The sequence below is a fragment of the Pseudomonas sp. UME65 genome (assembly GCF_014170225.1).
GTDB classification, from domain to species: Bacteria; Pseudomonadota; Gammaproteobacteria; order Pseudomonadales; family Pseudomonadaceae; genus Aquipseudomonas; species Aquipseudomonas protegens.
Genome location: NZ_LZZQ01000013.1, coordinates 479376 through 536373, shown reverse-complemented (window position 1 = coordinate 536373; position 56998 = coordinate 479376). Strand labels below are relative to the sequence as shown.

The 56998-nt window shown below is 61.9% G+C and carries 55 protein-coding genes (2 of these 55 only partly in view); 20 read left to right on the top strand and 35 right to left on the bottom strand.

The window, feature by feature from the left end; translation table 11 throughout:
* The 4 genes in view from A9971_RS17290 to hflK (A9971_RS17275) are tightly spaced (each overlapping or abutting the next) and all read right to left on the bottom strand, a layout consistent with a single transcriptional unit that may run on beyond the window.
* Positions 1-1173: the 5' portion of a cation-translocating P-type ATPase gene (locus A9971_RS17290; RefSeq protein ID WP_183001266.1), read on the bottom strand. 732 nt of this gene lie to the left of the window's left edge; 1173 of the gene's 1905 nt are visible here — the first part of the coding sequence; it begins with the start codon at positions 1171-1173; its stop codon lies off the left edge, out of view.
* Positions 1170-2228, bottom strand: coding sequence for a protease modulator HflK (hflK, locus tag A9971_RS17285; protein ID WP_015637558.1), 1059 nt, complete (start codon positions 2226-2228; stop codon positions 1170-1172). Before hflK (A9971_RS17285) ends, A9971_RS17290 begins: the two co-directional genes overlap by 4 nt.
* Complete coding sequence (hflC, locus tag A9971_RS17280; protein ID WP_041120489.1) at positions 2225-3265, bottom strand: protease modulator HflC; 1041 nt, start codon at positions 3263-3265, stop codon at positions 2225-2227. Before hflC ends, hflK (A9971_RS17285) begins: the two co-directional genes overlap by 4 nt.
* Positions 3262-5211, bottom strand: a complete 1950-nt coding sequence (gene hflK, locus A9971_RS17275) for a protease modulator HflK (protein ID WP_183001267.1) — start codon at positions 5209-5211, stop codon at positions 3262-3264. The genes hflC and hflK (A9971_RS17275) overlap by 4 nt, the downstream gene beginning before the upstream one ends.
* A gap of 246 nt (positions 5212-5457) precedes the next feature.
* On the opposite strand from hflK (A9971_RS17275), the gene A9971_RS17270 reads away from it, so the two are divergent.
* Genes A9971_RS17270 through A9971_RS17245 form a run of 6 tightly spaced genes read left to right on the top strand, consistent with a single transcriptional unit; the run spans position 5458 to position 11207 of the window.
* Positions 5458-6081 (top strand): CDP-alcohol phosphatidyltransferase family protein, encoded by a 624-nt coding sequence (locus tag A9971_RS17270; protein WP_011064360.1) that lies wholly within the window; start codon positions 5458-5460, stop codon positions 6079-6081.
* Positions 6082-6091: 10 nt separating this feature from the next.
* Entirely contained in the window at positions 6092-7849 is a 1758-nt protein-coding gene (locus A9971_RS17265; protein ID WP_183001268.1) for a bifunctional alpha/beta hydrolase/class I SAM-dependent methyltransferase, read from the top strand.
* Positions 7849-9195, top strand: a complete 1347-nt coding sequence (locus A9971_RS17260) for a phosphatase PAP2/dual specificity phosphatase family protein (RefSeq protein WP_183001269.1) — start codon at positions 7849-7851, stop codon at positions 9193-9195. The genes A9971_RS17265 and A9971_RS17260 overlap by 1 nt, the downstream gene beginning before the upstream one ends.
* Positions 9185-9640 carry a hypothetical protein gene (locus tag A9971_RS17255; RefSeq protein WP_015637562.1) on the top strand — a complete coding sequence of 152 codons (456 nt, stop codon included), beginning with the start codon at positions 9185-9187 and terminating at the stop codon, positions 9638-9640. The genes A9971_RS17260 and A9971_RS17255 overlap by 11 nt, the downstream gene beginning before the upstream one ends.
* A gap of 9 nt (positions 9641-9649) precedes the next feature.
* Entirely contained in the window at positions 9650-10273 is a 624-nt protein-coding gene (locus tag A9971_RS17250) for a 1-acyl-sn-glycerol-3-phosphate acyltransferase (protein WP_053154751.1), read from the top strand.
* A 1-nt stretch (position 10274) separates the two neighbouring features.
* Positions 10275-11207 carry a phosphatidate cytidylyltransferase gene (locus tag A9971_RS17245; protein WP_041120494.1) on the top strand — a complete coding sequence of 311 codons (933 nt, stop codon included), beginning with the start codon at positions 10275-10277 and terminating at the stop codon, positions 11205-11207.
* 5 nt (positions 11208-11212) lie between these two features.
* Here the strand turns inward: A9971_RS17245 and A9971_RS17240 are convergent, their stop codons facing one another.
* Positions 11213-11686: an Lrp/AsnC family transcriptional regulator gene (locus A9971_RS17240; RefSeq protein ID WP_011064366.1), complete on the bottom strand. Its 474-nt coding sequence runs from the start codon at positions 11684-11686 to the stop codon at positions 11213-11215.
* A 159-nt stretch (positions 11687-11845) separates the two neighbouring features.
* Here A9971_RS17240 and A9971_RS17235 point away from each other — a divergent pair, with 159 nt between their 5' ends.
* Positions 11846-12460 carry a LysE family translocator gene (locus tag A9971_RS17235; RefSeq protein WP_015637564.1) on the top strand — a complete coding sequence of 205 codons (615 nt, stop codon included), beginning with the start codon at positions 11846-11848 and terminating at the stop codon, positions 12458-12460.
* A 173-nt stretch (positions 12461-12633) separates the two neighbouring features.
* On the opposite strand, the gene A9971_RS17230 is transcribed toward A9971_RS17235, so the two are convergent.
* The 6 genes from A9971_RS17230 to A9971_RS17205 all read right to left on the bottom strand — a co-directional run bounded on the left by A9971_RS17230 (position 12634) and on the right by A9971_RS17205 (position 20302).
* Positions 12634-14784, bottom strand: coding sequence for a hypothetical protein (locus tag A9971_RS17230; RefSeq protein ID WP_015637565.1), 2151 nt, complete (start codon positions 14782-14784; stop codon positions 12634-12636).
* Entirely contained in the window at positions 14771-15973 is a 1203-nt protein-coding gene (locus A9971_RS17225; protein ID WP_015637566.1) for a DUF3142 domain-containing protein, read from the bottom strand. The genes A9971_RS17230 and A9971_RS17225 overlap by 14 nt, the downstream gene beginning before the upstream one ends.
* A 216-nt stretch (positions 15974-16189) precedes the next feature.
* Complete coding sequence (locus A9971_RS17220; RefSeq protein WP_053160538.1) at positions 16190-18229, bottom strand: pyridoxamine 5'-phosphate oxidase family protein; 2040 nt, start codon at positions 18227-18229, stop codon at positions 16190-16192.
* A gap of 23 nt (positions 18230-18252) precedes the next feature.
* Positions 18253-18882 (bottom strand): glutathione S-transferase family protein, encoded by a 630-nt coding sequence (locus tag A9971_RS17215; protein ID WP_183001270.1) that lies wholly within the window; start codon positions 18880-18882, stop codon positions 18253-18255.
* A gap of 126 nt (positions 18883-19008) precedes the next feature.
* Positions 19009-19911: a LysR family transcriptional regulator gene (locus A9971_RS17210; RefSeq protein ID WP_011064372.1), complete on the bottom strand. Its 903-nt coding sequence runs from the start codon at positions 19909-19911 to the stop codon at positions 19009-19011.
* A 70-nt stretch (positions 19912-19981) separates the two neighbouring features.
* The gene (locus tag A9971_RS17205; RefSeq protein WP_183001271.1) at positions 19982-20302 is read right to left on the bottom strand and encodes a hypothetical protein; all 321 of its coding nucleotides are present in this window, start codon (positions 20300-20302) and stop codon (positions 19982-19984) included.
* Between the two features lie 351 nt (positions 20303-20653).
* Here A9971_RS17205 and A9971_RS33040 point away from each other — a divergent pair, with 351 nt between their 5' ends.
* The 3 genes from A9971_RS33040 (at position 20654) to A9971_RS17190 (ending at position 23016) form a co-directional block, all read left to right on the top strand.
* Positions 20654-21880 (top strand): PAAR domain-containing protein, encoded by a 1227-nt coding sequence (locus A9971_RS33040; protein ID WP_041120500.1) that lies wholly within the window; start codon positions 20654-20656, stop codon positions 21878-21880.
* A gap of 5 nt (positions 21881-21885) precedes the next feature.
* Positions 21886-22347 carry a hypothetical protein gene (locus tag A9971_RS17195; protein WP_011064375.1) on the top strand — a complete coding sequence of 154 codons (462 nt, stop codon included), beginning with the start codon at positions 21886-21888 and terminating at the stop codon, positions 22345-22347.
* A gap of 282 nt (positions 22348-22629) precedes the next feature.
* The gene (locus A9971_RS17190; RefSeq protein WP_041120501.1) at positions 22630-23016 is read left to right on the top strand and encodes a hypothetical protein; all 387 of its coding nucleotides are present in this window, start codon (positions 22630-22632) and stop codon (positions 23014-23016) included.
* A gap of 93 nt (positions 23017-23109) precedes the next feature.
* Here A9971_RS17190 and glmS read toward each other — a convergent pair whose 3' ends face one another.
* From glmS to rpmH, 23 genes are all read right to left on the bottom strand, one after another.
* Positions 23110-24942, bottom strand: coding sequence for a glutamine--fructose-6-phosphate transaminase (isomerizing) (gene glmS / locus A9971_RS17185; RefSeq protein ID WP_019095991.1), 1833 nt, complete (start codon positions 24940-24942; stop codon positions 23110-23112).
* A gap of 10 nt (positions 24943-24952) precedes the next feature.
* Positions 24953-25723 carry a DeoR/GlpR family DNA-binding transcription regulator gene (locus A9971_RS17180; protein WP_169892547.1) on the bottom strand — a complete coding sequence of 257 codons (771 nt, stop codon included), beginning with the start codon at positions 25721-25723 and terminating at the stop codon, positions 24953-24955.
* A gap of 160 nt (positions 25724-25883) precedes the next feature.
* Positions 25884-27251: a bifunctional UDP-N-acetylglucosamine diphosphorylase/glucosamine-1-phosphate N-acetyltransferase GlmU gene (glmU, locus tag A9971_RS17175; RefSeq protein ID WP_183001272.1), complete on the bottom strand. Its 1368-nt coding sequence runs from the start codon at positions 27249-27251 to the stop codon at positions 25884-25886.
* A gap of 115 nt (positions 27252-27366) precedes the next feature.
* Positions 27367-27792 (bottom strand): F0F1 ATP synthase subunit epsilon, encoded by a 426-nt coding sequence (locus A9971_RS17170; RefSeq protein ID WP_011064380.1) that lies wholly within the window; start codon positions 27790-27792, stop codon positions 27367-27369.
* 45 nt (positions 27793-27837) lie between these two features.
* A complete protein-coding gene (gene atpD, locus A9971_RS17165) occupies positions 27838-29214 on the bottom strand; it encodes a F0F1 ATP synthase subunit beta (RefSeq protein ID WP_011064381.1) in 1377 nt (458 codons plus the stop codon).
* A 27-nt stretch (positions 29215-29241) separates the two neighbouring features.
* Positions 29242-30102, bottom strand: coding sequence for a F0F1 ATP synthase subunit gamma (gene atpG / locus A9971_RS17160; protein ID WP_011064382.1), 861 nt, complete (start codon positions 30100-30102; stop codon positions 29242-29244).
* Positions 30103-30152: 50 nt separating this feature from the next.
* Positions 30153-31697, bottom strand: a complete 1545-nt coding sequence (gene atpA / locus A9971_RS17155; RefSeq protein WP_011064383.1) for a F0F1 ATP synthase subunit alpha — start codon at positions 31695-31697, stop codon at positions 30153-30155.
* Positions 31698-31718: 21 nt separating this feature from the next.
* Complete coding sequence (locus A9971_RS17150) at positions 31719-32255, bottom strand: F0F1 ATP synthase subunit delta (RefSeq protein ID WP_011064384.1); 537 nt, start codon at positions 32253-32255, stop codon at positions 31719-31721.
* A 12-nt stretch (positions 32256-32267) separates the two neighbouring features.
* Positions 32268-32738 (bottom strand): F0F1 ATP synthase subunit B, encoded by a 471-nt coding sequence (locus tag A9971_RS17145; RefSeq protein WP_011064385.1) that lies wholly within the window; start codon positions 32736-32738, stop codon positions 32268-32270.
* A 57-nt stretch (positions 32739-32795) separates the two neighbouring features.
* On the bottom strand, positions 32796-33053 hold the full coding sequence (atpE, locus tag A9971_RS17140) for a F0F1 ATP synthase subunit C (protein WP_002555987.1): 258 nt from the start codon (positions 33051-33053) through the stop codon (positions 32796-32798).
* A 132-nt stretch (positions 33054-33185) separates the two neighbouring features.
* A complete protein-coding gene (gene atpB, locus A9971_RS17135; RefSeq protein ID WP_011064386.1) occupies positions 33186-34058 on the bottom strand; it encodes a F0F1 ATP synthase subunit A in 873 nt (290 codons plus the stop codon).
* 16 nt (positions 34059-34074) lie between these two features.
* Positions 34075-34482 carry a F0F1 ATP synthase subunit I gene (locus A9971_RS17130; protein WP_015637573.1) on the bottom strand — a complete coding sequence of 136 codons (408 nt, stop codon included), beginning with the start codon at positions 34480-34482 and terminating at the stop codon, positions 34075-34077.
* A 148-nt stretch (positions 34483-34630) separates the two neighbouring features.
* Entirely contained in the window at positions 34631-35503 is an 873-nt protein-coding gene (locus A9971_RS17125; protein ID WP_011064387.1) for a ParB/RepB/Spo0J family partition protein, read from the bottom strand.
* A 9-nt stretch (positions 35504-35512) separates the two neighbouring features.
* Positions 35513-36310, bottom strand: a complete 798-nt coding sequence (locus A9971_RS17120; RefSeq protein ID WP_011064388.1) for a ParA family protein — start codon at positions 36308-36310, stop codon at positions 35513-35515.
* Positions 36311-36328: 18 nt separating this feature from the next.
* Complete coding sequence (gene rsmG / locus A9971_RS17115; protein WP_015637574.1) at positions 36329-36964, bottom strand: 16S rRNA (guanine(527)-N(7))-methyltransferase RsmG; 636 nt, start codon at positions 36962-36964, stop codon at positions 36329-36331.
* A gap of 5 nt (positions 36965-36969) precedes the next feature.
* Positions 36970-38862, bottom strand: a complete 1893-nt coding sequence (mnmG, locus tag A9971_RS17110; RefSeq protein WP_152685845.1) for a tRNA uridine-5-carboxymethylaminomethyl(34) synthesis enzyme MnmG — start codon at positions 38860-38862, stop codon at positions 36970-36972.
* A gap of 545 nt (positions 38863-39407) precedes the next feature.
* On the bottom strand, positions 39408-40229 hold the full coding sequence (locus A9971_RS17105; RefSeq protein WP_183001273.1) for a phytanoyl-CoA dioxygenase family protein: 822 nt from the start codon (positions 40227-40229) through the stop codon (positions 39408-39410).
* A gap of 3 nt (positions 40230-40232) precedes the next feature.
* Positions 40233-41645: an amino acid permease gene (locus A9971_RS17100; RefSeq protein WP_183001274.1), complete on the bottom strand. Its 1413-nt coding sequence runs from the start codon at positions 41643-41645 to the stop codon at positions 40233-40235.
* Between the two features lie 311 nt (positions 41646-41956).
* Complete coding sequence (gene mnmE / locus A9971_RS17095; RefSeq protein ID WP_041120513.1) at positions 41957-43327, bottom strand: tRNA uridine-5-carboxymethylaminomethyl(34) synthesis GTPase MnmE; 1371 nt, start codon at positions 43325-43327, stop codon at positions 41957-41959.
* Between the two features lie 79 nt (positions 43328-43406).
* The gene (gene yidC / locus A9971_RS17090; protein WP_011064394.1) at positions 43407-45107 is read right to left on the bottom strand and encodes a membrane protein insertase YidC; all 1701 of its coding nucleotides are present in this window, start codon (positions 45105-45107) and stop codon (positions 43407-43409) included.
* Positions 45108-45109: 2 nt separating this feature from the next.
* Entirely contained in the window at positions 45110-45355 is a 246-nt protein-coding gene (gene yidD, locus A9971_RS17085; RefSeq protein WP_003213574.1) for a membrane protein insertion efficiency factor YidD, read from the bottom strand.
* Positions 45348-45749, bottom strand: coding sequence for a ribonuclease P protein component (gene rnpA / locus A9971_RS17080; RefSeq protein WP_026020269.1), 402 nt, complete (start codon positions 45747-45749; stop codon positions 45348-45350). The genes yidD and rnpA overlap by 8 nt, the downstream gene beginning before the upstream one ends.
* Before the next feature lie 16 nt (positions 45750-45765).
* On the bottom strand, positions 45766-45900 hold the full coding sequence (gene rpmH / locus A9971_RS17075; RefSeq protein ID WP_003213577.1) for a 50S ribosomal protein L34: 135 nt from the start codon (positions 45898-45900) through the stop codon (positions 45766-45768).
* A gap of 566 nt (positions 45901-46466) precedes the next feature.
* On the opposite strand from rpmH, the gene dnaA reads away from it, so the two are divergent.
* The 8 genes from dnaA (at position 46467) to A9971_RS17035 (ending at position 54861) form a co-directional block, all read left to right on the top strand.
* Complete coding sequence (gene dnaA, locus A9971_RS17070; protein WP_077933137.1) at positions 46467-48008, top strand: chromosomal replication initiator protein DnaA; 1542 nt, start codon at positions 46467-46469, stop codon at positions 48006-48008.
* 38 nt (positions 48009-48046) lie between these two features.
* Positions 48047-49150: a DNA polymerase III subunit beta gene (dnaN, locus tag A9971_RS17065; protein ID WP_011058392.1), complete on the top strand. Its 1104-nt coding sequence runs from the start codon at positions 48047-48049 to the stop codon at positions 49148-49150.
* A gap of 20 nt (positions 49151-49170) precedes the next feature.
* Positions 49171-50274 (top strand): DNA replication/repair protein RecF, encoded by a 1104-nt coding sequence (gene recF, locus A9971_RS17060; protein WP_123431148.1) that lies wholly within the window; start codon positions 49171-49173, stop codon positions 50272-50274.
* Between the two features lie 4 nt (positions 50275-50278).
* A complete protein-coding gene (gene gyrB, locus A9971_RS17055) occupies positions 50279-52696 on the top strand; it encodes a DNA topoisomerase (ATP-hydrolyzing) subunit B (RefSeq protein WP_011058394.1) in 2418 nt (805 codons plus the stop codon).
* Between the two features lie 121 nt (positions 52697-52817).
* Positions 52818-53222, top strand: coding sequence for an Imm1 family immunity protein (locus A9971_RS17050; RefSeq protein WP_015633604.1), 405 nt, complete (start codon positions 52818-52820; stop codon positions 53220-53222).
* A gap of 160 nt (positions 53223-53382) precedes the next feature.
* Complete coding sequence (locus A9971_RS17045; RefSeq protein ID WP_183001275.1) at positions 53383-53907, top strand: DUF4265 domain-containing protein; 525 nt, start codon at positions 53383-53385, stop codon at positions 53905-53907.
* Between the two features lie 151 nt (positions 53908-54058).
* Positions 54059-54544, top strand: coding sequence for a DUF4265 domain-containing protein (locus A9971_RS17040; RefSeq protein ID WP_053160549.1), 486 nt, complete (start codon positions 54059-54061; stop codon positions 54542-54544).
* A complete protein-coding gene (locus tag A9971_RS17035; RefSeq protein WP_169892327.1) occupies positions 54541-54861 on the top strand; it encodes a hypothetical protein in 321 nt (106 codons plus the stop codon). The genes A9971_RS17040 and A9971_RS17035 overlap by 4 nt, the downstream gene beginning before the upstream one ends.
* Positions 54862-54888: 27 nt before the next feature.
* Here the strand turns inward: A9971_RS17035 and A9971_RS17030 are convergent, their stop codons facing one another.
* Positions 54889-55617: a response regulator transcription factor gene (locus A9971_RS17030; protein ID WP_011058398.1), complete on the bottom strand. Its 729-nt coding sequence runs from the start codon at positions 55615-55617 to the stop codon at positions 54889-54891.
* A gap of 228 nt (positions 55618-55845) precedes the next feature.
* Between A9971_RS17030 and A9971_RS17025 the strand changes: the two genes are divergently transcribed.
* Both A9971_RS17025 and A9971_RS17020 read left to right on the top strand, forming a co-directional pair.
* Entirely contained in the window at positions 55846-56133 is a 288-nt protein-coding gene (locus A9971_RS17025; protein ID WP_041114921.1) for a hypothetical protein, read from the top strand.
* A gap of 399 nt (positions 56134-56532) precedes the next feature.
* Positions 56533-56998, top strand: partial view of a FecR domain-containing protein gene (locus tag A9971_RS17020; RefSeq protein ID WP_183001276.1) — the beginning only. 533 nt of this gene lie beyond the right edge of the window; the window shows 466 of its 999 coding nt (coding positions 1-466); its start codon is at positions 56533-56535; its stop codon lies beyond the right edge, outside the window.

Here is a 56998-nt window from a genome sequence, read left to right as displayed (position 1 = left end):
TTCATGAATGTCCCCCAGTGGCCATTGCTCTTCCTGGGGCACCAGCCCTGCCAGGGCCCGGCTGACCGGGTGGCTGCTGGCCGAGCCGAGGCTGGCGGCCAGAGTGAGCAGGCTTCGCTGGTCTTCCCGGGGGCTGTCGATGGCCTGCAAACGCAAGGTGCCGTACGTCAGGGTGCCGGTCTTGTCCACGACCAGGGAGGTCAGGTCCGCCAGCTCCTCGAGAAAGGCCGAACTGCGAATCAGGATGCCGTGGCGCGCGGCCACAGCGATTCCGGCGATGGCGGTGGCCGGCGCCGACAGCACCAACGCGCAGGGACAGGCCGCCACCAGCACCGCGAGCATGGCTTGGGCATCGTTGGTGATGAACCAGGTCACCGCCGCCAACAGCAACACCAGCACCATGTAACTGCCGGCATAGCGCTCCAGCAAACGGGTGATGGGCGGCTTGGCGCGCTCGGCGCTTTGCATCAGGGCAATCACCTTGCCCAAGGTCGACTCCTCGCCGGTACGGGTGACCTGCACACGCAACAGCCCATCGAGATTGATTGCGCCGCCAAATATCTGCATGCCCTGAACCGCTTCCAGGGGGACCGATTCGCCAGTGATCGGCGCGGTATCCAGGCTCGCCTGGCCGGACACCACCAGACCATCGGCGGGCACCCGATCGCCGGCGCGTACTTCCACCAAGTCGCCGGCCTTGAGGCTGGCGTTGTCCACTTCCACGACGCTGCCATCGGCCCGTACCTGTCGCGCCAGGCTGCGGGTCAAGCGGCCCAGGGCGTCGATGGCTTCCTGGGAGCCGATCACGCTGCGCTCTTCCAGTACGTGGCCGAAGATCATGATGATCGGCAACAGGGCCGCGGTCAGCAGGTCGCCAGTGGCCCAGGCGCCGAGCATCGCCAGGGCGATCAGTTGGTCGGTAATACCGTGCAGGCTCGGGTAACGCAGGCTGAACCAGGCCGAGCGCATCACCGGCACCGCCACCAGCAGCGAGGCGACACCCAACAGCAACTGACTGACGCCCACCTGCTCTGGGGCCAGCCAGCGCCAGACCAGGCCAAGGGCCAGAAGCCCCAGGGCGAGCATGGCCAGGGTCAGCTGGCGGGCGGCGCTGCGTTGCTCGGCCGAGGTCAGCATGCTGGCGGGGGGCGCGGCATGGGTGGTGGCAGTCATTGTTCGGCTCCCTGAATGATCAGGCGTGAATCGTCTTGGGGATTGACCGTGGTCACCGAACCGGCTTGCCCGAGAATCTTCGGCAGGCGTTCACGGTAGATACGCAGCAGCATTTCCGGGTCGGTGCCGTTGCGCTGCGCCTGGGCCAGGCTCTGCACCGTGGCAGTCTGGGCCCGGGCCAGGGCCAGCCGTTCGCTGGCCTGGGCATGGGCCACTTGCAGGCTGCGGTCCGCCTGCTGGTTGGCGCCCTGGGTCAGCTTTTCCGCTTCGGTGCGGGCGTTGGCGACCGCCTTGTCGGCTTGCTGGCTGGCAGTGAGCACCGCGTTGAAGGCGCTGACCGCCGGGCCCGGCAGGCTCGATTGCACATCCACCCGCGTTGCCTCGACGCCAATGCCCTGGCCGCTGGTGGCCAACTGCGCCAGGCGCTGGTTGATGCTTTGCAGCAGATCGCCCCGCAGCCGCTCACGACGCTCGGCGGCCTGGTTGTCGCTACCGATCAGTTCCGGGCGCGCCACCAGGATGGTGTCCAGGTCACGGGCGGCGGTCAGGGCCACGGCGCTGCGGGTCACCAACCGATCCAGGGCCGGCAGCACGTGGTCAGCCTGGAGCACATAGGCGTAGGGATCGCTGACCTTGTAGAACACCCGCACGTCCAGCTGTACCACACCGGCATCGCCAGTCAGCAGGTAACCGGACCCGGCCAGGGTGTCGTTCAAAGGCGTGGCCAGGGTGGCAACCCGGTCCCCTTCCAGAGCCGCCTCGGAACGCAGCAAACCCTCCACCCGCCGCTCCAGTACCCGGTCGGCGGCGGGCAGCAGCACCACCTGCTCAAAAGGCTGGGGCCAGGCCAAGAGCAATCCGGCACTCTGCACCCTTTCCAATTTGCCAAAGTGCAAGACCATGGCCCTGTTCTGCGGGTCGATCTGCCGCACATTGGAGAAGGCCCAGGCCAGCGCCGCCAGTACTGTCACCCCGTACAAGGCGATGAATGCCAGACGCCCGGCCTGGATCCACGGGCTGCTCAACTCATTTGTTCCACGTGGAACCTTATTCATGGTTGCGAACCAGCGGCTTTGCCCGGCAGGTTTGGCGGGCCATCCACCAGCACCCGGAAAGGCGCCGCGTCGGTGCGCAGGATCAACTTGGTGCCCGGAGTCACCACGGTGCCCAGGGTGTCCAGTGAACGCAGCAGGTTGTACAGCTGCGGGGAACTGGCGTAGGCGCGGCCATAAATCTGCGCCGCTTCAACCCGGGATTGCGCCTCGATGTCCGCGGCCTTCACCGTGGCATCAGCCTGGACGATCCGCGCATCGCGTTCGGCGCCAGAGCGGATCTGCGCCGCTTCGCGCTTGCCAATGGCGGTGCGTTCCGTGGCGATGGTTTCACGCTCGGCCCGCATGCGGTCCACGGTGGCGGTCAGGGTCACCGAGGGCAGGGTCAGGCGCTCCACTCCCACCTGCACCACTCGCACTCCATAAGTGGAAAGCAATTGCTGTTCGATCTGCTTGCGCAGTTGCGCTTCGAAATCAGCGATGCGCACCTGGCTGGCATCGGTGTTCACCAGGTTGGCCAGATCGAAGCTGCTAGCGGTGGTTTCCAGGGCCGAACCGACAAAGGTGCGGATCTGCCGCGCCGCTTCGTCCGGCTGGTTCTGCACCGCCCGCATGAAACGCTGCACATTGTCCGCGTCGCCCTGGACCCGCCAGGCCACGTAGGCCTGGACGATAATCCGCAAACCGTCGCGGGTGCCCACATCCTGCAAGCCACTGGACGTGGTGCGCAGGCGCAGGTCCACCGGGATCGCCGCTTCAAAGGGTGCCGGCCAGCGCCAGTTCAGGCCCGGCTCCAGCAGCACCCGCGCCGGGTTGCCGAAGCGGGTGATCACCGTGGCTTCGCCGGAGCGCACTTGCACCAGGCTCGCCGCGGCCACGGCAAACAGCACCAGTAGCACGGCCCAGCCCATGCGCCGCCAGGGGAAAGGCCCGGCCTCGACCGGCGCCCCATGATGATGGTGGTGATGCCCGTGATGGTGGTGATGGCCATGCCCGTGGTCGTGGCCGGCGTGATCGTGGGAGTGGGAGGACTGGCTCAATGGACGGCTCCTGGCTGAGCGGCTTTACGCGGCGCCGAAGGGTCGGCCGGCAAGGTGAACGTACGCAGGTCGAGGGTCGGCGCGCTGTCGCCCCCCAGACGATGATCAAGAATCAGCAGCTTGGCCTGGCTCAGGCCCTGGCTCAGCTGGCTCAGGTACTGCTCGAGAACGAAGGCCTGCCCCGCACTGGCGTAGGCTTTCTGTTCGGCGGTAAAGCGCAGGTCGGCAGCCTGGGCCGCCGCCTGCACTTCGCGCGCATCGGCCTGGGCCTGGTCGCGGGCCACGCTGGCTTGCAACTGCGCCTGGTTGGTCTGCTCGGCAGCCGCTCCACGTTCCCGGGAAATCAGCGCCTGGGCGCCAATCTGCGCCGCTTGCACACCGTGGTAGGCATTGGCCGCGCCAGCCGGTGGATGGATGGCCTCCACTACCGTGGCGAGAATCTCCACCCCGCTGTCGAGCCGGTCCAGATCGCCCTGCACGGCCCTGCCGATGTCATCGGCCAGCCCGGTGCGGTCCTGGCCCAGCAGGCCGTCGAGGGTGCGCGAGGCAAAGTCGTGCACCAGCACGCGGCTGGCGGTGCTGCGGATCAGCGTCGGCACATCGCTGCTGTTGTAAGTGGCGGCCAGCGCCGCAGCGTCGCCCAGGCCGATGCGGTAGACGAAGCGCACGTCCATGTTGACGATTTGAAAGCTCTGTTGCTGGGCGTTGCCGCTGGCGATCACCTGGGATTTGTCATTCACGTGGCTGGCATCCCACAGGCGGTTGGCAATGGCGGGGGCTGGGCCTTCGGCGGGGGCCGGTTGAAGCGGCTGCGAGCTTTCGCCCACGCTGGTGGCCAGTTCATGGACCACGCCGTTTTCCACCGTCAGTACCCGCCCCAGGGGCCAGGGCAGGCCCAGATGCAGGCCCGGGCCAAAGACCTGTACCGGCTTGCCGAAACGCTCGTAAATACCGCGATTTTGCATGGAAAGTTCATGAACACCGGTCAACAGCCAACCTACCGCCAACACCACCAGCAATACCGGTACAAAGGCCCGGCGCATATAGGCGAAGGCCCAGATCTGCCGCAGATCGATGCCAAAACGGTTGTGCAATTCATGCTGCAGGCTGAGTAGGGGTTGGGGCGGCCAACGCAGCATGTCGGCAACAAAACTGTGGGCCAGAAGCCGTGGCTCCAGCTGTTCGCGCTGTGGGCTGAACAGCGACAGCACCGCGCGCAATAACAACTCGCCGGCCACCCATGCCGGCAGCAGCCCCGTCAGCACCGCCAGCCGTACTGGCCACAAGGCCGTGTCGCTGCTGAACAACAGGCACAGGGCGCTCACCAGCAAACAGATAATCGCCACCCGCAGCAGCTGCGCCAGGGCGCCGGCTTCCGGCCATTCCCCTGGGTGCTCCTGGGCCAGTTGGCGTTCCAGCACCAGCAGGGCAAACGCCAGCAGCAGAGCCAGCACCGCCACCACGCTGGCACCCAGGCCCAGAGCGGTGGCGGGCAACGACAGGTTGAACACCTGCACCACGCTATACAGGATCAGCAGCGACCAGCCACCAAGCCACAGGGTAGGCGCGCCGATCTGCTGCAACAGGCGCCGCCCGCGCAGGGTCAGGGCAGCCGCCAGCCAGCCCTGTGGCTGCCGATCCTCCCCGGCCTCGGGCGTGACAACCGGCGCCGGGGTGATCACCTCTTCGCGCCAGCGGCTGACCCAGCACGCCGATTGCAGCCCGGCCACCACCACCAGCAAGGCACACGAAAGGTTCACCAGCAGTGCCGGCCAGATGGTCAGCGCCGCAAACAGATCGACAAACACCGCCGCCACCAGCCCCAGCACCGCCAGGCCCAGCAAAGCGGCGCCCCAGCGCTGCAAACGCGCCGCATGGGACGCCGCCTGCTGAAACCGTGGCAAGGCAGCCACCTCGCCACCTTGCGTCTCAAGATCGACTTGCATACCACCCCGCCGCTCTGGTCCGGCCCTGTGGATAAACCCACAGGCCCGAAGAAATTCGAAACAATTCGTTACTATATAACGAGCCGAGTGAAATTTTTGTCCCCCGCCATGCCTTTTCATCTATTGCGTACGTCGTAGACACAGAGACAGCTGTTTGCTCATGACAAAACTTCTGATGTCGGCCCCCTGGCATTTAAGGCAATAATCCAGCCCTGCTCACCGCGTGCGACAAGGAACCGTCCCATCATGCTCTCGATTTACCAGCTCAAACCGCGCTTTCAGAACCTGCTGCGGCCGTTGGTGCAGCGCCTGTACGACAACGGCACCACGGCCAACCAGATCACTGTCCTGGCCGCCGTCATCTCGGTCCTGGTCGGCACCGTCATCGCCCTGTTCCCCGGCCATGCCTGGCTGTTCGCCCTGATTCCCCTGTGGATGATCCTGCGCATGGCGCTCAATGCCATCGACGGCATGCTGGCGCGGGAATTCGGCCAGCAATCGCGCCTGGGGGCCTACCTCAACGAACTCTGCGACGTGGTCGCCGACAGCGCCCTGATCCTGCCTTTCGCCCTGTTGCCCGGGGCCAGCCTGCTGCTGGTGCTGGCCGTGACCCTGCTGGCGCTGTTCAGTGAATACGCCGGGGTGCTCGGGCCCATGGTCGGGGCCTCGCGGCGCTACGACGGGCCCATGGGCAAGAGCGACCGCGCCTTCATCCTCGGCGTGCTGGCCACCGGCATCGCCCTGGGCTGGCTCAGCGCCCTGTGGATAAACGGCGTGCTGGCACTGGTCGCCGCACTGCTGGTCTACACCCTGATCAATCGGGTCCGCCAGGGCCTCAAAGAAGTTCAGCACAATGCTCCCTCTGCATAAGGAAATGGCTATGCGCGACGCTCAACACCAGACGTTCCGAACCCATGACGGTGTCGAACTGTTCTACCGCCACTGGCCCGCCACTGAAGTGGCCCCTGGCGAACCGCGGCAAGCGGTGATGCTGTTCCACCGCGGTCACGAACACTCCGGGCGCATTGCCCACCTGGTGGAAGAGCTGAACCTGCCCCAGTTCGATTTCTTCGCCTGGGACGCCCGTGGCCATGGCCAGTCGCCGGGCGCCCGTGGCGACAGCCCGAGCTTCGCTACCAGCGTGCGCGACGTGCAGACCTTCTGTGATCACCTGGGCAGCGCCCACGGGATCGCCGAGGAAAACATCGCTGTGGTGGCCCAGAGCGTGGGCGCGGTGATCGCGTCCACCTGGGTCCACGACTACGCGCCGCGCATCCGCTCCCTGGTGCTGGCCTCGCCGGCGTTCAAGGTCAAGCTGTACGTGCCCTTCGCCCGGCCCGGCCTGGCCCTGATGCGGCGCTTTCGTGGCAACTTCTTCGTCAACAGCTACGTCAAGGCGCGCTTCCTGAGCCACGACCCGGAGCGGGTCCGCAGCTATGACAGCGACCCGCTGATCACCAAGGCGATCTCGGTGAATGTACTGCTGGGCCTGTATGAAGCGGCAGACCGGGTGGTAGCCGACGCCCAGGCGATCCAGGTGCCGACCCAGTTGCTGATCTCCGGCTCCGACTTCGTGGTGCATCGCAAGCCCCAGGAGCAGTTCTTCGAGCGCCTGGGCAGCCTGCACAAGGAAAAGCACATCCTCCCGGGCTTCTTCCACGACACCCTGGGGGAAAAGAACCGGGCGCCGGCCATGGCCAGCATCCGTCGCTTCATCCTGCAGAATTTCGAGCGCCCGCTGAACCGCCCTGCCCTGCTGGACGCCGACCGCCTGGGCGTTACCTGCGCCGAGTCCGAAGCCCTGGCCGCGCCGCTGCCGCACAATTCCCTGCGCGACCTGTACTGGCGCGCCACCCGCTCCAGCATGCGCCTGGGCAGCCAGCTGTCGGCGGGGGTCAAGCTGGGCTTCGACACCGGTTTCGACTCCGGCAGCACCCTGGACTACGTCTACCGCAACCGCCCCACCGGGCATTCCGCACTGGGCCGGATGATCGACCAGAACTACCTGAACTCCATCGGCTGGCGCGGCATCCGCCAGCGCAAGCTGCATGTGGAAGAACTGCTGCGCCTGGCCATGGAAAAACTCCGTGAGCAAAACAGCGAAGTGCGCATCGTCGATATCGCCGCCGGCCACGGCCGCTACATCCTCGAAGCCCTGCAAGGGGTCAGCCCGCTGCCGGAATCGATCCTGCTGCGCGACTACAGCGATATCAACGTGCGCGACGGCAGTGCGCTGATCCAGGAAAAAGGCCTGGGGGACATCGCCCGCTTCGTCAAAGGCAACGCCTTCGACCGCGAGGACCTCGCAGCCCTGGACCCGAAACCCACCCTCGCAGTGGTCTCCGGGCTCTATGAGCTGTTCGCCGACAACCAGATGGTCGGCGGCTCCCTGGCGGGCCTGGCCAGTGCCGTGGAGCCCGGCGGCTACCTGGTGTACACCGGCCAGCCGTGGCACCCGCAGCTGGAACTGATCGCCCGCGCCCTGACCAGCCACCGCGAAGGCCAGGCCTGGGTCATGCGCCGCCGCACCCAGGCGGAGATGGACCAACTGGTGGAGGCCGCCGGCTTTCGCAAGGTCACCATGCGTGTGGATGAATGGGGGATCTTCAGCGTATCCCTGGCGCAACGGGTGCAATGATGGCCGCAGGCGCCTTGCCGGCCCGGGAGCCGGGCCTGCTGAAACCCGCAGTGCTCTGGCTGCTGTTGCTGGCACCGCTGTTCTTCAGCACCTACGGCTTCGCCACCTGGGTCACCGCCCAGCGCGACGACGTCGGCAGCATGGTCTTCGACTGGGAACGGCACATGCCGTTCTGGGCCTGGACCATCGTGCCCTACTGGTCCATCGACCTGCTCTACGGCTTCTCCCTGCTGTTGCCGCGCAGCCGTGACGAGCTCAAGCGCCACGCCCTGCGCCTGCTCACCGCCCAGGTGATCGCGGTCAGTTGCTTCCTGCTCTGGCCATTGAGCTTCACCTTCTCCCGGCCGGAACTGGACGGGGTTTTCGGCTGGCTGTTCGCGGTGCTGGCCGGCTTCGACAAGCCCTTCAACCAGGCGCCGTCTCTGCACATCGCCCTGCTGGTGGTGCTCTGGGTCTGCTACGCACGGCATACCCAGGGCTTCTGGCGCTGGCTGGTGCATGGCTGGTTCGCGCTGATCGGGGTCTCGGTGCTGAGCACTTATCAACACCACTTCATCGATGTACCCACAGGCGCCCTGGCCGGCTGGCTGTGTGTCTGGCTATGGCCGCTGGACCGTCCCAGCCCAGTGTTCAGTGCCCGTGCGGCCCAGGACCCGAAGCGCCGCCAGCTGGCCCTGCGCTATGGCCTGGGTGCGGCGCTGTTCGCCGGGGCAGCCTTTGCCTGGGGCGGCGCCGCGCTGTGGCTGATCTGGCCCGCCGTGGCGCTGTTGCTGGTGGCCTTGAACTACGCCCTGCTGGGTGCCGAGGGGTTCCAGAAGCGCCAGGACGGCAGCCTCAGCCCCGCTACACGCTGGTTGCAGGCGCCTTACCTGGCGGCGGCCTGGATCAACTCGCGGCTGTGGACAAGAAAACATCCACAGCCGGACCCGGTTGTGGATAACGTCTGGCTCGGGCGCCTGCCGACACCGGCCGAGCTCAAGGACAGCCCGTTCGACGCCGTGCTCGACCTGTGCGCCGAGCTGTCCCTGGACAGCCGCGGGCTGCGGGCCTACCAGAGCCTGCCGGTGCTGGACCTGTGTGCCCCCAGTGCCGAGCAGTGCCTGGCCGCCGCCCACGCCATCGAACGCCTGCGCCAGCAAGGGCCGCTGCTGGTGTGCTGCGCCCTGGGTTATTCGCGCAGCGCCACGGCGATTGCCGCCTGGCTGCTGCACAGCGGCCGCGCAGCCACGGTGGATGCCGCCATCGTGCAGATCCAGCGGGCCCGCCCGCAGATCGTCCTGCACCCCGCCCACCGCCAGGCGCTGCAAGCCCTGAGCAGCGCCGGGAGAACGGCCCATGTCCACTGAAATGCAGCTCTACAGCGTGGCCAGCCTGCTGCGCCGGGGCCGCGCCCTGGATCAGTTATCCACAGGCCTGACCCTGCTCGGAGCGCTGTATGGCCTGGGCCAGTACCTGCTGACCAGCGTCACCCTGGGCGGGCTGCTGGTCAGCCTGGCCCTGGTGCTGCTGGGGCTTGTGGAAAAGTACCTGGCGCTGCGGGTAGCCTTCGACGCCGACCTGTTTCAACGCGTGGCCGACGCCCCAACTACCCTGGAACACAGTACCCAGGCCCTGGACCAGGCCCTGAGCGCCCTCGGCCTGCAACCCGCGCAGCGCGGCGGCCGGCCCTGGGACCAACGCAGCCGCGGGGCCCTGGGCCTGCTGCGCCGCCAGGCATTACTGCTGGCAGCACAAGTGCTGGTGATACTGAGCGTGATCCTGGTCAGCCCCTGGCTGACCTTTGCCGGATAAGGAATGCCCATGTTCGAACCCCTGGTCGCCAATCTCATCACCTCCGCCGCCCGCAGCATCACCGGCGCCCGCAGCCTGTGGCTGGGCTCGGCACCGCGCGCGGTGCAGCGGATCTACTTCGCCAACCACAGCAGCCACGGCGACTTCGTACTGCTCTGGGCCTCCCTGCCGCCGGCCCTGCGCAAACTGACGCGGCCCGTGGCCGGCGCCGACTACTGGCAGAAAAGCAACCTGCGCCGCTACATCATCAATCGGGTGTTCAACGGCGTGCTGATCGACCGCGAGCGCAAGGAGGCTGTGGATAACAACCCCCTGCAACCGATGATCGATGCCCTGGAGAACGGCGACTCGCTGATCATCTTCCCGGAAGGCACGCGCAACCCCGAAGAAGGCCTGCTGCCGTTCAAGAGCGGGATCTACCACCTGGCCAAACGTTATCCACAGGTTGAGGTAATTCCGGTGTGGATCGCCAACCTCAACCGGGTCATGCCCAAGGGCCGCTTCCTGCCCCTGCCGCTGCTGTGCACCACCAGTTTCGGCGCCCCCCTGACCGTGGAAGAAGACGAAACCAAGGAACACTTCCTCGAACGCAGCCGCGCCGCGCTGCTGGCCCTGGCCCCGGAGCACGCCTGAGATGGATAAGCAGACCCTGATGTTATTCGGCGGCATCGGCGCCATTCTGGTACTGGCCTCACTGGTCGGTTTCATCCTCCAGTGGCGCACCCGTGGCGCGCCCAACCCGGTGATCGACAACCTCAATGCGCGGATCAATGCCTGGTGGGTGATGGTGCTGGTGATCGGTATCGCCTTCTGGCTCGGCACCGCGGCGGTGATCCTGCTGTTCTATGCGGTGTCGTTCTACGCCCTGCGCGAGTTCCTCACCCTGACCCCGACCCGGCGCAGCGACTACCCGGCCCTGGTGGCGGCCTTCTACCTGGCCCTGCCCCTGCAATACCTGCTGATCTACTCCGACTGGTACGGGCTGTTCTCGATCTTCATTCCGGTCTACGTGTTCCTGCTGCTGCCGATCCTCGCGTCGCTCGGTGGCGACAGCACGCACTTCCTGGAGCGTGCCTCCAAGGTCCAGTGGGGGCTGATGATCGCGGTGTTCTGCGTGTCCTTCGTGCCCGCCCTGCTGACCCTGGACATCGCCGGCTATGAAGGCCGCAACCTGCTGCTGATCGCTTACCTGGTGATCGTGGTGCAGCTCTCGGACGTGCTGCAGTACGTCTGTGGAAAACTCTTCGGCAAGCGCAAGATCGCCCCCAACCTGTCGCCGTCCAAGACCGTGGAAGGCTTTGTCGGCGGCATCCTGCTGGCTTCGATGATCGGTGGGGCGCTGTTCTGGATCACCCCGTTCAATGTCTGGCAGTCGTTCCTCATCGCCCTGCTGATCAACCTGCTGGGCTTTGCCGGCGGCATCGTCATGTCGGCGATCAAGCGCGATCGCGGGGTCAAGGACTGGGGGCACATGATCGAGGGCCACGGCGGCATGCTCGATCGCCTGGATTCGGTGTGTTTCGCCGCGCCGATCTTCTTCCACCTGGTGCGCTACTGGTGGACCTGAACCCTTCAGCCCGGTAGATGCCCCAATGGCAGGGGCCCCGGGGTTTTCACCGTGTGAATTGCGAAGTTGCTGCGGATGTCGCTGACCCCGGGGATCTTCAGCAAGTGGCCAGTCAGAAAGCGGTCATAGCCACGCAGGTCCGGGACCACCACTTGCAGCAGGAAATCCGATTCACCCGATACCAGGAACGCCGAGATCACCTCCGGCAACTGCAATACCGCCTGGCGGAAGGCTTCGGCCTCGGCATCGTTGTGTCGCTCCACCTTGACCCCGACGAACACGGTCAGCCCCAGGCCCACCTCGTCGCGGTCCAGGGTGGCCTGGTAGCCACGGATCACCCCGGCCTCTTCCAGCATGCGCACCCGGCGCAGGCAGGGTGACGGCGACAGGCCGATCTCTTCGGCCAGTTGCACGTTGCTCAGGCGACCATCGCGCTGCAGCGCGGCGAGGATCTTGCGGTCATAGGCATCAAGTTTCATGTTTGGCATATCCAGATGGTGATTCCGTTCATTAGTGGAACATTATGCCAATTTCAGCTTTCCCGTTGGTTGATTACGCAAGCACCTGCCCTGGCCTGTGGCCCTAAACTGGGCGCACCGACTCGACAACGAAGGGGGTGTAAGGTGGCGCAACTGTGGATGTATTTCCTGGCTCTGGCGGTGGTCTACCTGCTGCCCGGCCCCGACATGATCCTGCTGCTGCAAACCGGCGCCCGCCAGGGCAAGGCCCAGGCTCTGGCCACCGCGCTGGGCCTGGCCCTGTCCCGCGGCTGCCATGTGGCCCTGGCCGCGCTGGGCCTGGCGGCGCTGTTCAAGGCCGCGCCCTGGACCTTCGACCTGGTACGCCTGGCGGGCGCCGCCTACCTGTTGTGGATTGGTATCCAGTGCCTGCGGGCGAACCTGTTGCCCAACCTTGAGCCCGGCACCGCCGCAGCCACGCCCCTGCGCTGGCGCGAGGCGATCCAGCGCGGCCTGTTGACCAACCTGCTGAACCCCAAGGCATTGCTGTTTTGTTCGGTACTGCTGCCGCAGTTCGTCGATCCCCAGGCCGGTGCGGTGGTCCCGCAATTCATGACCCTGGGGGTGCTGCTGGTGGCCGTGGGCGGCCTGTTCGACTGCTGCTACGCCCTGGCCGGTGCCGGGCTGGGCCGCTGGATGCAGCGCAGCCCGTCGGCGCAACGAGTGCAGCAATGGCTGTTCGGCAGCCTGCTGATCGGCTTCGCCCTGCGCCTGACGTTCGTCCAGCAGGCCTGACGGCACCTGTTGCCGCTGCCGAGCCTCGGCGAAGCTGCGCGAAGGTCCGCAGGACCTTGCCTGGCGATCCCCGGCAAAATGTTCGCCCCAGAAATCGCCGCGACCGCTGCGTCGGAGTGCCGCCCAGCTCGTACGCAGCCTGCCGCAGCGGCTACAGGATCCTGGGCACGCTTTTATGTCGCCTTGTGCGAGGACACCGCGCGGCGGCGTCGGAACAGGTAGGCCGCCCCCAACAGCAGCACGCCGGCACCGGCGCCGGCAGCCAGCCTGTGCTCGGCCACCGCGGAACGGGATGCGTCCAGCCACTGGGTCAGGTAGCGCTTGTTGGCGCTGCCGAAGTCCGGTTCCTCACAGTTCATGCCGAAGTTGCCGGCCCACTCCACAAAGGGACCGTTCTGCACATAGCGCCGGTAGTACTCGATCTCGGCATCGCTGCCCCGGGTCCAGCGCGCCGCCTTGCACAGCACCGCGGCATAGGCCTGGCTGGTGTGGGGCAGGAAGTCCGCCGCCTGGTTGCCCAGCTCGCCGGCCACGTAGCGATAGTGGTAGCGCACATCGGGTTCGGCAGTGGTGGCCTGCTGGCGCTGCACTTCGTCGGCACTGATCAGCGGGCCGGCCTGTACCGGAGGGATTTCCAGGCTGTAGCTGCCCCACAGGCTGTGGTAGTCCGGACCCATCTCGTAGCCGAGGATCTCCATCCCCGAAGCCCGTGCCAGCTTGCCCGCCTGGTAATAGGCCTCGGCTCGCCGTGTTGGCAGCCAGGCCGACTCGGCGCTGCGCCGGTACTCGCCGTAGGCCTTGGCGATAGCCTGGCGCTCGGGGGTGTAGAAGTAGCCCCAGCCCTCTTCGTAGCGGCCCTCGCGCAACAGCCGCCGGCCCAGCAGTTCGCGCACCTGGGCGGCAATCGGCAGGCTCTCGTAGTAGGCATCGGGCTGCTGGGGGACGAGCGGCGGCGCCGGAACCTGGGTGTCGACGAAATGCTTGAGTTCATCCAGGGTCAGCACCCGCTCAGCCACGGTTGCCGCGTCGTGCCAGTAAATGTCGCCACTGCGGTAGAGCAGCTCGAACGCCTGCACATAGTCGCCACGGTCCAGGGCCAGCACGGCGCTTTCGCCTTCTACCCGGCAGCCCGGCTTGAGGTCTTCGTAGTTGCCGTCGTAATCACCGCGAAAGCCCCAGCTCTCTTCCCGGGGGAAAGCCGCGGCGGCCTTGGCATAGGCCGCGGCAGCCGCCACCTTGTCGCCGTTGCGCACGGCCATCTTGGCCCGCAGCCACCAGGCCAGGCCGCCGTCGCCGGCATGTTCGAGCAACTGCTGGGTGGTGACGAAATCGCCGTTCTGGTAATTCAGCGCCGCCAGGCGGTCGGCGTTGTCGAAAGTGCCGGCGGTGCCCTGGCTCAGCAGCTTGATCAGTTTCACCTCGGATTCCGGCCGTTCGCCGAAGGACCAGCCCAGGTGCGAGACCAGCGAAGCGGTGAGCAAGCGCGCCACCGAAGGCTGCTTGAGCTGCTCGCGCAACTGCGCGTCCGACAGGCCGCCCAACTCCCCCACCACCTGCTTCAGCGAGCTGTAGCCGACGTCCGAACCCATCAGGTTCTGGCTGGCATACAGGTCGATGGCCTCGCTCCAGTGGTTCTGGTTCTTCAGAATGCGCGCCTCTTCCCCCAGGCTGGCGATGCCCAGTTCCAGGGGGTCGCTGAAGCCGTCGATATTCAATTGGCGGGTCTGGGCGAACGCCTGGCGCGCCGCCAGCAAAGTGTCGCTGCGCCCCTGATCATCCAGCTCGTTGGCTTCTTCACTGATGGCTTGCAGGGCCCGGCCCAGGGAATAGGCGGCCCAGGTACTGCGCAGCGCCCGCTGCTCGGCGGGCAGCGCCAGCACCTTGCGGAAATACTCTGCCGCCCGCTCGTGATCCCCGGCGCTGAAGGCCACCGCGCCCGCGGTGTAGAGGTTGATCTCCGGCGGCAGGCTGGCCCCTTGCTGCTCCGCCAGGCGCGGGTCATTGAGCGTGCGCAACTGCCTGACCAGGGTTTTCTGGGCGTCGTCCAGCCCTTGCTGTTCGGCCCAGTTACGCTCCTGCACCTCATAGCTTTCAGGCAGGTTGTAATCGCGGCTGAAGCCATCCTGGACGACTGGCTTGAGCCCGACGATGGGCTTGCCCAGGCGGCTGACCTCGAACAGGAAACTGCCTTCCGGCAACTGCGCCAGGGTCTGCGGGCGATCCCCCAGCAGGCGCATGGGAAAGGTCGGGCCGCACGCCAAGGCCGGGGCCAAGGGCAGGCACAGGCTCAGGCACAGCAGGTAGCGGGATCTAGGGACGAACATGTGCAGCTCCTTGGTCAATTTTTGTACAGCGGGCCCAGCCCACGGCCCGGGTGCCGCCCGCCGCCAGACGGCCGGCCTGCTGGCGGGTCAATAGCAGCTGGCCGTCACGCAGCTCGGCGGCATAACCGCCCAGCCCGTCGAATCCGTCGCATTGGGCAACGGCCAGGGTCAGTTGTTCAGGCAAAGGGCGGTCGAGATTGCCCGGGTTGTCCAAGCGGATATCGAAGAGACCGTCCTGCTCCTGCAGGCTGATGCCCAAGCGGCTGTCCAGCACGTCTCCACGGGCCACCGCGCGCAGGGTATCCAGGCTCCAGGCGCGGACATCGCCCTTGAGCGGCAGGCGAAACCAGATCAGCCCGGCCAGATGGGCCGGCGGATCATTGCGCAGGGTCTTGGCCAGTTGGCTCAGTTGCTCGGGGTCGGCCATCAGCTCCCGACGCTGGCCCCGGCGCGCAATGGGCGCCTCGCTTTCCACCACTGGAGCCTGGGCGGTGCCGGGCAGCAAGGCCACGCCGTAGGCAGGCAGGGCCAGGTAGAACGGCTTGTCGCTGACCCCAGCCCAGCGCCTGGCCCATTGTTCAGCCTGGTGCGGGTCGAACAGCCCGCGCCGGGGGTCGCTGACCGCATGTACCTGGAGCACGCTGCTGTCGACCTGAGCCAGCAGCCCGGGCAACTCGCGGCTGTCGAGCCAGGCGGGCAGCGCGGTGATGCTAAGGGCCAGTTGCTGCGGCAGCACCTCGCGCAGCCGCCGCAGGAGCCCGGCATAGGCCGGCAGCCGGGCGCTGCCGGCGTCGTGGTCGATCTCCAGGCCGGCCAGGGTCAGGCCCTGCCCTTGCCAGTCGGCCAGCAGTTGCTGCACCTGCTGGAGGATGTCGTCCTGGTTCAGGGACGGCAGTTGGCCATCCAGGCGCACCACCGCAATCAGTGGGCGACCGTCTTGCTTGAGCAAGGCGGCGTCGATCCGCGCCCGGCTCCAGCCGGCCTGTGGAAAAGCCTGCAGGGCCAGCACCCGGACGGTGGAAAAGTCCGCCCGCGAGCCTGCCAGGGCGTCGGCGTGGGCCGGGGTCCACTGGCGTTGCCAGATATAGAGCTGCTGATCCAGGGGCGGCCCCTCTTCATGACGACAGGCATTGAGCAGCAGCCCGCAGACCAGCACGGCGCAAAGACGGAGCAAAAACCGGGGGAGCATGAATCGTTGATTCCCTTTAACGCAAAAGCCCCGGAATACCGGGCGCCATACACCTGATCGACATCGCCTGTAGCCGCTGCCGGGCCCGCGAGGCAGCGAAAAGAACCGCAGGGCCTTCCCCCCTCACTTACAACCCGCAGCTACTGCGACAAAGCAGCCGCCAGCCTACGCAGCAGCGCGGTTGGCAGCAATCGCCGCAAGGAGTTTTTCCCGCTTCTACAGGTCCAGCACCAACGCTGGCACCAGGTTATCCACAGCCGCCGGCACCGCGCAGCAGATCAGTACCTGCCCCGGATCCGGTAACTGTGCAGGCACCTGTGGATAATTCACCTGGCCGCTGATCAACCGAGTCTGGCAAGTGCCGCAGGAGCCGCCACGGCAACTGAATGGCGGATGCAGGCCGGCACTCTCCGCCAGTTGCAGCAGGCTGCCGCTGGCCGGCTCCCAGGACAGCTCCCGGCCGGCCTGCTGGAACCGCACCGCCACGGCCCGGGTGGCGGCAGGCGGTTGGGCAAAGGGCACGGCCTCGGGGTCCGGCCGGCGGCGCAGGGTCGAAGGGCCGAAGGTTTCGGCATGGATCTGCCGGTCGTCGATATCCAGGTCCCGCAGGCTGTCGTACAGGCCCTGGGTAAAGGCCCCGGGGCCGCAGAGCACGAAGTCTGCGCGGTCAAGATCCAGGTCCGGTTGCGCCAGCAGCAGTTGCACATCGATGCGCCCGCAATGATCGAAGCCAGCACCCGGCCGGGCCCCGGCTTCCGGCTGGCTGAGCAGGCGCAGCAGCCGCACTGAATCCCCAGCCTGCGCCAGCAGGGTTTGCAGCTCCTTGGCAAAGGGTTGCTCGGCAAGCGTGCGCGAACCCTGGATCAACCAGGTGGGCCGGGTATGCCGGGTGCGCAGGCCCTGGTACAGCACCTCCCGCAGCATCGACAGCAACGGTGTGATGCCGACCCCGGCCGCCAGCAGCACCAGTGGCTGTGACGACAGCGCATCGGCAGTGAAACGCCCCTGTGGGGCGCGGGCCTGCAGCAAGTCGCCGACCTTGAGTGCCTGATGCAGGTGGCGGGAAACCTGGCCCTCGCGCTTGACGCTGATACGCAGAAAATCATCGGAAGGCGCGCTGGACAGGCTGTAGGTGCGAATCAGCGGCTGGCCGTCGAGCACGACCTGCACGGGCAGGTGCTGGCCGGGCACAAAGCTCGGGGCGCCGGCTGCATCCGCCGGCTCCAGGTAGAAGGAGCGAATGCTGCTGCTTTCGTCCTCGATCCGGGTCACCCGCAATGGCCGCCACTGCTGGCCCAGGGCCGTGGCGCGCAGCCGAGCCTCGGCTTGCGGCCAACTGCCGGTCAGCAGGCTGTTGGGGGAAAAACCCTGCAACTGCCAACGCAGGGACAGCGCCGCCGGGCGCCGTACCAGCCGCTCCACGGTAAAGCGCCACAACCGCTCGGCGCCCTGGAAGGCCTTGACCAGCGGCCCGTCGTGGATGATTTCGGTGCGGCCGCTGAGCTGCAGCAACTCACCGCTGTGAAAGTCGATGAACAACAAGCCGGCCCGGGGGTTGAGCAGCAGGTTGCCCAGGGTGTTGAAGTGCAGGTTGCCGGCAAAATCCGGGATGGTCAGGCAATTGCCCTCGACCCGGACGAACCCGGCCTGGCCGCCACGGTGGGACACATCCACCGAGCGCTGGCCGTCCAGGTCGACGTAGCTGGCGACAAAGAAAGTGTCGGCGCCACCGATCAGGGCCCGAGCCTCAGGATCCAGGCCGTCGCGATACTGTGCCGGCCGGCTGGCGGGGTCGCTCAAGGGCACCTGCTGCAGCTCGCGCTGCTGGATGTATTGCGGGCAATTGCCGAACGCCTGTTGCACCGTCACGCTGAAGCCGTGGCGGTCCACAGCACTGACCCGGCCATTGAGGCGGTTGCGCCGCCGGGTGTGCAGTTCAATGCCCAGCAAGCCCAGGGCCGCACCTTCCTGCAACTGCACGGGGTCGTCGGCGGCCGGCAGGCTGCCCAGGCGCAGCCGGGTCGCCTCGGGGGCCTGGGCGAAACCGGGCGGGCCTTCGAGAATGCTCGCCCAGGGGTTGCCCTGGGCATCCACCGCGCCCACCAGGATGAACGGCAACTGCCCGTAGAACTGCCGGTGCTGATCCGGCATCGCCTGGCGGATCACCTTGGTGCCAAAGGCCTCCATGCGCTCGGCCACTCCGGCCCGGGCCTGCAACTGCCGCTCGCCGGCATGCCAGGGGGAACTGCTGCTCATGGTGCTGCCTCCGCAGGTGCGCCTCAGGTGCTTTTGAGCCCCGCCGCCGTGGACGGCATGGGCACGAAGCCCGGCAAGGCCTCGATCCGCGCCAGCCAGGCCCGCACGTTGGGATAATCGGCCAGGGACACGTTGCCCTCCGGCGCGTGGGCGATATAGCTGTAGCCGGCGACGTCAGCGATGGTCGCCTGTTCACCCACCAGGAACGGCCGGTTCGCCAGTTCCTGGTCCATGACCTTGAGCAGGCCGTGGGCGCGGGCAATGACCTCCTCGGCATTGAAGGTGGCGCCGAACACCGTGATCAGTCGCGCCGCCGCCGGACCGAAGGCGATCGGCCCCGCCGCCACCGACAACCAGCGCTGTACCTGCGCCGCGCCCACCGGGTCGGTGGGCAACCAGCGGCCGCTGCCATAGCGTTGCGCCAGGTACACCAGGATCGCGTTGGAGTCCGCCAGCACCGTGCCCTGGTCATCGATCACCGGTACTTGGCCAAAGGCGTTGAGGGCCAGGAATTCGGGCTGCTTGTGGGCACCCTGGGCCAGGTCGACAAAGATGGTTTCGGTAGGCAGGTCCAGCAGCGACAGCATCAGCTCGACGCGGTGAGCGTGGCCGGACCGGGGAAAGTTGTAGAACTTGATGGGAAGCAGGGACATGCTCGACTCCGCAGGCTGGGACGCGGTCGAAGGGCCGCGCTGGCAGGGCCATCTTGGTCCATGACGCAAAACAACAGAATCACCAGAAATCGCAATCCGGCATTTCAGCCAGCGCAATAAAGCTGATCAAGTATTGAGCGATGGATGCTCGCGCAGGGCCTGCACGGCGAAATCGACAAAGCTGCGTACCCGCGCCGGCGCCTTGCGACCGCCCTGGTACACCACGTGGATCGGCAAGGGCGGCAGCTCGAAATCCGCCAACACGATCTGCAACTGGCCGGCAGCGACCTGATCGGCCACCTGATAGGACAGCACCCGGGTCAGGCCCAGCCCCAGGCAGGCGGCACTGATGGCGGCCTGGTTGGCGCTCACCAGCAGCCGCGGTTCCGGGCGCAGGCTCAGAGCGCGCCCGGCGTCGTTGAATTGCCAGTGGCGCGCCTGGCCGGTGGAGGATGGCGCAATCAGCGGAGCCTGGCGCAGGTCATCGGGGTGCTGGGGGCAACCATGGGCCGCCAGGAATCCGGGGGCTGCACAGACCACCCGGCGCACCTGGCCTACTCGGATGCTGTGCTGGCCGCTGTCCGGCAATTCGCCGATGCGCACCGCCACATCGATGCCTTCATCCACCATGTTCGCCACTCGGTCCACCAGCAAGGCGTTGATGCTGACCTGTGGATAACGTTGCAGGTAACGCACCAGCAGCGGGGTGACGAACAGATCGCCGAACAGCACCGGCGCAGTCAGGCTCAGTTGCCCCCGTGGCTGGGCGTGGATGCCGGCGGCCGAGGCCTCGGCATCCTGCACCTCGGCGAGAATGCGTCGGCAGTCCTCCAGATAACGTTGCCCGGCTTCGCTCAGGTGCACCTTGCGGGTGGTGCGTACCAGCAACTGGGTGCCGATGCGCTGTTCGAGGGCTGCCACGGCCCGGGTGACGCTGGCCGCCGACAGGTTAAGGCGCCGCGCAGCCGCGGCGAACCCCTGCTCCTGGGCGACACAGACGAACACCTGCATTTCCTGAAACCTGTCCATGTCTTATCTCACCTGGCAGCGCCCGCCCGACAGGCGCCCCGCACGCGCAGCATAATCCACGGCCACGACGTCAGGGAGCGCACCAGGTCTGCACCTCGTGCTTGTCGAATCCGGGGCAACGGTTGGTTCTGGCAATCAACCGGTAAGGTTGGTCTTGGGCGTAGGAAAAATAGAAGTAGTACTGCTGATCTTCACCGTATAGCCAATAGGAAGAGGAACCCTGGTTGATCAGGGTCGGTTCAAAGGTCCAGATGGACGATTCAGCAGGAATGAAATTGGCCCGGTCCATCAGCAGCAAGAGGCTGTTGGAGAGCACTGGGGTCAGGACTCCCAGCCCCAGGACAGCCACCATCAGAACGATCATCCATCCATGAATCAGGCGAAGTGTCATTGGTTTTCCATTAGCGCGATAAAAAATTCCGGCCTGTGCACAAGTCGGGATTCGCCGGGGCGTCCACTGGCACTCGCAGTGGATTCGCAGAACCAAAACTGTCGCACAAAAATAACGCCCTGATTTCAATTGTTTTTCGAAGATCCAACGCGGACAGGCGAGCAAGGACAAGGGTGCACCCCAGCCGTTTGGTTCCTTCCCGCCGGCGGCGTGAAGCGCGAGTGGTCCCCTGTGACGACAGACTGCCTTTCAGCTCTTGCCGCGCCCCTGGTTACTCTTTGATAATCCGCCGCTCGGGCCACCCACTGGCCCCAGGGAAGATGCGTATCGCATCGCAGGCGGAGTCTCAGCATGGATGTACAGGCCGCAGCGCGGTTGGGCGACGACATCGCCCATGGATTCGGAGTTGCTGCCATGCTCGCCGGCGCGGTCGCAGGCGCTCTCATTGGCGCGGCCATCATTGCGGCGACCGCGGCAACAGGCGGCCTGGCGGTGGTGATCCTGGCGGGTTCGGTCGCCGCCGGTGGCCTGTCGATGTTCCAGCTGGTGAAGGGACTGTCGACCATCTTCGATCTGCCCGAGCCAACCACCGGTGAACTCATAAGGGGCAGTCCCAACGTATTCGTCAACTTGCGCAATGCCATGCGTGCCGGCGAGGACGTGTCCAGTTCCTGTACCGGCTTTCCCGTGGCGCATCCCCCCTGGCCCTTCCCGGTCACCATCGCCGAAGGCAGCGCTACCGTGTACATCAACGGCAAGCCGGCGGCGCGACTGAGCAGCAAGATGACCTGCGGCGCGCATATCAAGTCCGGTAGCCCGAACACCTTCATCGGCGGTCCGACGCTGCAGGTGGAATTCGTGCTGGATATCGAGGGCTGGCTGCATACCGGCCTGGAGGCGCTGGGCCTGGTCGCCGCCGCCGGCGCGCTGGTGCTGGCCGCCATGGCGGGCCTCGCGGCCCTGCTGACCACCGTGGCGGTGGGGGCCGCGATCTATGGCGGCATGGAGTTGCTGGGCCAGCTCGGCGACCGGCTCGGCCCGGGCTACCGTGACCTGCTGCAAGGTATCGCCGGCCTGGCGCTGCTCGGCGCCGGGCCGAAAATGGCCAAGTTGAGCGCCGAACGCAATGCCGCGCGACTGGCCAACCAGTCGCAGGTGCTCGAGGTGCGCACGGCCGCCCAGGTCAACGAGGCGATGGTCGCCGAAGGCAACTTGCCGGCGTGGCTGGAAGGCACCCAGGTCAAGACCGAAATAGTGCCACCGGGAAGGCAATACCAGATGGTCGTCGCCAAGGGCCAGGCCGAAGCCATCATGCAGGGCAAGCAAGCCTTCGGAGGTTTCGCCGCCCCCGAGCCGATTCCCAGCCAGGCCTACGCTCGGGATAAACTGGTGATCCTCGATCGATTCAAGACAGACGTATCCCATGTGATCACCGTCGAAACCACCGCACCGCAAAAGATTCACAGTGGTATCACCGGCCCGCTGGAGAACTACAAGGGCGGCGTGCAGCAGGTGGAGTTCGTCGGTGACAGGAATCTGAAAATTGTCGGCACGCCTGGTGTGCTGCCTGTGGAGTGAAAGTTGTGATTAGTGATTTCGAGCGGATCCGCGAAGACGGCAAGGTCATCGACGAAAACATGACGGTGGACCAGATGATCGCCCTGGGGTGGTCTCCTTGCCGGGTCGTCGAGGCTCGCTGGCGCTGGCAGGAACAGCTCCTGAGCGTGGTCAACAGCCGCGGCCTGCTGGCGATCGTGGTGCCGGATCGGCAACACTTGGCCATCCTGTGGAACGATGACGATACGGGCGTGGCCGCAACCCTCTACGTGGTCTCCGGCGACCGCCAGCAACAGATCAGGATTGCCGACCAGTTACTGATCAATGGCCAGCTCGAGGCAGGTATCTACAGCTGGTTCGAGCAGTTCCCGCAGGTTTCGCCCAGCATCTTTACCTGCATGTTCAGCCGCCAACGTGACCAGGCAATGTTCAGGGTGGATATCGACGCGTCGACTGGCGACATTGTTTCGATACAGCATTCACGCTGAGCGCTATTCAGCGCCGCCACGCCTGAGCGACGAGCGCTGCAGGCAGGCAAAGGGAAATAACAAAGAGGGGAGCCTGGCTGGGCTCCCCTCTTGCTGTGTCAGCTTCGATGATCCAGGACCATCACTTGAGTGATCGTGAAGATTAAAGATCTGTCTCGCCGGCCCAAGAAAATATCGCCCCGAATGCCGTCGCGGAATTGTTTCCTACTGATGCTGGCAGCGGCATGGCGCTGAGATGGGCTTGCCAATTTGGCAACCCATCACAGTAGAGAGAGGCCTGATATGCCCACTTTGAATCCTGCAATCACGCTGGTCGGCAACCTTGACCAATTCAACCATGATGGTTTCGAGATCGAAGCCATGAACTTCCTCTTCGATCGCCTTGATCGTGGCAACCTGACGGTGGATGGCGAGCCCCTGTACATTGGCAATCAAGCTGTCCATCACTACACCTGGCGCGACAAACAACGTAACCGCACCTGCTCAATGTTCTACACGTATGGCAATACCCCGAGCAGTCATCTTTCGGTTTATGGCCTGGGCAAACACGTTGGTGACAACGACAAGGAATACGCGCTCTACACCTGGATCGACAAGAAAGAACAGTTGTACACCCTGGCCCCAACCCGCAGCGATTCACGCTTTCGCTCACTGCTAGCGCCCAATTGAGCCGGCGGCCATGTGACCTGCCCCATGCAACAAGGCGCTCATGTGGAGCGCCTTGTTGCAAGAGCGAGCACCTGGACGGTCACTGTGGATAACTCACTCCACGGTCACCGACTTGGCGAGGTTGCGCGGCTGGTCGACGTCGGTGCCCTTGAGCACGGCCACGTAGTAGGACAGCAGCTGCAGCGGGATGGTGTAGAGGATCGGCGAGAGAATGTCGTGGATGTGCGGCATCTGGATCACGTGGGTGCCTTCGCCATTGGTCATGCCGGCCTGCTCGTCGGCGAACACGATCAGCTCGCCGCCACGGGCGCGCACTTCCTGCAGGTTGGACTTGAGCTTTTCCAGCAGCTCGTTGTTCGGTGCCACGGTAACCACCGGCATGTCGTTATCCACAAGCGCCAGGGGGCCGTGCTTGAGCTCGCCGGCCGGATAGGCTTCGGCGTGGATGTAGGAAATCTCCTTGAGCTTGAGCGAGCCTTCCATCGCCACCGGGTACTGGGCACCACGGCCGAGGAACAGGGTGTGGTGCTTGTCGGCAAACAGCTCGGCCGTTTTTTCCACCACGCCATCCATGGCCAGGGCTTCGCCCAGGCGGATCGGCAGGCGACGCAGCTCTTCCACCAGCTCGGCTTCCACGCCGGCAGCCAGGGTGCCACGTACCTGGCCCAGGGACAGGGTCAGCAACAGCAGGCCCACCAGTTGGGTGGTGAAGGCCTTGGTGGAGGCCACGCCGATCTCGCGACCGGCCTGGGTCAGCAGGGTCAGGTCGGATTCACGCACCAGGGAGCTGATGCCGACGTTGCAGATCGCCAGGCTGGCGAGGAAGCCCAGCTCCTTGGCATTGCGCAGAGCGGCCAAAGTGTCGGCGGTTTCGCCGGACTGAGAGATGGTCACGAACAGGGTGTCGGGCTGCACCACCACCTTGCGGTAGCGGAACTCGCTGGCCACTTCCACCTGGCAGGGGATGCCGGCCAGTTCTTCCAGCCAGTAACGGGCGACCATGCCGGCATGGTAACTGGTGCCGCAGGCGACGATCTGCACATTGCGCACCTTGGCGAACAGCTCGGCGGCTTGCGGACCGAAGGCCTGGACCAGTACCTGGTTGGCACTCAGGCGGCCTTCCAGGGTGCGCTGCACCACGGATGGCTGCTCGTGGATTTCCTTGAGCATGAAGTGGCGGAACTCGCCCTTCTCTGCCGCTTCGGCGCCATCACGGTACTGCACTGCTTCGCGTTCCACGGCCTTGCCGTTGATGTCCCAGATCTGCACGCTGTCGCGGCGGATTTCGGCGATATCACCTTCTTCCAGGTACATGAAGCGGTCGGTGACCTGGCGCAGGGCCAACTGGTCGGAGGCGAGGAAGTTTTCCCCCAGGCCCAGGCCGATCACCAGCGGGCTGCCGCTGCGGGCCGCAACCAGGCGGTCCGGCTGGCTGGCGCTGATCACGGCCAGGCCGTAGGCACCATGCAGCTCCTTGACGGTGGCCTTTAGGGCCTTGGTGAGGTCTCCCAGGTCCTTGAGCTTGTGGTTCAGCAAGTGGGCGATGACTTCGGTGTCGGTGTCCGAAGTGAACTCGTAACCCAGGGCGCCGAGCTGCGCGCGCAAGGCTTCGTGGTTCTCGATGATGCCGTTGTGCACGATCGCCAGGTCGCCGGAGAAATGCGGGTGGGCATTACGTTCGCATGGCGCACCGTGGGTGGCCCAACGGGTGTGGGCGATGCCCAGGCGGCCGACCAGCGGCTCACTGGCCAGGGCCTGCTCCAGTTCGCTGACCTTGCCCGGGCGCCGCATGCGCTCCAGCTTGCCGGCATTGGTATAGACCGCCACACCGGCGCTGTCGTAGCCGCGGTATTCGAGGCGCTTGAGGCCTTCCAGCAAAATGGCGGTGATATTGCGTTCAGCAACGGCGCCAACAATTCCACACATGGTTTCTCTCCTAGCTGACAGCCGCGCAAATCAGAGTTATGCCGCGGGCCTGGATCTGGTCGCGGACCTCTAAGGGCAGGCGATCATCGGTAATAAGGGTATGGACGCTGCTCCACGGCAGCTCCAGGTTGGGAATCTTGCGGCCGATCTTGTCGGATTCGACCATCACCACCACTTCCCGGGCCACTTCGGCCATGACCCGGCTCAAACCCAGCAGTTCGTTGAAGGTGGTAGTGCCACGGGCCAGATCGATTCCATCGGCACCGATAAACAGCTGGTCGAAGTCGTATGAGCGTAGAACCTGCTCGGCCACCTGGCCCTGGAAGGACTCGGAATGCGGGTCCCAGGTGCCGCCGGTCATCAACAGCACCGGCTCGTGCTCCAGCTCGCTCAGGGCGTTGGCCACATTCAGCGAGTTGGTCATGACTACCAGGCCAGGCTGCAGGCCCAACTCGGGGATCATCGCGGCGGTGGTGCTGCCACTGTCGATGATGATCCGGGCATGCTCACGGATACGCTGCACCGCAGCGCGGGCAATGGCCTGCTTGTAGAGGGATACGGGCTGGCCAATATCGCTGACCAGTTCCTGGGGCATGGTGATCGCTCCACCGTAGCGGCGCAGCAGCAAGCCATTGCTCTCCAGAGCGGCCAGGTCCTTTCGAATCGTAACTTCAGAGGTTTCGAAACGCTTGGCCAACTCGTCAACGCTCACTTCGCCCTGTTCATTGAGCAAGGCGAGGATATTGTGGCGACGTTGAGGTGTGTTGCGTTTTGACATGATGGCTTTAAGTTTCGATTCGAAAGATAACGGAAGCAATAAAAACCCAAGATCGAAACTTCGTCAAGCGCGCAGGTGAAAAAAATCGCCGGCAAGCCGGCTCCTACAGATGGGTGTAAGAGCCAGCTTGCCGGCGAACAGGGTTCCGCGGTTGTGGATAACCTCAGTCCTTCTTGATCTTCTCCGGCCGTTTCCAGCCGTCGATGTTCTTCTGCCGGGCGCGGCCGACCGCCAGTTGAGCCGGGGCCACATCCTGGGTGATGGTGGAACCGGCAGCCGTGGTGGCGCCGGAGGAGATATCCACAGGTGCTACCAACGAGTTGTTGGAGCCGATGAACACGTCTTCGCCCATGATCGTCTTGTGCTTGTTCACCCCATCGTAGTTGCAGGTGATGGTGCCGGCGCCAATGTTGGTGCGCGCACCGATCACCGCGTCGCCCAGGTAGGTCAGGTGGCCGGCCTTGGCACCCTGGCCCAGGTGGGCATTCTTCAGTTCGACGAAGTTACCCACATGAGCCCCGGCCTCCAGCACGGTACCGGGACGCAGCCGGGCGAACGGACCGGCATCGCTGCCCTCGCCCATCACCGCGCCATCGAGGTGGCTGTTGGCCTTGATCACCGCGCCCTTGCGCAAGGTGCTGTCCTTGATCACGCAGTTGGGGCCGATGATCACGTCGTCCTCGATCACTACCCGGCCTTCGAGAATCACGTTGATGTCGATCAGCACATCACGGCCAACGGTGACTTCGCCACGCACATCAAAACGTGCCGGGTCGCGCAAGGTCACGCCCTGGGCCATCAACCGGCGGCCGGCACGCAACTGGTAGTGCCGCTCCAGCTCGGCCAGTTGCTTGCGGTCGTTGGCGCCCTGCACTTCCATGGCGTCGTGGGGCTGCTCGGTGGCGACGATCAGGCCGTCGCTGACCGCCATGGCGATCACGTCGGTGAGGTAGTACTCGCCCTGGGCGTTGTTGTTGGACAGCCGGCCGGTCCAGTCGCCCAGGCGCTTGCCGGGCACTGCGAGAATGCCGGTGTTGCCTTCGGTGATGGCGCGTGTGGCTTCGTCAGCATCCTTCTGCTCGACAATGGCGACGACTTTGCCGTCGGCATCACGAACGATGCGCCCGTAGCCGGTCGGGTCGTCCAGCTCGACGGTGAGCAGGCCCAGTTGCTCCGGCCCCACCTGCTTGAGCAGGCGCTGCAGGGTCTCGACTTCGATCAGCGGTACGTCGCCATAGAGGATCAGCACGGTGTCGGCGCTAATGAAGGGCACCGCCTGGGCCACCGCATGGCCGGTGCCCAGTTGCTTGTCCTGCAACACGAAATTCAGGTCGTCGGCGTCCAGCCGCTCGCGCACCACATCGGCACCGTGGCCGATCACCACATGGATACGCTGTGGGTCGAGTTGCCGGGCGCTGTGGATAACATGCCCGAGCATGGAGTTGCCGGCGACCGGGTGAAGAACCTTGGGCAACGCCGAACGCATGCGGGTGCCCTGGCCTGCGGCGAGGATAAAGATTTCGAGAGACATGACTGGCTACCAATCCTGGAAGGTCAGACTGCGACCAAGAGGGGGGTGAATTGCGGAAAATAAAAAGGGTAGCCGAGGCTACCCTTTTTAATCAATCACACAGAAAGCCTGCGACTTAGCCGCCGAACTTCTTGCGGATCTGCTGGACGGTACGCAGCTGAGCTGCGGCCTCGGCCAGACGTGCAGCAGCAGAACCGTAGTCGAAATCTGCGCCTTTTTCATTCAGGGCCTTCTCAGCAGCCTTGACGGCTTCCTGAGCGGAGGCTTCGTCCAGGTCGGCAGCACGTTGCACGGTGTCGGCAAGAACCTTGACCATGTTCGGCTGAACCTCGAGGAAACCACCGGAGATGTAGAACACCTCGGCTTCCCCGCCCTGCTTGATCAAGCGGATCGGACCTGGCTTCAGGTTGGTGATCAGCGGTGCGTGACCCAGAGCGATACCAAGATCACCCAGTTCACCGTGCGCAACCACCATCTCCACCAGACCGGAGAAGATTTCCCCTTCCGCGCTGACGATATCGCAATGGACTGTCATAGCCATCTGCTTGCCTCAACCTAAATTAGCGCCCGTTGCCGGGCGCCGGGATTACAGTTTCTTGGCTTTCTCGATCGCTTCGTCGATGCCGCCGACCATGTAGAACGCTTGTTCTGGCAGGTGGTCGTAGTCACCGTTGAGGATGCCTTTGAAGCCAGCGATGGTGTCTTTCAGGGAAACGTATTTGCCTGGAGAACCAGTGAAGACTTCAGCCACGAAGAACGGCTGCGACAAGAAGCGCTGGATCTTACGAGCGCGGGATACCAACTGCTTGTCGGTTTCCGACAGCTCGTCCATACCCAGGATCGCAATGATGTCCTTCAGCTCTTTGTAACGCTGCAGTACGTACTGAACGCCGCGAGCGGTTTCGTAGTGCTCGTTGCCGATCACGTTCGGGTCCAGCTGACGGGAAGTCGAGTCCAGTGGGTCTACCGCTGGGTAGATACCCAGGGAAGCGATGTCACGGGACAGAACGACGGTGGCGTCCAAGTGGGCGAAGGTGGTCGCTGGCGACGGGTCGGTCAAGTCGTCCGCAGGTACGTATACCGCTTGGATCGAGGTGATCGAGCCTTGCTTGGTCGAAGTGATACGTTCTTGCAGAACGCCCATCTCTTCAGCCAGGGTCGGCTGGTAGCCTACTGCGGAAGGCATACGGCCCAGCAGTGCGGATACTTCGGTACCGGCCAGGGTGTAACGGTAGATGTTGTCGACGAACAGCAGAACGTCGTTACCTTCGTCACGGAACTTCTCGGCCATGGTCAGGCCGGTCAGGGCTACGCGCAGACGGTTTCCCGGCGGCTCGTTCATCTGGCCGTAGACCAGTGCCACTTTGTCCAGAACGTTGGAGTCCTTCATCTCGTGGTAGAAGTCGTTACCCTCACGAGTACGCTCACCCACACCGGCGAACACGGAATAACCGCTGTGCTCGATGGCGATGTTACGGATCAGTTCCATCATGTTTACGGTCTTGCCTACACCGGCACCACCGAACAGACCGACTTTACCGCCCTTGGCGAACGGGCAAACCAGGTCAATTACCTTGATCCCGGTTTCCAGCAGGTCGTTGCCGCCTGCCTGTTCTGCGAAGGAAGGTGCTGGACGGTGGATGCCCCAACGCTCTTCTTCACCGATAGGACCGGCTTCGTCGATTGGGTTGCCCAGTACGTCCATGATCCGGCCCAGGGTCGCTTTACCGACCGGTACGGAGATGGCTGCGCCAGTGTTGTTGACGTCCAGACCGCGCTTCAAGCCTTCGGTGGAGCCCATCGCAATGGTACGCACCACGCCATCGCCCAGCTGCTGCTGAACTTCCAGAGTGGTTTCGGCGCCTTGAACCTTCAAGGCGTCGTAGATGCTCGGTACGCTGTCGCGTGGAAATTCCACGTCGATAACGGCGCCGATGATTTGAACGATACGTCCGCTACTCATAGCTGGATCCTCTGAATATTTGAACCGTTAAACCGCGGCAGCGCCGCCGACGATTTCCGAGATCTCTTGGGTGATCGCAGCCTGACGCGCCTTGTTGTAGATCAGCTGCAAATCGCTGATCAAATCACCGGCGTTGTCGGTAGCGTTCTTCATTGCGATCATCCGCGCCGCTTGTTCAGCTGCGTTGTTCTCGACCACCGCCTGGTAGACCTGCGACTCCACGTAACGGACCATCAAGCCGTCCAGCAGCTCCTTGGCATCCGGTTCGTAGAGGTAGTCCCAGTGGTGCTTGAGTTCTTGATCCGGGGTTGCCTCCAGTGGAATCAACTGCTCCACGGTCGGCTGCTGGGTCATGGTGTTGATGAACTTGTTGGATACCACGGACAGGCGGTCAATCCGGCCTTCCAGGTACGCATCCAGCATCACCTTGACGCTGCCGATCAGATCATTGATCGACGGCTCTTCACCCAGATGGCTGATAGCTGCAACGACGTTACCGCCGAAGTTGCGGAAGAAGGCCGCACCCTTGCTACCAACCACACACAGATCGATCTCGACGCCTTGTTCGCGGTTTACCGCCATGTCCTTGACCAGGGCCTTGAACAGGTTGGTGTTCAAGCCACCACACAGACCACGGTCACTGCTCACCACAACGTAACCGACGCGCTTGATAGCACGGTCGATCATGAACGGGTGACGATATTCCGGGTTGGCGTTGGCCAGATGACCAATAACCTGGCGGATGCGCTCCGCATAAGGACGGCTAGCAGCCATGCGCATTTGTGCCTTGCGCATTTTGCTGACCGCCACTTTTTCCATGGCGCTGGTAATTTTTTGCGTGCTTTTGATGCTCGCAATCTTACTGCGAATCTCTTTTGCGCCTGCCATGTAACACCTATCAGGTTAGCAAGCGGGAGCCTTGCGGCTCCCGCTGCGGCTTACCAGGTTTGGGTGGCTTTGAACTTCTCGATACCGGCTTTCAGGCCAGCGTCGATTTCGTCATTGAAGTCACCCTTCACGTTGATCTTCGCCATCAGGTCGGCGTGATCGCGGTTGAAGTAAGCAATCATGGCCTGTTCGAAGCTACCAACTTTGGCAATCTCGACGTCCGTCAGGAAGCCACGTTCAGCGGCATACAGGGACAAGGACATGTCGGCGATGGACATCGGCGCATATTGCTTCTGCTTCATCAGCTCGGTAACGCGCTGACCATGCTCAAGTTGCTTACGGGTCGCTTCGTCCAGGTCAGAAGCGAACTGGGCGAATGCCGCCAGTTCACGGTACTGAGCCAGAGCGGTACGGATACCACCGGACAGCTTCTTGATGATCTTGGTCTGAGCGGCACCACCCACACGGGATACCGAAACACCGGCGTTCACAGCCGGACGGATGCCGGAGTTGAACATGGCCGATTCCAGGAAGATCTGACCGTCGGTGATGGAAATCACGTTGGTCGGAACGAACGCGGAAACGTCGCCAGCCTGGGTTTCGATGATCGGCAGAGCGGTCAGGGAACCGGTCTTGCCAGTCACTGCGCCGTTGGTGAACTTCTCTACGTACTCTTCGGAAACGCGGGATGCGCGCTCCAGCAGACGGGAGTGGAGATAGAACACGTCGCCTGGGTAAGCTTCACGGCCTGGTGGACGGCGCAGCAGCAGGGAAATCTGGCGGTAAGCCACTGCTTGCTTGGACAGATCGTCATAAACGATCAGCGCGTCTTCACCGCGGTCGCGGAAGTATTCGCCCATGGTGCAACCGGAGTACGGAGCCAGGAATTGCAGTGCTGCAGATTCCGAAGCGCTCGCTGCAACGATGATGGTGTTAGCCAGTGCACCGTTTTCTTCCAGCTTGCGAACCACGTTGGCGATGGTCGATTGCTTCTGACCGATAGCCACGTAGACGCAGAAAATGCCGCTGTCTTTCTGGTTGATGATCGCGTCGATCGCCAGAGCGGTCTTACCGATCTGACGGTCACCGATGATCAGCTCACGCTGGCCACGGCCGACTGGGATCATGGCATCGACAGCCTTGTAGCCAGTCTGTACAGGCTGGTCTACCGACTTACGCCAGATCACGCCTGGAGCAACTTTCTCGACCGCGTCGGTCTCGGTGTTGTTCAGCGGACCTTTGCCGTCAACTGGGTTACCCAGTGCGTCGACTACGCGACCCAGCAGTTCCTTACCAACCGGAACCTCCAGGATGCGGCCAGTGCACTTGGCGCTCATGCCTTCAGCCAGACTGGTGTACGCGCCCAATACAACGGCACCTACGGAGTCTTGCTCCAGGTTGAGGGCCATACCGTAGACGCCGCCCGGAAACTCGATCATCTCGCCATACATAACGTCGGCCAGACCGTGAATCCGCACGATGCCGTCAGATACGCTGACGACAGTGCCTTCGTTACGGGCTTGGGAGGTCACATCGAGCTTTTCGATGCGGCCCTTGATAATTTCACTTATTTCGGAAGGATTGAGTTGCTGCATTGCTCTGCTGCCCCTTCAAACTCAAGATTTCAATGCTTCGGCAAGGTTCGCGAGTTTGCCGCGAATCGAGCCATCGATAACCAGGTCGCCGGCGCGGATTACGACGCCACCAATAAGGCTGGCATCCTCCGCAGCGTGCAGTCGCACTTCCCGGCCGAGCCGTGCACTGAGAACCTTGGCGAGTTTGTCTTGCTGTTCTTGGTTCAATGCGAACGCACTGGTCACATCCACATCCACCGATTTCTCTTGCTCGGCCTTGTACAGGTCGAACAGAGCGGAGATCTCCGGCAACAGCAGGAGACGGTCGTTTTCGGCGGCAACGTGAATGAAATTCTGTGCCTGTGCATCAAACTTGTCGCCACACACTTCGATAAAAGTGCTGGCCTTTTCTGCGCTCGTCAGTCGCGGGGCCTTAAGCACGCGCTGCATGGTGTCATCTTGTGACACCGCTGCAGCCAGGCCGAGCATGGCTGACCAAGAGGCCAGCTGCTGGTGGGCCTGAGCGTGCTCGAAGGCCGCCTTAGCGTAAGGTCGGGCCAACGTGGTCAGTTCTGCCATGATCGCCCTCGCTTAAATTTCAGCAGCCAGTTTGTTAACCAGCTCTGCGTGCGCGTTTTGATCGATTGTGGCACCCAGGATCTTCTCTGCGCCGTTGACTGCCAGGCTGCCCAGTTGGGCGCGCAGCGCGTCTTTGACGCCGTTCAGTTCCTGTTCGATCTCGGCCTGAGCCTGAGCCTTCACACGTTCAGCTTCGACACGAGCCTGTTCACGGGCTTCGTCGACGATCTGAGAACCGCGCTTCTTGGCTTGCTCAATGATTTCAGCTGCCTGAGCTTTAGCTTCGCGCAGTTGCTGACCCGCTTTATCTTGGGCCAGTTCCAGGTCACGAGCTGCTCGGCTGGCAGCGTCCAGTCCATCCGCGATCTTCTTTTGACGTTCGTGCAGAGCTGCAATGACCGGAGGCCAAATGAACTTCATGCAGAACAATACAAAAATTAAGAACGCAACGGACTGGCCAATCAGGGTTGCATTAATGTTCACGCCAACACCTCGCTCGTTCGTTGTCCGTCACACCAATCAACTCGAAGAATCGAGTGATTAGCCAGCGAGTTGACCAACGAAGGGGTTTGCGAAGGTGAAGAACAGAGCGATACCAACACCGATCATGGTTACGGCGTCGAGCAGACCGGCAACGATGAACATTTTAACTTGCAGCATTGGAACCATTTCTGGCTGACGCGCTGCGCCTTCCAGGAACTTGCCGCCCAGCAGGCCGAAACCAATTGCGGTACCCAGTGCGCCCAGGCCGATCAACAGTGCAACAGCGATAGCGGTTAGACCAACTACAGTTTCCATCTTTCCTCCCGACTTTTACGTCGTATGGTTTAGGTTTTTTAGATTAAAGCGGTAAAACAAATCGTTTCATTGACCCGAGACGGGCCCCCTCTCGCCGCAACGAGAGGGACATCAGACTAGTCGAGACTGGTCTTAATGGTTCTCTTCGTGCGCCATCGACAGGTAGACGATGGTCAGCATCATGAAGATAAAGGCCTGCAGGGTGATGATCAGGATGTGGAACACAGCCCACGCCCATTGCAGAACTACACCCATGCCGCTGAGCCACAGCAGGCCGCTGCCGAACATCACAGCGATCAGGATGAACACCAGTTCGCCGGCATACATGTTGCCGAACAGACGCAGTGCCAACGAGATCGGCTTGGCAACCAGGGTCACGAATTCAAGCAGGAAGTTCACCGGAATCAGCAGCGCCTGAACCAGGATGTTCTTGCTGCCGAACGGGTGCAGGGTCAGTTCGCCGATGAAGCCGCCGATGCCCTTGACCTTGATGCTGTAGAAAATGATCAGCGCAAACACCGACAGGGCCATGCCCAGGGTGGCGTTCGGGTCAGTGGTGGATACGGCACGGAACGGAATGTGCTGGTCGCCGGAGATCAACATGGCCAGTTGTGGAATCCAGTCCACCGGTACCAGGTCGATGGCGTTCATCAGGAACACCCAGACGAAAATGGTCAGTGCCAACGGTGCGATCACCGGGCTGCGGCCATGGAAACTGTCCTTCACGCTGCCATCGACGAAGCCAACCATGACTTCAACGAAGTTCTGCAAAGCGCCCGGCACGCCGGAAGTCGCCTTCTTGGCCGCCATGCGGAACAGAAGAATGAAGATCACACCCAGTGCGACAGACCAGCCGAGGGTATCGACGTGGAATGCCCAGAAGCCCATTTCCTTGGCTTCTGCTGCGGAGTGGGCAAAGCCCCAGCTCCCATTGGGTAGCTGACCGAAGGTCAGGTTCTGCAAGTGGTGCTGGATATAGCCCGAAGCGGTTGTTTCTGCTGACATGGTTGCCTCAAACGCCCTAAGGTCTCGAAAGTCTTGTTCTCATTAGCAGGGGAGCGAACCAGCTGACCAGTTGGGTCAGCACGAAGACGCCGAATACAGCCAGCGGCGCCAATGGCTTCACACCTGCAAACGTCAGTGCAAACAGCACCGCCGTCAAAATCAGTTTGCCCGCCTCACCGGCATAAAAAGACCGGACGATGGCTTGGGCCGCTCGGGCGCCGGAAAACCGAAATGCCCTGTGAGCGAAATACACATTGGGTAGCAAGGCTATCAGTCCTCCGCAAAGGCCTGAGTATCCGGCTACGACTCCACGCCATTGCCAGAGCGCCAGAGCGGCTATCAGTAAAATGATCAACTGAGCCAGTAAAACCGGAAAAACCGCCAAGCGATGAAACGGCAAGCGGTTTGGCGTGCGGGTTTCCATCGCTCTTGCTCCTCAAGGGTCGGCTGCCAGAATTCATTAACTTGGCATAATTTGTGCCGACAAAATGCGCGCAGAGTATAGGGGCGGTTCAGCCCCTATTCAACTGCCGGGTAGTGATTTCCGACTGCGCGCTACATAAGGAAATGTTTCAGCGGATGTGAGCGAGGACGCCTTGCAGCTCATCCAGGGAGTTGTAGCCGATCACCAGCTGACCTTTACCCTTCTTGCCGTGGCGGATCTGCACCGCAGAGCCCAGGCGCTCGGCCAGACGCTGCTCGAGACGGGCGATATCCGGGTCTGGCTTGACCGGTTCAGCAGGTTCCTGTTTGCCGCTCAGCCACTGGCGAACCAGGGCCTCGGTCTGGCGCACGGTGAGGCCTCGTGCGACAACGTGTCGCGCCCCTTCAACCTGTTGATTTTCCGGCAATCCGAGCAATGCACGGGCATGACCCATTTCCAGGTCGCCGTGGGACAGCATGGTCTTGATCACCTCAGGCAAGGCGATCAGGCGCAGCAGGTTGGCCACGCTGACGCGGGACTTGCCCACGGCTTCGGCGACCTGTTGCTGAGTCAGCTGGAATTCCTGCTGCAGGCGCTGCAGGGCCACCGCCTCCTCGATGGGATTGAGATCTTCACGCTGGATGTTCTCGATCAGTGCCATGGCGATGGCGGTTTCATCCGGCACATCGCGGACCATCGCCGGGATGGTTTCCTGGCCGGCCTGCTGGCTGGCGCGCCAGCGGCGCTCGCCGGCAATGATCTCGAAACGACCACCACCGATGGGCCGGACCACGATCGGCTGCATCACGCCCTGGCTCTTGATCGAATTCGCCAGTTCTTCCAGCGCTTGCGGGTCCATGTCCCGACGCGGCTGGTACTTGCCGCGCTGGATCAGGTCCAGGGGCAGGTGTTGCAGCTCACGCTGGTCGGCCTGCACCGCTTGTTCTTCCAGTGCGCTGACAGTCGGACCACTCAACAGTGCATCCAGTCCACGTCCGAGACCTCTTTTCTTGACGGCCATGGGGATTCCTTAAGTTGGCTGGGCGGCTGCGACGCGCGATTGTTTACGTTGCCGGCGAACCATCTCGCCCGCCAGGGCCAGGTAGGCCAGCGCGCCACGGGATTGTTTGTCGTACGCCAACGCCGGCATACCGTAGCTCGGCGCTTCGGCCAAACGGATGTTGCGCGGAATCACGGTGTCATACAGCTGATCGCCGAAGTGTTCCTTGAGCTGCGCGGAAACATCGTTCATCAGGCTCAGGCGCGGGTCGAACATGGTGCGCAGCAAGCCTTCGATCTTCAGCTCCGGGTTGAGCAGTTCGGCGATGCGCTTGATGTTATCCACAAGGTCGCTCAAACCTTCCAGCGCGTAGTACTCGCACTGCATGGGGATAATGACCCCATCGGCGGCGACCAGGGCGTTGAGGGTGAGCATCGACAGCGACGGCGGGCAGTCGATCAGGATGTAGTCGTAGTTTTCACGGATTGGCGCCAGGGCGCTGCGCAGACGGCTTTCCTTCATCTGCATTTCCAGCAGCACCACCTCCGCGGCCGTCAGGTCGCGGTTGGCCGGCAGCAACTGGTAACCGCCGTGCTCGGAGAAATGCATGGCCTGGGCCAGGTCGCACTCACCGATCAGCAGGTCATAGACCGAGTTTTCCAAACCGTGTTTATCCACACCGCTACCCATGGTGGCGTTGCCCTGTGGATCAAGATCGATCAACAGCACCCGGCGCTTGGTCGCTACCAGGGATGCTGCGAGGTTGATGCAGGTGGTGGTCTTGCCCACGCCACCTTTCTGGTTCGCTATCGCGAATACCTTAGCCATTCTTGCTTGTGTTCCCAATCATGCCGTGCGGCGCAGTATCAGCAGATGGCGTTGGCCTTGGCAACCGGGTACGGCCAAGGCGTGTTCGCTATCGAGGTGGAAGTCTGCCGGCAATGCTAACAGCTCATCCGAGGGATGGACGCCCTTCATTGCCAGCCAGCGTGTATCGCGGTCGCCCAGGTGGCGGGTCCAGCTGGTGAAGTTCTCCATGCTGCTGAACGCCCGGGAAATGATCCCGTTGAAAGGCTGCTCAGGGGTGAAGGCTTCGACCCGACTGTGGATAACTTGCAGGTTTTCGAGCTTGAGTTCGAGTTTGACCTGGGTCAGGAAGCGGGTTTTCTTGCCGTTGCTGTCCAGACAGGTGACTTGCGACTCGGGAAACAGGATCGCCAGCGGGATGCCGGGCATGCCGCCACCGCTGCCGACGTCCAGCCAGCGGCCGTTTTCGATGAACGACATCACGCTCAGGCTATCGAGCAGATGGCGGGAGACCATTTCATCGGGATCGCGCACCGCAGTGAGGTTGTAGGCCTTGTTCCACTTGATCAACAGGGCCAGGTAACCCAGCAGCAATTGGTGCTGGGTCGGGCTCAGTTCGACGCCGAGCTGGCGAGCACCTGTGGATAACTCATCCGCGTGTTGTGGGGTGACCATAGAACTCAAGCGCTTTGCTCCAACTGACGGCCCGCGCCGCGTTTTTTCAAGTGAATCATCAACAGGGAGATCGCTGCCGGGGTTACACCGGGAATCCGCGAGGCCTGGCCCAGGGTTTCCGGACGGGTCGCGCCGAGCTTGCTCTGGATTTCCTTCGACAGGCCGGAAATACCGCTGTAATCGATATCCACAGGCAATTTGGTGTCTTCACTGGCGCGCAGGCGAGCAATTTCGTCCTGCTGGCGATCGATGTAGCCGGCGTACTTGGTCTTGATCTCGACCTGTTCGGCGACCTGTGGATCTTCAGCGCCTTGCCCGGTCACTTCGACCAGACCAGCGTAGTCGATTTCCGGACGGCTCAGCAGGTTCAGCAGGTTGTATTCGTGGGTCAGCGGCGTGCCGAATTTTTGTGCAATGGCATCACCCTGCTCGGTACCCGGACGAACCCAGGTGGACTTCAAACGTTGTTCTTCCTGGACAATGCCTTCGCGTTTCTTGCAGAAAGCGGCCCAGCGCACGTCATCCACCAGCCCCAGTTCGCGACCTTTTTCGGTCAGACGCAGGTCGGCGTTGTCTTCACGCAGGATCAAGCGGTATTCCGCCCGGGACGTGAACATCCGGTACGGTTCCTGGGTGCCCAGGGTAATCAGGTCATCCACCAGTACCCCGATATAGGCCTCGTCGCGACGCGGGCACCAGCTGTCTTTGCCCTGAGCACGCAGTGCCGCGTTGGCCCCGGCCAGCAAACCTTGGGCACCGGCTTCTTCATAGCCGGTGGTGCCATTGATCTGGCCTGCGAAGAACAGGCCACCGATGACTTTGGTTTCCAGGCTGTACTTCAAGTCCCGCGGGTCGAAGTAGTCGTACTCGATGGCATAGCCCGGGCGCACGATATGGGCGTTTTCCATGCCGCGAATCGACTGCACGATCTGCAATTGCACGTCGAATGGCAGGGAGGTGGATATCCCGTTCGGGTACAGCTCGTGGGTGGTCAGGCCTTCGGGCTCGATGAAGACCTGGTGGCTTTCCTTGTCGGCAAAGCGATGGATCTTGTCTTCGATCGACGGGCAGTAACGCGGGCCAATACCTTCGATCACCCCGGAATACATCGGCGAACGGTCGAGGTTCGAAGCAATGATTTCGTGGGTGCGGGCGTTGGTGTGGGTAATCCAGCAACTGACTTGCGGTGGATGCTGCTCTTTCGACCCCAGGAACGACATCACGGGAATCGGGGTATCGCCGGGTTGCTCGGTCATTACCGAGAAATCCACAGAACGGCCATCAATACGCGGCGGTGTGCCGGTTTTCAGGCGGCCGACACGCAGAGGCAGTTCCCGAAGTCGTTGCGCCAGGGCAATCGAGGGCGGATCACCAGCACGACCGCCGGAGTAGTTCTGCATACCGATGTGGATAAGTCCGCCGAGGAAGGTACCGGTGGTCAACACCACGGATTCGGCGAAGAAACGCAGGCCCATCTGGGTCACAACACCACGGACCTGATCCTGTTCAACGATCAGGTCGTCAGCCGCCTGTTGAAATATCCACAGGTTGGGCTGGTTTTCGAGGATCTCGCGTACAGCTGCCTTATACAGAATGCGGTCGGCCTGGGCGCGGGTAGCGCGCACGGCAGGGCCTTTGCGGCTGTTCAACACGCGAAACTGGATGCCGCCCTTATCAGTAGCCATGGCCATCGCGCCGCCCAGGGCATCGATTTCCTTGACCAGGTGGCTCTTGCCAATGCCGCCGATCGCGGGATTGCAGCTCATGGCACCGAGGGTTTCCACGTTATGCGTCAGCAACAGGGTTTTTGCCCCCATGCGTGCTGATGCAAGTGCTGCCTCGGTACCGGCATGACCGCCGCCGATGACGATCACTTCAAAACGGGAAGGGAAATCCACCACGCACCTCGTGCCTGCTTCAAGTAGGAGTAATTAGGAGTAGTTGTCGGGTTGGTTTTTGGACCAAGGCGGCAAGTATAGGGACTTCGACCTTTCTAAAGAACCCTTTGCACAAAATTTAACCAGCTGTGGATGACTGGCGGACAATAGAAATTAAAAGAGAGAGATTTATTAAAACCTTGTTTTTATGTTTATTCTTATACAGCACCCTATCTGTGGATAGATTGCTGTATCCCTTTATTTACAATGTGTACAGAGATTTTAAAGTCTGTGGTTAGGTGGCAATGAGGCCCTTGGATAACCGGTTTAAGCCTGTGGATGAATGGGGTGGTTATCCACAGGGGTGGTTTTCCTCAGTTTTGGAGCCCGGTTATCAACTGAGCTGAAGGGCAGTTATTCACAGGGCTTAATCCACAGAAAAACCTGCTTTCCACTGATAGACGCCCACAGCTACCCCCTTCGCCCAGGGCAAAGAACGAAAATGGAAGCTGGATAACGCGAAAAGACAGGCCGCGAGCGCGACCTGCCGGTGGATAAATGACCGTTCAGGCCAGGTCGCGAGGCCACAAACGTGGAAACAGCTCATGTTCCAGAGCGGCGCCGGCGGCCAACTGTTCGACCAGGCCGGGGAATTCCGGTGAGGTTCGCCATGGTCTCGGGGCATGGCGCATGTCTTCTCCGAGAAAACGCAGGGAAAATGCCCGCCGTCGTCTATTTCCGCCTACACCGCCGGCCCCATGCAGGGTCAGCATGTGGAAAAACACTGCGTCGCCGGGCTGCAGTTCCCAGCCCAGAATGTTCCATGCTGGACGATCGGCCTCGATGTCCGGAAGATCAGCCAGGCTGCCCTCGGGGAACCACCTGGCCTGGTTGTCGAGAAAGGTTCGCGGCATCAGCCAGGGCCCCAGGTGCGAGCCGGCAATGAACTCCAGGGTCGATTCCCGGGCCACCGGGTCCACCGGCATCCACATGCTGCAGTTCTGACGGCCTTCGACGTTGTAGTACGGCTGGTCCTGGTGCCAGGGCGTGCGTTGCCGGGTATTGGGTTCCTTGACCAGCAGGTGGTCGTGATACAGGCGAGCCTGATCGCTGCCCATCAGTTGCGCAGCCACATGGCCAACCCGGCTCTGGAAGATGAACTGCCTATAGGCCGGGTTCTCTTGCCAGTTGCAGAAGTCCTCGAAGAACCAGCCAGGGTCGTCCGGACGGCTGGCGACCTTGGCCCGTTCGCTGGGAAACGTCAGGTTGTGCTCGATCCCCCGCTCCAGCAGGCCGACTTCATCGCTGCTGAACAGTTGGCGAATGCACACAGCGCCATCGCGCTGGAAGGCTTCAATGGTTGTAGGCGGCAACTCGAACGATCCCATGTGTTATCCCTTTTCCTGAGTTCCGATACCGGGCTCGGCGGCGGCCGAGCCGGTGGTATCCGGCTTGAACCATATCCAATAGGCCAGCGACAGCAGCGCCAACCAGCCCAGCCCCACATACAGAGCCAGGCGCGTATCGGCAAATGCGCCCAGCACACCGAAGATGAACAACATGAAAACCACGGCACAGGCCTGACCCGCAGTGCCCAGGGGCACCGGGAACTTCAGTTCGTGGATTTCCCTGGCACTCATGCCACGACGCATGGCCATTTGTGACAGCAGGATCATCAGCCAGACCCAGACCACGGAAAAGGTCACCAGCGAGGCAAAGATCAGGAACAGTTCCTGCGGGATCCAGTAGTTGAGCAGCACCCCCAGCAGCAATGCCACCGACATGACCAACACCGTCATCCAGGGCACGCCGAACCGGGAGGTCCTGGCGAACACTGCCGGCGCCTGCCCGATCGCCGCCATGCCATACATCATTCGCCCGGCACTGAAGATATCGCTGTTGATGGCCGAGACCACGGCGGAAATCACTACGATATTCAGCACCGTGGCCGCCGAACTGATCCCCAGGCTGCTGAAGATCTGCACGAACGGGCTGCCATGGCTACCGATGCTCGACCAGGGCGCCAGGGTCAACAGAATCAGCAAGGTCAGTACGTAGAAGATCAGGATCCGCAGCGGTACCGAGTTGATGGCCTTGGGGATCATGCGCTGCGGGTCCTTGGCCTCGCCGGCGGTGATGCCGATGACTTCGATTCCACCAAAGGCGAACATGACGATGGTGAAGGAGGCGATCATGCCCTCCACGCCGTTAGGGAAAAAGCCGCCGTATTCCCAGAGATTGGCCAGCCCTCCCCGGCTTTGTTCCTCCCCAAGCTGGATGCCGAAGAACAGCAGGGTAAAGCCGCCGACGATCATGGCCACAATGGCGCCAACCTTGAGCAGCGACAGCCAGAACTCCAGCTCGCCGAACACCTTTACGCTGCACAGGTTCAAGGCGCCAATGCCCAGGACAATGCTCAGCACCCAGATCCAGCGGGGAGTATCGGGAAACCACAGGCCCATGTAGACGCCGAATGCGGTGACGTCAGCCAGGCACACCATGAGCATGGAAAAGGCGTAGCTCCAACCGGTGAGAAACCCCGCAAAACGTCCCAGATAACTGCTGGCGTAATGTCCGAAAGAGCCTGAAACAGGGGTCCTGACTGCCATCTCTCCCAGGGCGCGCATGGTCAGGTAGATGGCTGCGCCGCCAATCAGATAGGCCAGCAGGACCGAAGGCCCCGCCCGTTGAATGGCGGCCGCCGAACCGTAGAACAAGCCTGTGCCGATGGCAGAGCCCAGGGCGATGAAGCGGATGTGCCGGGTGCTCAGGCCACGCTGTAGAACAGTGCCCGCGTCAGCCATTTCAGCTCCTTGAATGCAGGTTCATGAAGACAAGCCGGCTTCCAACCGTCGGCCCAGGCGACGCATGCCGGGGAATTTCCCGAGATGTATAAACCTGTACAAGAAATGGATGCAAATAGGGAACCAAATCGGCGCTTATGCGAACTTCTGCGATATGACGGCTATTGGCTGATTAACCGGGGGATAAAGCAGTTATTTTCAGTCGGGCGCTGTTACTCAATGTCGCAGCGGGCTTGGATGGGGGATAAAGGTAACGCCCGCAGACGGTATCCCGGAGGGAGTTGTCCACAGGCGCTTGCTCGGAAGGATGATTACTTGCCGATGCAGAAGCTGGAGAAGATCCGCCCCAGCAGGTCATCGGAACTGAAGGCCCCGGTGATTTCCCCCAGCGATTGCTGAGCCTGGCGCAAGTCCTCGGCCAGCAGTTCGCCGGCACCTGCCAGGGTCAACTGTGCCCGGCCATGTTCCAGGGCGGCACTGGCGTAGCGCAATGCCTCCAAGTGCCGGCGGCGCGCACTGAAGCTGCTTTCGGACGTCTGTTCATAGCCCATGCAGGCTTTCAGGTGGTCACGCAGCAGTTCCAGCCCGCTACCCGCGGCCATGGCACTGAGGCTGATGGTGACATGGCCATCGTCACAGGTTTCCAGGGCAATGGGTTCACCGGTCAGATCGGCCTTGTTGCGAATCAGCGTGACCTTGGCCGGGTCTGGTCGCTGTTCGAGAAACTCCGGCCACAGGGCGAAGGGGTCCGCTGCTTCCGCCGCGGTGGCGTCCACCACCAGCAACACCCGGTCGGCCTCGCTGATGGCCTTGAGGGCCCGTTCGACACCGATCTTTTCCACCTGGTCCTCGGTGTCCCGCAGCCCTGCGGTGTCCACCACGTGCAACGGCATGCCGTCGATGTGGATATGTTCGCGCAGGATGTCCCGAGTGGTGCCGGCGATATCGGTGACAATGGCAGCCTCGCGCCCGGCCAGGGCGTTGAGCAGGCTGGATTTGCCGGCATTTGGGCGCCCGGCGATCACCACGGTCATGCCATCGCGCAGCAAGGCGCCCTGCCCGGCTTCACGCAGTACTGTGGATAACTCGTCACGCACTGCATCGAGCATGCTCAACACATGGCCATCGGCAAGGAAGTCGATTTCTTCCTCGGGAAAATCGATCGCCGCTTCGACATAGATCCGCAGGGCGATCAGTTGCTCGGTCAAGTTATGCACACGCTGGGAGAACGCCCCTTGCAGCGAACGCAGGGCATTGCGCGCAGCCTGTGCCGAACTGGCCTCGATCAGGTCGGCAATGGCTTCGGCCTGGGCCAGGTCCAGTTTGTCGTTGAGGAACGCACGCTCGCTGAATTCCCCCGGCCGAGCCAGGCGGCAGCCCAGTTCCAGGCAGCGCTGCAGCAGCATGTCGAGAACAATCGGGCCGCCGTGGCCCTGCAGTTCCAGCACGTCTTCGCCGGTGAAGGAGTTCGGCCCGGGGAAATACAGGGCAATGCCCTCATCCAGGACTTCTTCTTGCTCACTGAGAAACGGCCCGTAATGGGCAAACCGCGGCTTCAGCTCACGACCGCTGATGGCTTTGGCTGCCGCGCCCGCCAGGGGCCCGGAAATCCGTACGATACCCACGCCGCCGCGGCCCTGGGCGGTAGCAATGGCAGCGATGGTTTCACGAGGGACATTCATAACCCGACATCCAGACAAAAGTGACAGATAGCAAAACGCCCCACTAGGGGGCGTCTTGTGTGGTTATCCACAGCGTAGGTCAGGCAGCTGCTTTCTTGGTAGCCGCTTCGATCTTACGAGTGATGTACCACTGTTGAGCGATCGACAGGCAGTTGTTCACTACCCAGTACAGCACCAGACCCGCCGGGAACCACAGGAAGAAGAAGGTGAAGATGATCGGCATCATTTTCATCACCTTGGCCTGCATCGGATCCGGAGGCGTCGGGTTCAGCTGCTGCTGGATGAACATGGTGGCGCCCATGATGATCGGCAGGATGAAGAACGGATCCTTGATCGACAGGTCGGTAATCCACAGCATGAACGGTGCCTGGCGCATTTCCACGCTTTCCAGGAGTACCCAGTACAGGGACAGGAAGACCGGCATCTGCACCAGGATCGGCAAGCAGCCGCCCAGCGGATTGATCTTCTCTTTCTTGTACAGCTCCATCATCGCCTGGGACATTTTCTGACGATCGTCGCCGAATTTTTCCTTCAGCGCGGCCAGTTTCGGAGCCACTGCACGCATGCGTGCCATGGACTTGTAGCTGGCAGCCGACAGTGGGAAGAAGATCCCCTTGATCAGCATGGTCAGGAAGATAATCGACCAGCCCCAGTTACCCACCAGGCTGTGGATATGTTGCAGCAGCCAGAAGATCGGCTGGGCAATGAACCACAGGAAACCGTAGTCCACGGTCAGTTCCAGGCCTGGGGACAACTCTTTCAGCACGGCCTGGCTTTTCGGGCCGGCGTACAGAATGGCGCTGGTTTCAGCCTTGGCACCCGGAGCAACGGTCATTGAAGGGCCGGTGTAGCCGATGATGTAGTTGCCTTTGCTGTCTTTACGCGCCAGAACCTGGTTGTTCTCGCCTTTTGGCGGAATCCAGGCGGTTACGAAGTAGTGCTGCAGCCAGGCAACCCAACCACCCTGAACATTTTCAGTGATGGGTGCCTTGGATTTGTCCTCGTTCACCTTGTCCATGTCTTTCATGGACACTTTTTTGTACGGCTCGGAACTTGTCCACAGGGCGGCGCCCAGGTAAGTCGCGGTGCCGGTGGCGGTGCTGGAGGATGGATCGGAACTGGCGTCGCGCTTGAGCTGGGCGAACATCGCACCGGTCCAGGGCTGCGCGCTTTCGTTGTCGATCAGGTAGGAAACGGTGATGTCATACAAGCCACGCTTCAGGGTGAAGCGCTTGATGTAGTTGACGCCGTCCTTGCTGAACTTCAGGTCGACCACCAATTGGTCCTGACCGTCAGCCAGTTGATAACTTTTCTTCTCGGCCGAGTAGATCGGGCGACCGGCCGGGCTTGCGTCCGGGCCGTTGCTGCCAATCAGGCCACTTTGTGCCAGGTAAGTCCGTTCGTTGCCGTTATCGAACAGCTGGAACGGGATTTCCGGGTGGTCCTGACGACGTGGATACAGTGGCAAACGCAGTTGCGCGATATCCCCACCTTGTGGATCGACAGCCAGGTCGAGCACATCCGTTTTGATCTGAATGAGATCTTTGCTTGCCGCTACAGGCGCTTCAGCGGGTGCGGTGGTGTCGCTTGCCGCGCGCGGAATGTCGTCGTTGGCAGCGGAAGTGCCTGTTGGCGCATCCGGCAAGCCCGGGGCGGTCGTGCTGGAAGCAACATTCTGAGTCGGCAGGGCAGCTTGGCCATAATCCTGGTTCCATTTAAGAACCATGACATAGGACACGATTGCCAGGGCGACGATCAGGATCGTGCGTTTGATATCCATGATTACTCGGCCATCGAAGAAGAACGGGAGGTAGGGATAGGTGGAACCGGGTCATAACCACCGGGATTCCACGGATGACAGCGACCTAAACGACGAAAGGTCAGCCAGCCACCGCGCAGAAGGCCATGATTTTCGATGGCTTCCAACGCGTAGCAGGAACAACTGGGGTAGAAACGACAGTGATTGGCCATCAGAGGACTAATGGCATAGCGGTAAAACTGGATCGGAACGAGTGCCAGTTTACGCATCGGGACTGTCTACCCCTACAGTTTCGGAGTTGGCTGCTGGTACCGGCTTGTTGCGTGCCAGGCGTTTCCAGAGTTTGCCGAAATGCTGAATCAATTCGGGGTTTTCTACATCGCCCAAACCTTTGCGCGCGACGATAACGATATCCCATCCGACCAGTGAGTCCTGGTGGAGACGAAACGATTCGCGCATCAGACGCTTGAGGCGATTGCGCTCAACGGAGAGTTTTACGCTCTTTTTCCCGATCACGAGCCCCAGACGGGGATGATCAAGATCGTTGTTGCGCGCAAGGAGCAGGAGATTTTTCCCCGGAACCTTGCCGGTAGGGGAGTCAAAGACCGCCTTGAAGTGCCGGGGAGTAAGCAGACGCTTTTCCCGACTGAAGTCCTGACTCACCTCCAGTGCCGGATTATCAAACTGCCAGACGCGCACGACCTTTGGCGCGACGACGCGACAGGACGGCACGACCGTTCTTGGTAGCCATGCGAGCACGGAAACCGTGGGTACGAGCGCGTTTGATAGTGCTTGGTTGGAAAGTACGTTTCATGTCGTGTTACCTGGTTCGTCCACAACGGGCCGGAATGGCCCCCGTTTTAAGAGATCGGCGATTCTAGAGAAAGCAAGCCTCTAGGTCAATTTCCAACCAGCTTTTCCTTTATCTATGTATGTCCGGGTACGGGGTTGTGAGCCAGGGTCGGCTAGATATAAAAATAAAGAAGGAAAGTATTTAAAGCTTTTCTGTAAAGCTTATAAAGACTAGGGACGGCCTTATCTGTGGATAACTTACTCAAGCCCTTCTAGTCCGTACTGTACAGAGAATGACAACACGGTTGAGAAACGGTGTCCTGCCTGTGCTGCGCCATCGGAAAACCTGTGTGTGGAACGGTCGGTTATCCACAGGCGAGTTACCCACAGAGTTTCGCCCCGAGTTGTGCAATGGTCTCAAGTGGGGTTATCCACAGAGCTTATGCACATACCGCTGGTCGTGTTTATTCGGGGTAAGGCGTTGATTCTTAGTGTCCTGAGGACACGCTACATGTGGATAAGTGGGCGGCTGATCGCTACAATGGCCGCTTGTTTTTGCCTCACCGGCTTTCAACTTAGGGGATATCCGTGTCAGTGGAACTTTGGCAGCAGTGCGTGGAGCTTCTGCGTGATGAGCTGCCTGCCCAGCAATTCAACACTTGGATCCGTCCGCTACAGGTCGAAGCCGAAGGCGACGAGTTGCGTGTATACGCACCGAATCGTTTTGTTCTCGATTGGGTCAATGAAAAGTACCTGGGGCGCGTGCTCGAGCTGCTGGATGAACACGGCAACGGCGTGGCACCGGTCCTTTCCTTATTAATAGGCAGCAAACGCAGTTCGGCGCCTCGCGCCGCACCTAACGCGCCACTGGCCGCTGCCGCTTCGCAAGCCCTGCAAGCAGCTGCAGCCAATGCTGCCCCGGCTGCTGCTCCCGCGCCCGCTCCGGCACCCACTTCTGCCCCGGCCAAGAAAGCCGCCGCACAGAAGGCTGCCGAAGTCAGCGAAGAACCCTCTCGTGACAGCTTCGACCCGATGGCGGGCGCCAGCTCGCAGCAGGCACCGGTACGCGCCGAACAGCGTACCGTCCAGGTAGAAGGCGCGCTCAAGCACACCAGCTACCTGAACCGCACTTTCACCTTTGAGAATTTCGTCGAGGGTAAATCCAACCAGCTGGCCCGCGCAGCGGCCTGGCAGGTGGCGGACAACCCCAAGCATGGCTACAACCCGCTGTTCCTTTATGGCGGCGTCGGCCTGGGTAAGACCCACTTGATGCACGCTGTGGGTAACCACCTATTAAAGAAGAACCCGAATGCCAAGGTCGTGTACCTGCATTCCGAGCGCTTCGTGGCGGACATGGTCAAGGCGTTGCAGCTCAACGCCATCAATGAATTCAAGCGTTTCTACCGTTCGGTCGATGCGCTGCTGATCGATGACATTCAATTCTTCGCCCGCAAGGAGCGTTCCCAGGAAGAGTTTTTCCACACCTTCAACGCCCTCCTCGAAGGCGGCCAGCAGGTGATTCTCACCAGCGACCGCTACCCGAAGGAGATCGAAGGCCTGGAAGAGCGCCTCAAGTCGCGCTTCGGCTGGGGTCTGACGGTGGCCGTCGAACCGCCTGAGCTGGAAACCCGGGTGGCGATCCTGATGAAGAAGGCCGACCAGGCCAAGGTCGAGCTGCCTCATGATGCAGCGTTCTTCATTGCCCAGCGCATTCGCTCCAACGTCCGTGAACTGGAAGGTGCCCTGAAACGGGTCATCGCCCATTCGCACTTCATGGGCCGCGATATCACCATCGAGCTGATTCGCGAATCCTTGAAGGACCTGCTGGCGCTGCAGGACAAGCTGGTGTCTGTGGATAACATCCAGCGCACCGTCGCCGAGTACTACAAGATCAAGATTTCCGATCTGCTGTCCAAGCGGCGTTCCCGTTCGGTGGCCCGCCCGCGTCAGGTGGCCATGGCCCTGTCCAAGGAACTGACCAACCACAGCCTGCCGGAAATCGGCGATGTGTTCGGCGGTCGCGACCACACCACGGTTCTGCACGCCTGCCGCAAGATCAATGAACTTAAGGAATCCGACGCGGACATCCGCGAGGACTACAAGAACCTGCTGCGTACTCTGACCACTTGATGACTCCAACGCAGCTTATTAAGGCAAGGGACTAGACCATGCATTTCACCATTCAACGCGAAGCCCTGTTGAAACCCCTGCAACTGGTCGCCGGCGTCGTCGAACGCCGCCAGACCTTGCCGGTGCTTTCCAACGTGCTGCTGGTTGTCGAAGGCCAGCAACTTTCGCTGACCGGTACCGACCTGGAAGTCGAGCTGGTCGGTCGTGTGCAACTTGAAGAGCCAGCCGAGCCGGGGGAAATCACCGTTCCCGCGCGCAAGCTGATGGACATCTGCAAGAGCCTGCCCAACGATGCCCTGATCGACATCAAGGTCGACGAGCAGAAGCTGGTGGTGAAGGCCGGGCGTAGCCGCTTCACCCTGTCGACCCTGCCGGCCAACGACTTCCCGACTGTGGAAGAAGGCCCGGGCTCGTTGACCTGCCAGCTGGAGCAGAGCCGACTGCGCCGCCTGATCGAACGCACCAGCTTCGCCATGGCCCAGCAGGATGTGCGCTACTACCTCAATGGCATGCTGCTGGAAGTGTCCGCCGGGATCATCCGCGCCGTGGCCACCGACGGTCACCGTCTGGCCATGTGCTCGATGCAGGCGGACATCGGCCAGCCGGATCGCCACCAGGTGATCGTGCCGCGCAAAGGCATCCTGGAACTGGCGCGCCTGCTCACCGAGCCCGATGGCAACGTCAGCATTGTCCTGGGCCAGCACCACATTCGTGCCACCACCGGCGAATTCACCTTCACCTCCAAGCTGGTGGACGGCAAGTTCCCGGATTACGAGCGCGTGCTGCCCAAAGGCGGTGACAAGCTGGTACTGGGTGATCGCCAGGCGCTGCGCGAAGCCTTCAGCCGTACCGCGATCCTGTCCAACGAGAAGTACCGCGGCATCCGTCTGCAACTGGCCAATGGTCAGCTGAAGATCCAGGCCAACAACCCGGAGCAGGAAGAAGCGGAAGAAGAAGTGGGCGTGGAATACAACGGCGGTTCCCTGGAAATCGGCTTCAACGTCAGCTACCTGCTGGACGTTCTGGGCGTGATGACCACCGAACAGGTTCGCCTGATCCTGTCCGATTCCAACAGCAGTGCGCTGGTGCAGGAATCCGACAACGACGACTCGGCTTACGTTGTCATGCCGATGCGCCTGTAATCATGCTCAGCAGAAGCTAGATGTCCCTCAGTCGCGTCTCGGTCACCGCGGTGCGCAATCTGCACCCGGTGACCTTCTCCCCCTCCCCCCGCATCAACCTTCTCTACGGCGCCAACGGCAGTGGCAAGACCAGTGTGCTGGAAGCCATCCACCTGCTGGGGCTTGCCCGCTCGTTCCGCAGTGCCCGCCTGTTGCCGGTGATCCAGTACGAGCAGCTGGCTTGCACGGTGTTCGGCCAGGTGGAGTTGGCCGAGGGCGGCCATAGCAGCCTGGGGATATCCCGTGATCGCCAGGGGGAATTCCAGATCCGCATCGACGGTCAGAATGCCCGCAGCGCGGCGCAGTTGGCCGAGATCCTGCCGCTGCAGTTGATCAACCCGGACAGCTTCCGCCTGCTGGAGGGCGCACCGAAGATCCGTCGGCAGTTCCTGGATTGGGGAGTGTTCCATGTGGAACCACGCTTCATGTCCACCTGGCAGCGCTTGCAGAAGGCCCTGCGGCAGCGGAACTCATGGCTGCGGCATGGTACACTTGACGCCGCTTCGCAAGCGGCCTGGGACCGGGAACTGTGTCAGGCCAGCGCTGAAATCGATGAATACCGCCGCGCTTATATCAAAGCCTTGAAACCAGTCTTTGAGCGGACCTTGGGCGAACTGTTGCAGCTCGAGGGCCTGACGCTTAGCTATTACCGTGGTTGGGACAAGGACCGGGAGCTCAGTGAAGTGCTCGCGACCGCCCTCCATCGTGACCAGCAAATGGGTCATACCCAGGCCGGCCCACAACGTGCTGATTTGCGTCTGCGCTTAGGCGGACACAACGCCGCGGACATCTTGTCCCGTGGCCAGCAGAAGTTGGTGGTCTGTGCCTTGCGCATTGCCCAGGGGCACCTGGTGAGCCAGGCCCGCCGCGGTCAGTGTATTTATCTGGTGGATGACTTGCCGTCCGAGCTGGACGAGCAGCACCGCCGCGCACTTTGTCGCTTGTTGGAAGACTTACGCTGCCAGGTGTTTATCACCTGTGTAGACCACGAATTATTGAGGGAAGGCTGGCAGACGGAAACGCCAGTCGCTTTGTTCCACGTGGAACAAGGCCGTATCACCCAGACCCACGACCATCGGGAGTGAAGGCATGAGCGAAGAAAATACGTACGACTCGACCAGCATCAAGGTGCTGAAAGGTTTGGATGCCGTACGCAAACGTCCCGGTATGTACATTGGCGACACCGATGACGGCAGCGGTCTGCACCACATGGTGTTCGAGGTGGTCGATAACTCTATCGACGAAGCGCTGGCCGGTCATTGCGACGACATCAGCATCATCATCCATCCGGATGAATCCATCACCGTGCGCGACAACGGTCGCGGCATCCCGGTCGATGTGCATAAAGAAGAAGGCGTCTCCGCGGCAGAGGTCATCATGACCGTGCTCCACGCCGGCGGTAAGTTCGACGACAACTCCTACAAGGTCTCCGGCGGTCTGCACGGCGTAGGTGTATCGGTAGTGAACGCCCTGTCCGAGGAGCTGATCCTCACCGTGCGCCGTAGCGGCAAGATCTGGGAACAGACCTATGTCCACGGTGTTCCGCAAGAGCGGATGAAAATCGTTGGTGACAGCGAAACCACCGGTACCCAGATCCACTTCAAGCCTTCGGCTGAAACCTTCAAGAACATCCACTTCAGCTGGGACGTCCTGGCCAAGCGGATCCGTGAACTGTCCTTCCTCAACTCCGGTGTCGGCATCGTCCTCAAGGACGAGCGCAGCGGCAAGGAAGAGCTGTTCAAGTACGAAGGCGGCCTGCGGGCATTCGTTGAATACCTGAACACCAACAAGACTGCGGTCAACCAGGTGTTCCACTTCAACATCCAGCGTGAAGACGGCATCGGCGTGGAAATCGCCTTGCAGTGGAACGACAGCTTCAACGAGAACCTGTTGTGCTTCACCAACAACATTCCTCAGCGCGACGGCGGTACCCACCTGGTGGGCTTCCGTTCGGCCCTGACCCGTAACCTGAACAACTACATCGAGCAGGAAGGCCTGGCCAAGAAACACAAGGTCGCCACCACTGGTGACGACGCTCGTGAAGGCCTGACCGCGATCATCTCGGTGAAGGTGCCGGATCCGAAGTTCAGCTCCCAGACCAAGGACAAGCTGGTTTCTTCCGAAGTGAAGACCGCGGTCGAACAGGAAATGGGCAAGTACTTCTCCGACTTCCTGCTGGAAAACCCCAACGAAGCCAAGTTGGTGGTGGGCAAGATGATCGACGCTGCCCGCGCTCGTGAAGCGGCGCGTAAAGCCCGTGAAATGACCCGTCGCAAAGGCGCGCTGGATATCGCCGGCCTGCCGGGCAAACTGGCGGACTGCCAGGAAAAGGATCCGGCCCTGTCCGAACTCTACCTGGTGGAAGGTGACTCTGCTGGCGGTTCCGCCAAGCAGGGCCGCAACCGCAAGACCCAGGCGATCCTGCCGCTCAAGGGCAAGATCCTCAACGTCGAGAAGGCACGCTTCGACAAGATGATCTCGTCGCAAGAGGTGGGCACCCTGATCACCGCGCTGGGCTGCGGCATCGGCCGCGAAGAGTACAACATCGACAAGCTGCGTTATCACAACATCATCATCATGACCGATGCTGACGTTGACGGTTCGCACATCCGTACCCTGCTGCTGACCTTCTTCTTCCGTCAGTTGCCGGAGCTGATCGAGCGTGGCTACATCTACATCGCCCAGCCGCCGCTTTACAAGGTCAAGAAAGGCAAGCAAGAGCAATACATCAAAGACGACGACGCCATGGAAGACTACATGACCCAGTCGGCTCTGGAAGATGCCAGCTTGCATTTGAACGAAGAAGCCCCGGGGATCTCCGGCGAGGCGCTGGAGCGCCTGGTCAACGACTTCCGCATGGTGATGAAGACCCTCAAGCGCCTGTCGCGCCTGTACCCGCAGGAGCTGACCGAGCACTTCATCTACCTGCCGGCCGTGACCATGGAGCAACTGTCCGACCACGCCGCCATGCAGGATTGGCTGGCCAAGTACGACGCCCGTCTGCGCACTTCCGAGAAGTCCGGCCTGGTCTACAAGGCCAGCCTGCGCGAAGACCGTGAACGCAATGTGTGGCTGCCAGAGGTCGAGCTGATCTCCCACGGCCTGTCCAACTACGTCACCTTCAACCGCGACTTCTTCGGCAGCAACGACTACAAGACCGTCGTCTCCCTCGGCGCTCAACTGAGCACCCTGCTGGACGAAGGCGCTTATGTTCAGCGCGGCGAACGCAAGAAAGCCGTCACCGAGTTCAAGGAGGCCCTGGACTGGCTGATGGCGGAAAGCACCAAGCGCCACACCATCCAGCGATACAAAGGTCTGGGCGAGATGAACCCTGACCAGCTGTGGGAAACCACCATGGACCCAAGCATGCGGCGCATGCTCAAGGTGACCATCGAAGACGCCATTGGCGCCGACCAGATCTTCAACACCCTGATGGGTGATGCGGTCGAGCCTCGTCGCGACTTCATCGAAAGCAACGCCCTGGCGGTGTCCAACCTGGACTTCTGATCCAGCGACACAGCTGAAAATAAAAAGGCCGACGCTTGCGTTGGCCTTTTTTATTGGCAGATTGTTCAATCCCTCATCCATAACGATTTACGTTTTTATCCGGACAAGGCAGTCATGGCAAATGCTCAAGAAAATTGTTGAAGATGAATATGCCGGTAATCGTTGTCACACCCATGAGTGGTTAAACCCCGACTCGATGCAGGTGTTGTCCGCGTTCAACCGCCTGGACGGAAAGGCTTTCAGCTCGACGGTTTTTTTCTTCAGTGATCAGACCCTGATGCATATCGGGGGCGGTGCGGCCGATCAGTATGTGGTCTTTATCGCCCAGGACGTCGACCAGTCGTTGCAGACCCTGCTCAGCGCAGACACCCCTGATGATCAGCGGGTTGAGTTGGTCGCGGGCGGCCAGTCCGGTAGTTACCCTCGCTATCAGTGTGTGGCTAAAGAGCGAGCGAGACAGGCCCTGGCTTATTTCTCGGCCTATGGCTCGGCTGATCCCGATCTGGCCTGGGAAGTGGAAGGTTAACTGGACAATAAGGACGTTGACCTTGGCAGGTACAAGCAGCCACCTATTCGATGAAGCACGCTTCCCCTTCGGGGGCCGTGCGGAGGTCATATTTTCCTTCGAGGAAAACTTCTTTTACGGGCAGTTTGTGAGGCCCATGGCGGCGCCTCGGTGAGATGGAATGGATACCTCGACAGCACAGTTTCAGAAGATCATTTTCAAGCTCACCGTCGACGCTGACGGTTATCCACCGGTGGAGTATGAGTCGATGTGGGGCGTTCAGCGGGGGGCAGATGTCTACCAGTTGGATAACACGCCCTACTATCTCTATGGCGTGAGCAAGGGGGACTGGGTGCTGACTCGCGCCGATGCCCATGAGCGGATCGCTACCGGCGTGGTGCGGCAATCCGGGCACTCGACGCTGCGGGTTTTTGCCGAGCGCGAGTCAGAGCGCTCGGGGATTGTGCAGCACCTGCGCAGCCTCGGCGCCAGGTGTACGGTTACCCGGGGCCTGTCGCTGTTCTCTGTGGATATCGCGCCCGAGGTCAGTTTTTGCGCAATCGACCAATACCTGGCCTCCATCACCGACGACCAACATGTCGCCTATGAAGATGCCTGTTTACAGCACGGGGCTATTGAGCCTGCGCGCCTGAGCGAGTGCTCTTCACTGGCCTCACTTGAGTGCGTCACCTGGAGGGATCACTAGGTGCTGTGCTGGCACCTGAGCTGCGAGACGATCCGGCCATCGAACAGGCGCGTTCGAGATGTGTTTATCGATCAGTTGACCCCGCTACGCGGCTGGGCCGGTTCGGCTCATTTCACCCTTTGTAGAAACAGCAATCGCACGGAAATGGGTTATGGATGATGAAAACCAGGAAATATCGATTCGGGTTGTTGCGGGGCAGAACAGCCGTGGCCCGGTCTATGAGCCGCTGCATGTCCGGCGCATTGATGAGGACAGTTACGAGATTCTCTATTCACCAGGGCTGGCGCTGAACCTGGCCAAGGGCGACATCATCTCGATCAAGGATCCGCAGGCCCCCGCCGTGGTGCTCAAGCGTGGCGGCAACTTCTGCATCCATATCTATTCGGATCACATCCCTGAAGAACACATCATGGCCCTGGCGGCGGATGTGGCGAGCGAATTGGGTGGCATGCTCGACGGGCGCTACAAGGGCAATCTGACATTGTCGGTGCCGGCGCGAAACGGCATGGACAACATCGCCCTGTTCTTCAACCGCTTTCGCGAGACCACGGGCAGCGAGTGGTACTACGCCAACATCTATAAAAACCTCGATGACACCGATGACGAGACCTTGCTCGATTGGTGGCTGGCCCTATGAACGAAAGACAGCAGCTTATCTGTGAACGCTACGACCTTGCTCCCCAGGCCCCGGAGCCGATGATTGCGCTGGCCATAGGCTCCCTTGCGCAATCGCCCATCTATGGCACCCGGGTCGAGTTGCCGGAAAACGGCACGGTCAGTTGGTTTATCCACTGCGGCGAACATTCCACTGCGGTGGATTTCTACCAGCCTCTGTGTGCCGAGCATCTGCTCGAGCTGTTGCCGGAGGTGATCGATTACCTGTACCTGCCGAGCGGGACGCGTTTCATCATCGACCGCGCCGGCTATGAAGATGTCTGGCGGGACCCGGAATGATATCAAGCCGCTTTTGAAGGCAAGCAGTCAGCTGCCCTGTTCTTCAGGCGACGCGACACTTTCCAGGCGGTAGCCATAGCCGTAGATCGTCAACAGTTGCCAGCCGCGATCCGCGGTCAGCCCGAGTTTGTTGCGCAAGCGGTAGATGTGGGTATCCAGGGGCCGTGAGGAAACGATTTCCTCATGGGTCCAGAACCGTTCGTACAGGTACTCCCGGGACAGCGGCCGGCCCAGGTTGGCGAACAGGCAGCGGGCCAGGCGGTACTCGCGCTCGGTAAGGCTGATGGGAGCGCCGGCGCGGGTGACGGTCAGTTCCGCATCATCGAAGCTCAGGTCGTTGAAACTCTGCACTTCTTCGCTGTGGTTGCGCTGCAAGCCATGGCGGCGCAGTACCGCGTTGACCCGGGCCTTGAGTTCGTTGGGGCGAAACGGCTTGCTCAGGTAGTCGTCGGCACCGGTGTTCAGGGCCTGGACGATATCGCTCTCGGCATCGCGGCTGGTGAGCATGATGGCCGCGGGCGGCGAATCCATGTGTTCCCGGGTCCAGCGCAACAGGGACAGGCCGCTGAGGTCCGGCACTTGCCAGTCGAGGATCAGCAGGTCGAAGGTTTCCCGGCGCAACTGGCGCAGCAGGTCTTCTCCGCGCTCGAAGCTGTGCAAGGTCCAGGGCTGTTCGCCGGGGCCGGGAATCTCTCGCAGTGTCTGTTCCACCCGCGCCAGTTCCGCAGGTTCGTCATCCAGTATCGCGACACGCATGCGAGGCAGTTCCTTATGGTTCCAAGAGCGCCCGGGGCCGTGGCTGCCGGGCTCGGACTGAGGGGAAGTTTAGGCACCTGGCCTGAATCTGAACAATTGTGGCGAATTGCTCTTGAGCCCCGGGTCCCTCGGTACGCTGATATCAAATAGCCGGTAAGGCGCCCGGAGCACGGGCCGTCGGGCTATTGAGCAGCACGATACCGGCTCGTACAAACAAGGAAAAGAACCATGGGGAACCTGCTCAGGAAAGGCCAGGTCGCGCTTGTCAGAATATTCAGCGGCGATGATCCGGTGCGTCTTCTCAGTTTGATGCTGGCGGCTTATCTGGGAATCAGTGCCTGTACCGTGCCAGCGTCCACAGCGGGCTGCTGTCAGCCCTCCGGCATCGGGCAATACCCGGCGTCTGCCCTGCCCGCTGGCAGTGACTCCAACCTGACCCTGGACGCCGAGCCCGTGATCGGTCGGACAGCGCTACCCACGAACCTGCAGCCACCGGCCCCGCGCTGGGTGTTCTAGAGGCCGCGGCAATGATTCTGAACAAATATTGCAAATCCGTCGCAGCTTTGCGGCCAGCGTTACATTGCTTCCCGCTGAGTGGCACACGGGGGCACCTGGAAGTGCTCCGACACAGGGAGTGTCAACCGCCAGGCTGGCGGGACAACGCGCGCTCGCGTGCGTCGTTGAAGGGGAATACAGGGAGTGCCTCCTCAGGACTTTGGGCCGGGCGACCTGTCGCTCCGGTTCCGACACAGGGACGTGTCACTTTCTTCTCGCCCTGTCCTGTTTCCGCCCTCGCCCGACCGGGTTCCTGTCTTTGGGCGACATCCCGCAGCGTTCGGCTTTCTGCCAACGATCTGCCTCAGGTATGGTGCGTAGGATTTCGCCGCGGTTTTCCCAAAGGCTCTAAGCACATCCATGAATGACCTCTGCCCTTTTCCGTCCACCGGCCGGCCTCAGGTCGCGCGTGTCGCCCTGCTGTTGGCCGGGTTGATTCTGCCGTTGTGTGCGGCACAGGCGGCTGCGCCACGACTGCCCTATATCGATGACAACCAGCAGTGCCGTGGCCAGCCCCTGCCGGCGACGGTGGAACACCTGACCGGCGAAGCCTGGAAACTGGACGCCAAGGGGCGCGAGGTGCTCCTGCAGGAAGGCATGAGCATCGATGAGAAGGAAGGGGTCAGGACCTCGCCGTCGGCCTTCGTCAGCCTGTCCCTGGGAGACGGTTCGCGGGTGGTGCTGCCTTCCAGTTCCCAGGTCACCCTGCAACTCAATAACCAATACGCCATCCCTCAGGTTGTGCTGGAGCAGGGCCAGATCGAGTCCTACGTGATCAAGCGCACCAGTGATCACGACCGTTTCCAGATCGTTACGCCGGTGGGCG

Bases quoted from the DNA above. Each gene is read 5' to 3' on its own strand.
- A9971_RS17035 (WP_169892327.1), top strand. From the start codon at position 54,541: ATGAACGAAAGACAGCAGCTTATCTGTGAACGCTACGACCTTGCTCCC.
- atpE (WP_002555987.1), bottom strand. From the start codon at position 33,053: ATGGAAACTGTAGTTGGTCTAACCGCTATCGCTGTTGCACTGTTGATC.
- gyrB (WP_011058394.1), top strand. From the start codon at position 50,279: ATGAGCGAAGAAAATACGTACGACTCGACCAGCATCAAGGTGCTGAAA.
- A9971_RS17050 (WP_015633604.1), top strand. From the start codon at position 52,818: ATGCTCAAGAAAATTGTTGAAGATGAATATGCCGGTAATCGTTGTCAC.
- mnmE (WP_041120513.1), bottom strand. From the start codon at position 43,327: ATGAATGTCCCTCGTGAAACCATCGCTGCCATTGCTACCGCCCAGGGC.
- A9971_RS17265 (WP_183001268.1), top strand. From the start codon at position 6,092: ATGCGCGACGCTCAACACCAGACGTTCCGAACCCATGACGGTGTCGAA.
- A9971_RS17215 (WP_183001270.1), bottom strand. From the start codon at position 18,882: ATGTCCCTGCTTCCCATCAAGTTCTACAACTTTCCCCGGTCCGGCCAC.
- hflK (WP_183001267.1), bottom strand. From the start codon at position 5,211: ATGCAAGTCGATCTTGAGACGCAAGGTGGCGAGGTGGCTGCCTTGCCA.
- A9971_RS17240 (WP_011064366.1), bottom strand. From the start codon at position 11,686: ATGAAACTTGATGCCTATGACCGCAAGATCCTCGCCGCGCTGCAGCGC.
- rpmH (WP_003213577.1), bottom strand. From the start codon at position 45,900: ATGAAACGTACTTTCCAACCAAGCACTATCAAACGCGCTCGTACCCAC.
- yidC (WP_011064394.1), bottom strand. From the start codon at position 45,107: ATGGATATCAAACGCACGATCCTGATCGTCGCCCTGGCAATCGTGTCC.
- dnaN (WP_011058392.1), top strand. From the start codon at position 48,047: ATGCATTTCACCATTCAACGCGAAGCCCTGTTGAAACCCCTGCAACTG.
- yidD (WP_003213574.1), bottom strand. From the start codon at position 45,355: ATGCGTAAACTGGCACTCGTTCCGATCCAGTTTTACCGCTATGCCATT.
- A9971_RS17125 (WP_011064387.1), bottom strand. From the start codon at position 35,503: ATGGCCGTCAAGAAAAGAGGTCTCGGACGTGGACTGGATGCACTGTTG.
- A9971_RS17230 (WP_015637565.1), bottom strand. From the start codon at position 14,784: ATGTTCGTCCCTAGATCCCGCTACCTGCTGTGCCTGAGCCTGTGCCTG.
- A9971_RS17205 (WP_183001271.1), bottom strand. From the start codon at position 20,302: ATGACACTTCGCCTGATTCATGGATGGATGATCGTTCTGATGGTGGCT.
- A9971_RS17255 (WP_015637562.1), top strand. From the start codon at position 9,185: ATGTCCACTGAAATGCAGCTCTACAGCGTGGCCAGCCTGCTGCGCCGG.
- A9971_RS17260 (WP_183001269.1), top strand. From the start codon at position 7,849: ATGGCCGCAGGCGCCTTGCCGGCCCGGGAGCCGGGCCTGCTGAAACCC.
- recF (WP_123431148.1), top strand. From the start codon at position 49,171: ATGTCCCTCAGTCGCGTCTCGGTCACCGCGGTGCGCAATCTGCACCCG.
- A9971_RS17130 (WP_015637573.1), bottom strand. From the start codon at position 34,482: ATGGAAACCCGCACGCCAAACCGCTTGCCGTTTCATCGCTTGGCGGTT.
- A9971_RS17025 (WP_041114921.1), top strand. From the start codon at position 55,846: ATGGGGAACCTGCTCAGGAAAGGCCAGGTCGCGCTTGTCAGAATATTC.
- hflK (WP_015637558.1), bottom strand. From the start codon at position 2,228: ATGAATAAGGTTCCACGTGGAACAAATGAGTTGAGCAGCCCGTGGATC.
- A9971_RS17210 (WP_011064372.1), bottom strand. From the start codon at position 19,911: ATGGACAGGTTTCAGGAAATGCAGGTGTTCGTCTGTGTCGCCCAGGAG.
- A9971_RS17105 (WP_183001273.1), bottom strand. From the start codon at position 40,229: ATGGGATCGTTCGAGTTGCCGCCTACAACCATTGAAGCCTTCCAGCGC.
- glmU (WP_183001272.1), bottom strand. From the start codon at position 27,251: ATGTCTCTCGAAATCTTTATCCTCGCCGCAGGCCAGGGCACCCGCATG.
- A9971_RS17225 (WP_015637566.1), bottom strand. From the start codon at position 15,973: ATGCTCCCCCGGTTTTTGCTCCGTCTTTGCGCCGTGCTGGTCTGCGGG.
- A9971_RS17270 (WP_011064360.1), top strand. From the start codon at position 5,458: ATGCTCTCGATTTACCAGCTCAAACCGCGCTTTCAGAACCTGCTGCGG.
- A9971_RS17220 (WP_053160538.1), bottom strand. From the start codon at position 18,229: ATGAGCAGCAGTTCCCCCTGGCATGCCGGCGAGCGGCAGTTGCAGGCC.
- A9971_RS17100 (WP_183001274.1), bottom strand. From the start codon at position 41,645: ATGGCTGACGCGGGCACTGTTCTACAGCGTGGCCTGAGCACCCGGCAC.
- A9971_RS17120 (WP_011064388.1), bottom strand. From the start codon at position 36,310: ATGGCTAAGGTATTCGCGATAGCGAACCAGAAAGGTGGCGTGGGCAAG.
- atpD (WP_011064381.1), bottom strand. From the start codon at position 29,214: ATGAGTAGCGGACGTATCGTTCAAATCATCGGCGCCGTTATCGACGTG.
- A9971_RS17235 (WP_015637564.1), top strand. From the start codon at position 11,846: ATGTATTTCCTGGCTCTGGCGGTGGTCTACCTGCTGCCCGGCCCCGAC.
- atpB (WP_011064386.1), bottom strand. From the start codon at position 34,058: ATGTCAGCAGAAACAACCGCTTCGGGCTATATCCAGCACCACTTGCAG.
- A9971_RS17250 (WP_053154751.1), top strand. From the start codon at position 9,650: ATGTTCGAACCCCTGGTCGCCAATCTCATCACCTCCGCCGCCCGCAGC.
- A9971_RS17190 (WP_041120501.1), top strand. From the start codon at position 22,630: ATGCCCACTTTGAATCCTGCAATCACGCTGGTCGGCAACCTTGACCAA.
- A9971_RS17045 (WP_183001275.1), top strand. From the start codon at position 53,383: ATGGATACCTCGACAGCACAGTTTCAGAAGATCATTTTCAAGCTCACC.
- A9971_RS17170 (WP_011064380.1), bottom strand. From the start codon at position 27,792: ATGGCTATGACAGTCCATTGCGATATCGTCAGCGCGGAAGGGGAAATC.
- glmS (WP_019095991.1), bottom strand. From the start codon at position 24,942: ATGTGTGGAATTGTTGGCGCCGTTGCTGAACGCAATATCACCGCCATT.
- A9971_RS17040 (WP_053160549.1), top strand. From the start codon at position 54,059: ATGGATGATGAAAACCAGGAAATATCGATTCGGGTTGTTGCGGGGCAG.
- A9971_RS33040 (WP_041120500.1), top strand. From the start codon at position 20,654: ATGGATGTACAGGCCGCAGCGCGGTTGGGCGACGACATCGCCCATGGA.
- A9971_RS17030 (WP_011058398.1), bottom strand. From the start codon at position 55,617: ATGCGTGTCGCGATACTGGATGACGAACCTGCGGAACTGGCGCGGGTG.
- rsmG (WP_015637574.1), bottom strand. From the start codon at position 36,964: ATGGTCACCCCACAACACGCGGATGAGTTATCCACAGGTGCTCGCCAG.
- atpG (WP_011064382.1), bottom strand. From the start codon at position 30,102: ATGGCAGGCGCAAAAGAGATTCGCAGTAAGATTGCGAGCATCAAAAGC.
- A9971_RS17150 (WP_011064384.1), bottom strand. From the start codon at position 32,255: ATGGCAGAACTGACCACGTTGGCCCGACCTTACGCTAAGGCGGCCTTC.
- A9971_RS17245 (WP_041120494.1), top strand. From the start codon at position 10,275: ATGGATAAGCAGACCCTGATGTTATTCGGCGGCATCGGCGCCATTCTG.
- atpA (WP_011064383.1), bottom strand. From the start codon at position 31,697: ATGCAGCAACTCAATCCTTCCGAAATAAGTGAAATTATCAAGGGCCGC.